57 protein-coding genes, 2 tRNA genes and 1 pseudogene (1 of these 60 only partly in view) are annotated in these 56,354 nt (G+C 72.0%); 38 read left to right on the forward strand and 22 right to left on the reverse strand.

Features of this window, described 5'->3' with window-relative positions:
* A protein-coding gene (locus tag MUE36_10195; GenBank protein ID MCU0311301.1) for a ferric reductase-like transmembrane domain-containing protein crosses the window boundary here: on the forward strand, positions 1-5 show its 3' portion. 1,306 nt of this gene lie to the left of the window's left edge; 5 of the gene's 1,311 nt are visible here — the last part of the coding sequence; the start codon falls outside the window, past its left edge; its stop codon occupies positions 3-5.
* A gap of 121 nt (positions 6-126) precedes the next feature.
* Here the strand turns inward: MUE36_10195 and queF are convergent, their stop codons facing one another.
* The 3 genes from queF to MUE36_10210 all read right to left on the reverse strand — a co-directional run bounded on the left by queF (position 127) and on the right by MUE36_10210 (position 3,784).
* Positions 127-480: a preQ(1) synthase gene (queF, locus tag MUE36_10200; protein MCU0311302.1), complete on the reverse strand. Its 354-nt coding sequence runs from the start codon at positions 478-480 to the stop codon at positions 127-129.
* 10 nt (positions 481-490) lie between these two features.
* Positions 491-2,530: a prolyl oligopeptidase family serine peptidase gene (locus MUE36_10205; GenBank protein ID MCU0311303.1), complete on the reverse strand. Its 2,040-nt coding sequence runs from the start codon at positions 2,528-2,530 to the stop codon at positions 491-493.
* Positions 2,531-2,692: 162 nt separating this feature from the next.
* Complete coding sequence (locus MUE36_10210) at positions 2,693-3,784, reverse strand: PHP domain-containing protein (protein ID MCU0311304.1); 1,092 nt, start codon at positions 3,782-3,784, stop codon at positions 2,693-2,695.
* A gap of 73 nt (positions 3,785-3,857) precedes the next feature.
* Between MUE36_10210 and ychF the strand changes: the two genes are divergently transcribed.
* The 3 genes from ychF to rsmI all read left to right on the forward strand — a co-directional run bounded on the left by ychF (position 3,858) and on the right by rsmI (position 6,183).
* Positions 3,858-4,934, forward strand: a complete 1,077-nt coding sequence (ychF, locus tag MUE36_10215; GenBank protein MCU0311305.1) for a redox-regulated ATPase YchF — start codon at positions 3,858-3,860, stop codon at positions 4,932-4,934.
* A gap of 68 nt (positions 4,935-5,002) precedes the next feature.
* Positions 5,003-5,359 carry a DUF192 domain-containing protein gene (locus tag MUE36_10220; GenBank protein MCU0311306.1) on the forward strand — a complete coding sequence of 119 codons (357 nt, stop codon included), beginning with the start codon at positions 5,003-5,005 and terminating at the stop codon, positions 5,357-5,359.
* On the forward strand, positions 5,356-6,183 hold the full coding sequence (gene rsmI / locus MUE36_10225; GenBank protein MCU0311307.1) for a 16S rRNA (cytidine(1402)-2'-O)-methyltransferase: 828 nt from the start codon (positions 5,356-5,358) through the stop codon (positions 6,181-6,183). The genes MUE36_10220 and rsmI overlap by 4 nt, the downstream gene beginning before the upstream one ends.
* A gap of 13 nt (positions 6,184-6,196) precedes the next feature.
* Here rsmI and MUE36_10230 read toward each other — a convergent pair whose 3' ends face one another.
* Positions 6,197-7,057, reverse strand: coding sequence for a 5'/3'-nucleotidase SurE (locus MUE36_10230; protein ID MCU0311308.1), 861 nt, complete (start codon positions 7,055-7,057; stop codon positions 6,197-6,199).
* Positions 7,058-7,184: 127 nt separating this feature from the next.
* Positions 7,185-7,790: a hypothetical protein gene (locus tag MUE36_10235; GenBank protein MCU0311309.1), complete on the reverse strand. Its 606-nt coding sequence runs from the start codon at positions 7,788-7,790 to the stop codon at positions 7,185-7,187.
* A 61-nt stretch (positions 7,791-7,851) separates the two neighbouring features.
* Between MUE36_10235 and MUE36_10240 the strand changes: the two genes are divergently transcribed.
* Positions 7,852-9,174, forward strand: a complete 1,323-nt coding sequence (locus MUE36_10240; GenBank protein ID MCU0311310.1) for a DNA recombination protein RmuC — start codon at positions 7,852-7,854, stop codon at positions 9,172-9,174.
* 64 nt (positions 9,175-9,238) lie between these two features.
* Positions 9,239-9,829, forward strand: a complete 591-nt coding sequence (locus tag MUE36_10245) for a MarR family transcriptional regulator (protein MCU0311311.1) — start codon at positions 9,239-9,241, stop codon at positions 9,827-9,829.
* 28 nt (positions 9,830-9,857) lie between these two features.
* Here the strand turns inward: MUE36_10245 and MUE36_10250 are convergent, their stop codons facing one another.
* Positions 9,858-11,777, reverse strand: coding sequence for an AarF/UbiB family protein (locus tag MUE36_10250; GenBank protein ID MCU0311312.1), 1,920 nt, complete (start codon positions 11,775-11,777; stop codon positions 9,858-9,860).
* 179 nt (positions 11,778-11,956) lie between these two features.
* Between MUE36_10250 and MUE36_10255 the strand changes: the two genes are divergently transcribed.
* From MUE36_10255 to MUE36_10275, 5 genes and pseudogenes are all read left to right on the forward strand, one after another.
* Positions 11,957-13,486 carry a class I tRNA ligase family protein gene (locus MUE36_10255; protein ID MCU0311313.1) on the forward strand — a complete coding sequence of 510 codons (1,530 nt, stop codon included), beginning with the start codon at positions 11,957-11,959 and terminating at the stop codon, positions 13,484-13,486.
* Positions 13,487-13,491: 5 nt separating this feature from the next.
* Positions 13,492-14,250 (forward strand): TatD family hydrolase, encoded by a 759-nt coding sequence (locus MUE36_10260; GenBank protein MCU0311314.1) that lies wholly within the window; start codon positions 13,492-13,494, stop codon positions 14,248-14,250.
* A gap of 536 nt (positions 14,251-14,786) precedes the next feature.
* Positions 14,787-15,008 (forward strand): annotated as a pseudogene (locus MUE36_10265) (transglycosylase family protein).
* Between the two features lie 76 nt (positions 15,009-15,084).
* Positions 15,085-15,915 (forward strand): 16S rRNA (adenine(1518)-N(6)/adenine(1519)-N(6))-dimethyltransferase RsmA, encoded by an 831-nt coding sequence (gene rsmA, locus MUE36_10270; GenBank protein MCU0311315.1) that lies wholly within the window; start codon positions 15,085-15,087, stop codon positions 15,913-15,915.
* 4 nt (positions 15,916-15,919) lie between these two features.
* Positions 15,920-16,645 carry a 4-(cytidine 5'-diphospho)-2-C-methyl-D-erythritol kinase gene (locus tag MUE36_10275; GenBank protein ID MCU0311316.1) on the forward strand — a complete coding sequence of 242 codons (726 nt, stop codon included), beginning with the start codon at positions 15,920-15,922 and terminating at the stop codon, positions 16,643-16,645.
* A gap of 131 nt (positions 16,646-16,776) precedes the next feature.
* Here the strand turns inward: MUE36_10275 and MUE36_10280 are convergent, their stop codons facing one another.
* Together MUE36_10280 and MUE36_10285 are read right to left on the reverse strand one after the other, a co-directional pair.
* Positions 16,777-16,878, reverse strand: coding sequence for an AURKAIP1/COX24 domain-containing protein (locus MUE36_10280; protein MCU0311317.1), 102 nt, complete (start codon positions 16,876-16,878; stop codon positions 16,777-16,779).
* Positions 16,879-16,969: 91 nt separating this feature from the next.
* Positions 16,970-17,041: transfer RNA gene (locus MUE36_10285), tRNA-Gln, on the reverse strand.
* A 64-nt stretch (positions 17,042-17,105) separates the two neighbouring features.
* On the opposite strand from MUE36_10285, the gene MUE36_10290 reads away from it, so the two are divergent.
* From MUE36_10290 to pth, 4 genes are all read left to right on the forward strand, one after another.
* Positions 17,106-18,212 (forward strand): NTP transferase domain-containing protein, encoded by a 1,107-nt coding sequence (locus MUE36_10290; GenBank protein MCU0311318.1) that lies wholly within the window; start codon positions 17,106-17,108, stop codon positions 18,210-18,212.
* A gap of 27 nt (positions 18,213-18,239) precedes the next feature.
* A complete protein-coding gene (locus MUE36_10295) occupies positions 18,240-19,226 on the forward strand; it encodes a ribose-phosphate diphosphokinase (protein MCU0311319.1) in 987 nt (328 codons plus the stop codon).
* 113 nt (positions 19,227-19,339) lie between these two features.
* Positions 19,340-19,993, forward strand: coding sequence for a 50S ribosomal protein L25 (locus tag MUE36_10300; GenBank protein ID MCU0311320.1), 654 nt, complete (start codon positions 19,340-19,342; stop codon positions 19,991-19,993).
* Positions 19,993-20,616: an aminoacyl-tRNA hydrolase gene (gene pth / locus MUE36_10305; protein ID MCU0311321.1), complete on the forward strand. Its 624-nt coding sequence runs from the start codon at positions 19,993-19,995 to the stop codon at positions 20,614-20,616. The genes MUE36_10300 and pth overlap by 1 nt, the downstream gene beginning before the upstream one ends.
* Before the next feature lie 87 nt (positions 20,617-20,703).
* On the opposite strand, the gene MUE36_10310 is transcribed toward pth, so the two are convergent.
* Entirely contained in the window at positions 20,704-21,135 is a 432-nt protein-coding gene (locus MUE36_10310; protein ID MCU0311322.1) for an OB-fold nucleic acid binding domain-containing protein, read from the reverse strand.
* 3 nt (positions 21,136-21,138) lie between these two features.
* Positions 21,139-23,220: an APC family permease gene (locus tag MUE36_10315; GenBank protein ID MCU0311323.1), complete on the reverse strand. Its 2,082-nt coding sequence runs from the start codon at positions 23,218-23,220 to the stop codon at positions 21,139-21,141.
* A 163-nt stretch (positions 23,221-23,383) separates the two neighbouring features.
* Between MUE36_10315 and mfd the strand changes: the two genes are divergently transcribed.
* From mfd to MUE36_10370, 11 genes are all read left to right on the forward strand, one after another.
* Positions 23,384-26,851 carry a transcription-repair coupling factor gene (gene mfd, locus MUE36_10320; GenBank protein ID MCU0311324.1) on the forward strand — a complete coding sequence of 1,156 codons (3,468 nt, stop codon included), beginning with the start codon at positions 23,384-23,386 and terminating at the stop codon, positions 26,849-26,851.
* A gap of 7 nt (positions 26,852-26,858) precedes the next feature.
* Complete coding sequence (locus tag MUE36_10325) at positions 26,859-28,001, forward strand: peptidyl-prolyl cis-trans isomerase (GenBank protein MCU0311325.1); 1,143 nt, start codon at positions 26,859-26,861, stop codon at positions 27,999-28,001.
* Positions 28,002-28,004: 3 nt separating this feature from the next.
* Positions 28,005-29,363, forward strand: a complete 1,359-nt coding sequence (locus MUE36_10330; GenBank protein MCU0311326.1) for a MazG family protein — start codon at positions 28,005-28,007, stop codon at positions 29,361-29,363.
* 81 nt (positions 29,364-29,444) lie between these two features.
* Complete coding sequence (gene eno / locus MUE36_10335; GenBank protein MCU0311327.1) at positions 29,445-30,734, forward strand: phosphopyruvate hydratase; 1,290 nt, start codon at positions 29,445-29,447, stop codon at positions 30,732-30,734.
* Positions 30,731-31,174, forward strand: a complete 444-nt coding sequence (locus MUE36_10340) for a septum formation initiator family protein (protein ID MCU0311328.1) — start codon at positions 30,731-30,733, stop codon at positions 31,172-31,174. Before eno ends, MUE36_10340 begins: the two co-directional genes overlap by 4 nt.
* A 105-nt stretch (positions 31,175-31,279) precedes the next feature.
* A complete protein-coding gene (locus MUE36_10345) occupies positions 31,280-33,589 on the forward strand; it encodes a xanthine dehydrogenase family protein molybdopterin-binding subunit (protein ID MCU0311329.1) in 2,310 nt (769 codons plus the stop codon).
* Positions 33,590-33,661: 72 nt separating this feature from the next.
* Positions 33,662-34,381, forward strand: a complete 720-nt coding sequence (locus tag MUE36_10350; GenBank protein ID MCU0311330.1) for a YceI family protein — start codon at positions 33,662-33,664, stop codon at positions 34,379-34,381.
* Between the two features lie 28 nt (positions 34,382-34,409).
* The gene (locus tag MUE36_10355; protein MCU0311331.1) at positions 34,410-35,321 is read left to right on the forward strand and encodes a MoxR family ATPase; all 912 of its coding nucleotides are present in this window, start codon (positions 34,410-34,412) and stop codon (positions 35,319-35,321) included.
* Positions 35,318-36,424: a VWA domain-containing protein gene (locus tag MUE36_10360; GenBank protein ID MCU0311332.1), complete on the forward strand. Its 1,107-nt coding sequence runs from the start codon at positions 35,318-35,320 to the stop codon at positions 36,422-36,424. Before MUE36_10355 ends, MUE36_10360 begins: the two co-directional genes overlap by 4 nt.
* 58 nt (positions 36,425-36,482) lie before the next feature.
* Positions 36,483-36,797, forward strand: a complete 315-nt coding sequence (locus tag MUE36_10365; protein ID MCU0311333.1) for an XdhC family protein — start codon at positions 36,483-36,485, stop codon at positions 36,795-36,797.
* 2 nt (positions 36,798-36,799) lie between these two features.
* Entirely contained in the window at positions 36,800-37,582 is a 783-nt protein-coding gene (locus MUE36_10370) for an XdhC/CoxI family protein (protein ID MCU0311334.1), read from the forward strand.
* Positions 37,583-37,642: 60 nt separating this feature from the next.
* Here MUE36_10370 and MUE36_10375 read toward each other — a convergent pair whose 3' ends face one another.
* From MUE36_10375 to MUE36_10385, 3 genes are all read right to left on the reverse strand, one after another.
* A complete protein-coding gene (locus MUE36_10375; GenBank protein ID MCU0311335.1) occupies positions 37,643-38,467 on the reverse strand; it encodes a xanthine dehydrogenase family protein subunit M in 825 nt (274 codons plus the stop codon).
* Complete coding sequence (locus MUE36_10380; GenBank protein MCU0311336.1) at positions 38,464-38,964, reverse strand: (2Fe-2S)-binding protein; 501 nt, start codon at positions 38,962-38,964, stop codon at positions 38,464-38,466. Before MUE36_10380 ends, MUE36_10375 begins: the two co-directional genes overlap by 4 nt.
* A 71-nt stretch (positions 38,965-39,035) precedes the next feature.
* A complete protein-coding gene (locus tag MUE36_10385) occupies positions 39,036-39,485 on the reverse strand; it encodes a hypothetical protein (GenBank protein MCU0311337.1) in 450 nt (149 codons plus the stop codon).
* A gap of 56 nt (positions 39,486-39,541) precedes the next feature.
* On the opposite strand from MUE36_10385, the gene MUE36_10390 reads away from it, so the two are divergent.
* The 6 genes from MUE36_10390 (at position 39,542) to MUE36_10415 (ending at position 44,515) form a co-directional block, all read left to right on the forward strand.
* Positions 39,542-40,123: a nucleotidyltransferase family protein gene (locus MUE36_10390; protein MCU0311338.1), complete on the forward strand. Its 582-nt coding sequence runs from the start codon at positions 39,542-39,544 to the stop codon at positions 40,121-40,123.
* Positions 40,114-40,971, forward strand: coding sequence for an SRPBCC family protein (locus MUE36_10395; protein ID MCU0311339.1), 858 nt, complete (start codon positions 40,114-40,116; stop codon positions 40,969-40,971). Before MUE36_10390 ends, MUE36_10395 begins: the two co-directional genes overlap by 10 nt.
* Positions 40,968-41,456, forward strand: a complete 489-nt coding sequence (locus MUE36_10400; protein ID MCU0311340.1) for a DUF501 domain-containing protein — start codon at positions 40,968-40,970, stop codon at positions 41,454-41,456. The genes MUE36_10395 and MUE36_10400 overlap by 4 nt, the downstream gene beginning before the upstream one ends.
* Positions 41,453-42,364 carry a Ppx/GppA family phosphatase gene (locus tag MUE36_10405; GenBank protein MCU0311341.1) on the forward strand — a complete coding sequence of 304 codons (912 nt, stop codon included), beginning with the start codon at positions 41,453-41,455 and terminating at the stop codon, positions 42,362-42,364. Before MUE36_10400 ends, MUE36_10405 begins: the two co-directional genes overlap by 4 nt.
* Positions 42,365-42,441: 77 nt before the next feature.
* Positions 42,442-43,032, forward strand: a complete 591-nt coding sequence (locus tag MUE36_10410; GenBank protein MCU0311342.1) for a GNAT family N-acetyltransferase — start codon at positions 42,442-42,444, stop codon at positions 43,030-43,032.
* Positions 43,033-43,075: 43 nt separating this feature from the next.
* Positions 43,076-44,515, forward strand: coding sequence for an MFS transporter (locus MUE36_10415; protein MCU0311343.1), 1,440 nt, complete (start codon positions 43,076-43,078; stop codon positions 44,513-44,515).
* Positions 44,516-44,540: 25 nt separating this feature from the next.
* Here MUE36_10415 and MUE36_10420 read toward each other — a convergent pair whose 3' ends face one another.
* On the reverse strand, positions 44,541-45,506 hold the full coding sequence (locus MUE36_10420) for a PD-(D/E)XK nuclease family protein (GenBank protein ID MCU0311344.1): 966 nt from the start codon (positions 45,504-45,506) through the stop codon (positions 44,541-44,543).
* 72 nt (positions 45,507-45,578) lie between these two features.
* Here MUE36_10420 and MUE36_10425 point away from each other — a divergent pair, with 72 nt between their 5' ends.
* The 3 genes from MUE36_10425 (at position 45,579) to MUE36_10435 (ending at position 47,447) form a co-directional block, all read left to right on the forward strand.
* Positions 45,579-46,064 (forward strand): hypothetical protein, encoded by a 486-nt coding sequence (locus MUE36_10425; GenBank protein ID MCU0311345.1) that lies wholly within the window; start codon positions 45,579-45,581, stop codon positions 46,062-46,064.
* 35 nt (positions 46,065-46,099) lie between these two features.
* Positions 46,100-46,185, forward strand: a tRNA-Leu gene (locus MUE36_10430).
* 107 nt (positions 46,186-46,292) lie between these two features.
* On the forward strand, positions 46,293-47,447 hold the full coding sequence (locus tag MUE36_10435) for a site-specific integrase (protein MCU0311346.1): 1,155 nt from the start codon (positions 46,293-46,295) through the stop codon (positions 47,445-47,447).
* Positions 47,448-47,460: 13 nt separating this feature from the next.
* Here MUE36_10435 and MUE36_10440 read toward each other — a convergent pair whose 3' ends face one another.
* A complete protein-coding gene (locus tag MUE36_10440; GenBank protein ID MCU0311347.1) occupies positions 47,461-47,682 on the reverse strand; it encodes a helix-turn-helix domain-containing protein in 222 nt (73 codons plus the stop codon).
* 909 nt (positions 47,683-48,591) lie between these two features.
* On the opposite strand from MUE36_10440, the gene MUE36_10445 reads away from it, so the two are divergent.
* A complete protein-coding gene (locus MUE36_10445) occupies positions 48,592-51,069 on the forward strand; it encodes an AAA family ATPase (protein MCU0311348.1) in 2,478 nt (825 codons plus the stop codon).
* Positions 51,070-51,268: 199 nt separating this feature from the next.
* On the opposite strand, the gene MUE36_10450 is transcribed toward MUE36_10445, so the two are convergent.
* The 3 genes from MUE36_10450 to MUE36_10460 form a co-directional block, all read right to left on the reverse strand.
* On the reverse strand, positions 51,269-51,682 hold the full coding sequence (locus MUE36_10450) for a hypothetical protein (GenBank protein MCU0311349.1): 414 nt from the start codon (positions 51,680-51,682) through the stop codon (positions 51,269-51,271).
* A gap of 335 nt (positions 51,683-52,017) precedes the next feature.
* On the reverse strand, positions 52,018-52,215 hold the full coding sequence (locus MUE36_10455; protein ID MCU0311350.1) for a hypothetical protein: 198 nt from the start codon (positions 52,213-52,215) through the stop codon (positions 52,018-52,020).
* A gap of 168 nt (positions 52,216-52,383) precedes the next feature.
* Positions 52,384-52,755: a cupin domain-containing protein gene (locus MUE36_10460; protein MCU0311351.1), complete on the reverse strand. Its 372-nt coding sequence runs from the start codon at positions 52,753-52,755 to the stop codon at positions 52,384-52,386.
* Between the two features lie 339 nt (positions 52,756-53,094).
* Here MUE36_10460 and MUE36_10465 point away from each other — a divergent pair, with 339 nt between their 5' ends.
* On the forward strand, positions 53,095-53,613 hold the full coding sequence (locus tag MUE36_10465; GenBank protein MCU0311352.1) for a hypothetical protein: 519 nt from the start codon (positions 53,095-53,097) through the stop codon (positions 53,611-53,613).
* 53 nt (positions 53,614-53,666) lie between these two features.
* On the opposite strand, the gene MUE36_10470 is transcribed toward MUE36_10465, so the two are convergent.
* The 3 genes from MUE36_10470 to MUE36_10480 all read right to left on the reverse strand — a co-directional run bounded on the left by MUE36_10470 (position 53,667) and on the right by MUE36_10480 (position 54,857).
* Complete coding sequence (locus MUE36_10470; GenBank protein MCU0311353.1) at positions 53,667-53,846, reverse strand: hypothetical protein; 180 nt, start codon at positions 53,844-53,846, stop codon at positions 53,667-53,669.
* A 109-nt stretch (positions 53,847-53,955) separates the two neighbouring features.
* Positions 53,956-54,324 (reverse strand): hypothetical protein, encoded by a 369-nt coding sequence (locus MUE36_10475; GenBank protein ID MCU0311354.1) that lies wholly within the window; start codon positions 54,322-54,324, stop codon positions 53,956-53,958.
* A gap of 77 nt (positions 54,325-54,401) precedes the next feature.
* Positions 54,402-54,857 carry a hypothetical protein gene (locus tag MUE36_10480; protein ID MCU0311355.1) on the reverse strand — a complete coding sequence of 152 codons (456 nt, stop codon included), beginning with the start codon at positions 54,855-54,857 and terminating at the stop codon, positions 54,402-54,404.
* Between the two features lie 132 nt (positions 54,858-54,989).
* Here MUE36_10480 and MUE36_10485 point away from each other — a divergent pair, with 132 nt between their 5' ends.
* Complete coding sequence (locus MUE36_10485; protein ID MCU0311356.1) at positions 54,990-55,382, forward strand: hypothetical protein; 393 nt, start codon at positions 54,990-54,992, stop codon at positions 55,380-55,382.
* A 50-nt stretch (positions 55,383-55,432) separates the two neighbouring features.
* Here the strand turns inward: MUE36_10485 and MUE36_10490 are convergent, their stop codons facing one another.
* Positions 55,433-56,266, reverse strand: coding sequence for a tyrosine-type recombinase/integrase (locus tag MUE36_10490; GenBank protein MCU0311357.1), 834 nt, complete (start codon positions 56,264-56,266; stop codon positions 55,433-55,435).
* Between the last annotated feature and the right edge of the window lie 88 nt (positions 56,267-56,354).

The raw sequence follows: 56,354 nt of genomic DNA on the forward strand, positions 1-56,354 counted from the left end.
TCTGATGCGCCGAGAGGAGGGACCGTGCGCCACGTCCAGGTGAACCGCCTCGCGGTGATCGTGACCGTGGTGCTCCTGCTGGGCTGTCTGGCCTTCGCCGCCGCGCAGGGGTGAGGCCCCTGCGACTCAGGCGGGGTGCGACGCCGTGACCACGGTGGTGATCCCGCCGCGGGGCTTCCAGGTGGTCACGACGGTCATGCGCCGGGGCAGCGTGGCCCGCACCAGGTCGTCGAGGACGGTGTTCGTGACGGCCTCGTGGAACGCCCCTTCGTCGCGGTAGCTCCACAGGTACATCTTCAGGCTCTTCAGCTCGACGAGCAGGTCGTCGGGCACGTAGGTGACGTGCACGGTGGCGAAGTCGGGCTGACCGGTCACCGGGCAGAGGCAGGTGAACTCGTCGGTCTCGCAGACGATCTCGTAGTCCCTCCCCGGCTCCGGGTTCGGGACGGTGACCAACTCCTTGGACGGTTCGCTCGGCACGGCGACGACGCTACCCGGGTCGTGCCGCCGACCCCGCGGCCTCGCCCTCGGCCACGGCGACGCCCAGCCGGTCGTAGAGGAACCCGAGGACGTCGGTGAGCTCGTCGGCCTGCGCGGCCACCGGCTTGCCCTGCCCGTGCCCGGCGTCGGCCTCCTCGCGCAGCAGGATCGGCCGGTCGGTGCCGCACGAGGTGGCCGCCTGGAGCCGAGCCGCCATCTTGCGGGCGTGGGCGGGGTGCACGCGGCTGTCGCCGGCCGCGCTGGTGATCAGCGTCGCCGGGTAGCAGGTCCCGTCCACCACCCGGTGATACGGCGAGTACGACCACAGCCACGCGAACTCGTCGCCCCGGTCGGGGTCGCCGTACTCGGGCACCCACAGCCGACCGATCAGGAACTCCGGATAGCGCACCATGTCCATCAGGGGCACGGCGGCGTGGACCGCGGCGCACAGGTCGGGACGGCGGGTGAGCATCGCCCCCATGAGCAACCCCCCATTCGAGCCTCCCCGGACGGCCAACCGGTCGCGCCCCGTCAGGCCCTTCTCGACCAGCCAGTCGGCCGCCGCCGCGAAGTCGTCGAAGCTCTGGACCTTGTCGGCCCCCATCCCGGCGCGGTGCCAGGCCTCGCCCTCCTCGGCACCGCCGCGGATCCCGGCGACGGCGTACAGCCCGCCCCGGTCGCAGACGTCGACCACCGCCGCGGAGTAGGCGGGCCCGAGCGTGACCGAGAACCCGCCGTACCCGGTGAGCACGCACGGGGTGTTGGGGCCCGGCTCCGTGGCGGTCGCCCGTACGAGGAACATCGTGACCTCGGTGCCGTCGGTCGACGGGTACCGGCGCGTCTCGGCCACGTAGCGGCCCTGGGGCCCGTCCGGGTCGTGCTCGCCGTGCAGCCGGCTCCAGTCGACGAGGTCGTCGGTCTCCGCCGACCAGCGGTACGTGGTGGGCGGGGTGGTGAAGGAGGTGAGGGCCAGGAACGCCTCGTCCCGGTCGGGGCTGGCGGTGAGGGCCGACGCCGAGCCGACCTCGGGCAGCGCCACCGGCACCGTCCCGGTGCCGTCGTGGGCGTGACGGTGCAGGAGCGAGACCGCCGAGCGCGTGGAGAGGACCAGGAGGGAGGACGGGGTGACGGCGAGCGCCTCGATCACCGCGTCGGACTCGGGGACGACGGTGCACCAGTGGTCGTGCCACGCCGAGGTGAGCGGCGCGGCGACGATGCGCCCCCGGTCCGCATCCAGCGTGGTCACGCCGATCACCTGGTCGTCCACGACCTGCAACGCGCTGCGGGCCTCCACGCCCTCGATCAGGACGGTGCGGGCGGTGCTGCGGCGGTCGACGAGGTGCACGTCGGTGCGCTGCCACCCGACCGACACGTGGAACAGCAGCCATCGCCCGTCACGTGACAGGTCGACGGTGGTCCAGGCGGCCGGATCGGGGAGGTCGTCCCAGACGACCGGGTCGAGGGGGGTGGGCGACCCGAGCCGGTGGTAGCGCACGTGGCGTCCGTACTCCGCCTCGCCGGGTCCGACCGCGTCCGGGTCCGGGTACCGGGTGTAGAAGAAGCCGGCGCCGTCGGGCTCCCAGGCCATCGAGGCGGCCCGGGTGTGGGGGATGCGGTCGGGGAGGTGATGGCCCGACGCCACGTCGAGCACGGCCAGCGTCGAGCGCTCGTCACCGCCCGTCGACAGCCCGTACGCCACCCGCGAACCGTCGGGGGAGGGGTGGTACCAGTCGATGGCTGCGGTCGGATCGTCGCTGAGCCGGGCCGGGTCGATCAGGGTCCGGGCGCGACCGGCGCTCGACGCGGGGCGCACCACGAGCACCGTCTGGTCGTGGTGACCCCAGCGCTCGAGGGTGAAGAGGCGGTTGCCGGCGACGTGGGGCGCGACCGATGATCCGACCCGGAGCAGGCGGGCGAGGTCGTCGTGGAGCGCCTCTCTGCCCGGAAGGGCGTCGAGGACGGCCCGGGTGTGGCCGTTCTGTGCGGCCACCCACGACGTCACCTCGGCGTCGGCGGCCTCGAGCCAGCGGTACGGGTCGGGTACGGCCACCCCGTGGCGGTCGTCGACGGTGTCGACGCGCCGGGAGGGCGGCGGCAGGGGGGCGGTGGTGCTCAGCCCCGCCCTGCGTTGGGCTTGGTGCCGTGGTTGGCCGGCTTCTTGCGGGCGTTGTTCTTGCGCTTCGCGGTCTTCTTCGACATAAGGCCTCCGAGGCTACCCGGAGCGGTGCGCGCCGGCCCATTCGACGAGCTCGTCGGCGGGCCAGGTGTTCACGATCCGGTCGATCGCCACGTCGTGGCGGGCGACCTTCTCGCAGCCCGAGTCCTGCCAGTGGAGCTGGCCGGTGGCGTGGGCGTCGGTGTCGACGGCGAGGAGGCACTCCCACTCGAGGGCGACGTCGAGCAGCTCGTCGGGCGGGTCCTGGCGCTCGGGCCGGCAGTTGATCTCGACAGCGGTGTCGAAGCGGGCACAGGCCGCGAACACGATCTCGGCGTCGAACTCCGACGGCGGCCGCGCCGTGCCGTCCTCGCCCCGGCCCCCGGAGTGGCGCGGCTTGAGGTTGCGGCCGGTGCAGTGGCCGAGGACGTCGACATGGGGGCTGGCCACGGCGGTGACGAGGCGCCGGGTCATGTGGTCGCGTTCCATGCGCAGCTTCGAGTGGGCGCTGGCCACCACGATGTCGAGGCGGGCGAGCAGGTCCTCGTCCTGGTCGAGGCTGCCGTTCTCGAGGATGTCGACCTCGATGCCGGTGAGGACCCGGAACGGCGCCAGCTCGTCGTTCAGCCGGTCGATCTCGTCGAGTTGCTCGAGAAGCCGGGTGCGGTTGAGTCCGTGGGCGACGGTCAGCCGGGGGGAGTGGTCGCTCATCACCAGGTACTCGTGGCCGATGCCCATGGCGGTGCGGGCCATGGCCTCGATGGAGGCGCCCCCGTCGCTCCACGTCGAATGGCTGTGGCAGTCACCGCGCAGCGCGGCCCTGACCACGGCCGCGGGGCCCTCGGGCCCTCGGGGGGCCGCGTGCTCGAGGGCGGCCAGCCGCTCGGGGACCCGCCCCTCGAGCGCCTGGGCGATGACCGCCGCGGTGGAGGGCCCGATGCCGGCGAGGTCCTGGAGGCGCCCCCGGGCCGCCCGCTTCGCGATCTCCTCGGGACCGGCGGCCACCACGACCTCGGCGGCGTGGCGGAAGGCACGGACCTTGCTCGACGGGGCGAGTTCCCGGTCCATGAGGTGGACGATGCGGGCCAGGGCGGCCTCGGGGGGCATCGGGGCGCTCAGGGGAGCCATGCCCAGCAGGTCGATGTCCACGCCCCCTGTGTACCCCCTTTTCGGGCCCGGGCGGACCGACGGGAGGCGCGAGCCCGACCGGTAGGGTGCGCCGGTGGAGAAGTTCGGGTTCGTCGGCCTCCCCAACGCCGGCAAGTCGTCGCTGTACAACGCGCTCTCCGGGGGGAGCGCGTTGGCCGCGCCGTACGCCTTCGCGACCAAGGACCCCAACGTCGGGATGGCCAAGGTGCCGGACTCGCGCCTCGACCGCCTGGCCGAGATGAGCAACTCCAGGAACGTGGTGCCGGCCAGCGTGCAGTTCGTCGACATCGGCGGTCTGGTCGAGGGGGCCAGCACCGGGGAGGGCCTGGGCAACAAGTTCCTCGCCAACATCCGCGAGTCCGACGCCATCGTGTTCGTGCTGCGGGCCTTCGCCGACGACGACGTGCCCGGGCCCTCCGATCCGCTCGAGCACCTGCGCATCGTGGAGACCGAGATCGCGTTGGCCGACCTCGAGACGGTCGAGAACCAGAAGGAGAAGCGCCGCAAGGCGGCCAAGTTCGACAAGGACGTGGCCGACGAGGTCGCCGCCCTCGACCGTGCCTACCAGGTGCTCGCCGAGGGCACCCCGCTGTACCGCAGCGACCTCGACGACGAGGACCGCGAACTGCTGCGCTCCTATTTCCTTCTGACCAACAAGCCGGTGTTGGCCATCGTCAACGTGGGAGAGGACGACCTCGAGGTGATCGACGAGAAGGTGGCGCCGGTGCTCGCGGAGTTCGGCGGCCACGGCGAGGTGATCGGCATGTGCGTCCAGCTCGAGGCCGAGGCCGCCCAGCTCGACGCCGACGAGCGCGCCGAGATGCTCGAAGGCCTCGGCCTCGGTGAAGGGGCGTTGCCCCGGTTCCTCCACACCGCCTATCGCATGCTCGGTCTGCGCACCTTCTTCACCACCGGCGAGAAGGAGAGCCGGGCGTGGACGTTCCGCGCCGGGTCGAAGGCGCCCCAGTGCGCGGGGGTCATCCACACCGACTTCGAGCGGGGCTTCATCCGCGCCGAGGTGATCCACTGGGACGAGCTGCTCGAGCTGGGGAGCTGGTCGAAGGCCCGCGACGTGGGCAAGCTGCGCGTGGAGGGCAAGGAGTACGTGGCCGAGGACGGCGACGTCATGGAGTTCCGATTCAACGTGTAGCCACGGGGCCGGCGGTTCGCCGTCGCACCACGGCTTCGCTCCCGCGTCGTCCGCGTACGATCCCCGCCATGGCGACACGCGGTGGTGAGCCGGTCACGGGCGCGTGGCTCGTGCACGACGACCGCGTGCTGGCCACGCTCGAGATCGCGGAGACCCACCGTGACCGGGCCCGGGGGCTGCTCGGCCGTGACGGGATCGACGGCGCCCTCCTCTTGCGCCCCGCCCGCTCCGTGCACACCTTCCGCATGCGTTTCCCCATCGACGTGGTCCACCTCGACAAGGGTCTGAGGGTCCTGCGGATCACCACGATGCGGCCCAACCGGCTCGGCGCGGTGGTGTGGCGGGCGCGCGCCGTGCTCGAGTGCGAGGCCGGTCTCGTGCAGCACTGGGGCCTGAAGGTCGGCGACACCCTGGAGGTGCGGTGACCGGCACGCTGGTGCTCGTCGCCACCCCCATCGGCAACCTCGCCGACCTGAGCCCGAGGGCCGTCGAGGAGCTCGGGCGCGCCGACGTCGTGGCCTGCGAGGACACCCGGCGCACCGGGCGTCTGCTCGCCCACATCGGGGTGCGGGCTCCGAGACTGCTCGTCGTCAACGACCACACGGAACCCACCGCGGTCCGCGAGGTGCTGGCCGCCCTCGACGCAGGCCGCCGGGTGGCGGTGGTCAGCGACGCCGGGACGCCGGGGATCTCCGATCCCGGCGAGCGGCTCGTCGCCGCGGCGGGCGACGCCGGGCACCGCGTCGAGGTGGTCCCGGGCCCCTCGGCGGCGCTGGCCGCGCTGGTGGTCAGCGGACTGGCGACGGGGCGGTTCGTGTTCGAGGGGTTCCTGCCCCGCAAGGGCTCCGGGCGCACCGAGCGTCTCGCCGTCGTGGCGGCCGAGTCGCGCACCGCGGTGCTCTACGAGGCCCCGCACCGCCTCGCCCGGACGCTCGCCGACCTCGCCGACGCGTGCGGGCCCACCCGTCGGGTGGTGCTGGCCCGCGAGCTGACCAAGCTCCACGAGGAGGTCTGGCGGGGATCGCTGGCGGGAGCGGTGGAGCGCTGCGCGCAGGTCGAACCCCGCGGCGAGTACGTGGTGGTGCTCGCCGGGGCGCCCTCGCCCCCGGCGGCCACCGACGAGGACCTCCGCGCCGCGGTGGCCGCCGCCCGGGCCCGGGGGGCGAGCACCCGCGACGCGGTCAGCGAGGTCGCCGACGCGATGGGCGTGTCGAAGCGACGCGTCTACGCGGTGGCCCTGGCGACCTGACCGGCGGAGCCGCTCAGCCGGCGGGCGGGGTGGCCGGCTGCGGGGAGAGCGCCGAGAGCGTCACGAAGCCGTTGTTGAATCCCTGCACGTCGTCGATCGGAGCGGTGAGGGTGGACAGGCAGTCCTGGGCGGTGATGCTCAGGTCGGGGCTGACGGGGAGCACCGTGACCTCCTTGACCGAGCCCTGTGCACAGGTCGGGATGTTGAGGTTCGCCACCGTGGTGGTCTGGAGCTGGTCGAGGTTGGCGGTCACCCAGGCCAGCACCTCCTCCACCCCGGTGGCGAAGTCGAAGGTGCCGTTCAGGTCGGCGCCTCCGTCGGCGCCCGCCGGGGCCCCCTGGCTCGAGGCGAGCGCAGGGATGCCGCGCTGCACCGCGGCGCGGGCGGCGCCGACGGTGCCCGACAGCTCGGTGGCGGCGCCGATGTTCTGGCCGCTGTTGATGCCCGAGACCACGAGGTCGGGCGTGAAGTCGATGCCCCCCTGGTCGAGCGCCCAGACGATGCTGTCGGCGGGGAACCCCTCCACCGAGATGGCCTCGTAGCCGCTGGCGGTGGTGGTGGGGGTGCCGGTGAGCGGGCCGCCGGTGGTCTTCGACCCGCTGCCGCTCTGGTTGGTGGCGGGGGCGACGACGGTGACCTCGACGCCGGGAAGGGTGCGCAGCCCTTCGACGACCGCGTCGATGCCGGGGGCGCCGACGCCGTCGTCGTTGGTGACGAGGATGCGGACCGGGTCGGCGGGGGCGGTCGTGGCCGTCGGCGCCTCCGTGTCGCTCGACGAGGTCGAGTCGCTGTCGGAGCACGCGGCTGCGAACAGGGCCAGCGCGAGGACGGTGGCCAAGAGCGCGGCTGCGGGTGAACGGCGGATCGGTGACACGTCGACCTCCTGGGGGGTGCGGCTCCCATGCTGCACCGGGTGCGGGGACGTTAGCTCCGCACCGAATGGACGGTGGGTGAACCCCGATCGACCAGGTCGGGAGCGTGTCGGTCGGCGGAGGTCGCGCTCATCCCCATCCCCGGATCACGAGGGGACACGACATCAGGGGCGACCAGCCGTCGGGGGAGGCCTCGACGACGACCATCGCCCTCCCGAAGCCGGGGTCGGCGGCGACGATCCGCTCGAGACGAGCCTCGATCTCGGCCGTCGTGCGGCGGTCGATCCGGCCCACGCGGTCGGCGTACGCCCGCACGACGACGCGGCTGCGGAGGTGGTCGACGGCGGCGATCGGACGTGTCGGTCCTTCGGGCGCCCGATCGCGCTGGGCCCGCCAGCTGGTGCGCCAGCAGTCGTCGGGCGTGCGGAGCTCGCCGGCGTCGGCGTGCACGGCGTCCACGAGGCGCTCGAGGGTGGCGGTCGGGTGGCGGCGCAGCGCCCCCGGTCCGCTCAGCCCCGTGACGCCGGTGACCAGCAGGGCCACGACCACCACGGCGACCGCTCCGGTCGCCCATGCCCACCAGTGGCCCGGGTGCCGTGGAGCGCCCCGGTGGGTCCCGCCGCCGGTGGTGTCGTCGGTGGCGGTGACGGCCCCGGTGGGGGGCGCGGGGCGGACGCGGTCCCGGTCCGCATCCGCGGGGGCCGGGTCGCGGGGAGGCGTCGGGTCGGGCGTCATCGGCGCCGCCATTGTGGCGGGGTCCACGACCGCTGTCACACCCCCTGTGCACAATCGTCGCATGGTGATCCTCGCCGTCGTCTCCCTCCTCGTGGCCCTGGTCAGCGTGGCCGTCGCGGTCGTCGTCCTCACCCGTCGGGCATCCCCGCCCGCCACCGTCGTGCCCGACGCGCTGGTGGCCGCCACCGTCGCGGCACTGCGTGACGAGCAGGCCGCCACCGTGCAGGCGGCGGTGGCCACCGTGGTCGACGTCGCCGGCGAGCAGCTGGGCAGCCGGTCGGCGGCCGCCGACCAGGCGCTGCGCGAGCGCCAGGAGGCCATCGGCGCGGCGCTCGACGACGAACGCCGCGCCGTGGGCGACGAGCTGCGCGAGACCCGCCGCCAGCTCGATGCGATGGCGCGCCTCGTCGGCGAGCTCCGCCTCGAGAGCGCCGAGCAGCAGGGCCGCCTCGAGCAGGGCCTGGCCGACGCCGTGCGGTCCACGACCCACCTCGCCGGCACCACCGACGCCCTCCGCCAGGCGTTGGCCAGCACCAAGGCACGGGGCCAGTGGGGCGAGCGCATGGCGGAGGACGTGCTGCGCGCCGCGGGCTTCGTGGAGGGCGTCAACTACCGCCGCCAGACCGCGGTCGCCGGCGGCACCATCCCCGACCTCACCTTCCCGCTCCCCGGGGGCCGCGACCTGCACATGGACGTGAAGTTCCCGTTCGACAACTACCTGCGGGCGCTGGAGGCGTCCACGGATGCCGACCGCGAGGCGTTCGAGGCCCGCTTCATGGTCGATGTGAAGGCCCGCATCAAGGAGATCACCACCCGCTCCTACATCGACGCCGAGCGCACCGTCGACCACGTCCTGTTGTTCATCCCGAACGAGGCCGTCTTCGGGTTCGTGCTCGAGCGCGACCCGAACCTGATCGACCACGCCATCGGCCAGAAGGTGGTCATCTGCTCCCCGTCCACGCTCTTCGCGGTGCTCGCCGTGGTCCGTCAGGCCGTCGAGCAGTTCCGGCTCGAGCGCACCAGCGACGAGATCCTCGCGTGCCTGGCGTCGTTCGAGAAGGAGTGGACCAGGTACGCCGAGGCCTTCGCCAAGCTCGGCAGCCAGCTGGCCACCGTGTCGAAGACCTACGACCATCTCGCCGGCACCCGCACCAACCAGCTCGAGCGCACGCTGCAGCACGTCGACCGCCTGCGCACCGAGCGGGGGCTCGATGCCGTCGTGGCGCTCGCGCCCGCCGGTGACGCGCCCCCGGCACCCGGTGCGCCGGCCGACGCTCCGGAGCCGGACCGGGCCTCGGTGCGCAGGGCGCTGGCGGCGTCCCCGCCGTCGACGGGTGACGTCGACGGGGCGCTCGCCCGTGTCGCTGACCTCCGCCTGAAGTAGGTCGCGGCGACCGGGGTGCGTCCTGGGACGTAAGGTCCCGCCGTCGACGAGCGAGGTGGGGGCCATGGGTGCCGTGGGTGACGGTCCGGCGGATGGTGGAGCGGCCGGCGCTCCCCTGGGTCCGGCGCCCACAGGAGCGGGGCTCCTCGAGCAGGGCCTCGCCGGTCACGTCGCCCCGGAGCAGATCGGATCGGCGGCACTGGCGCTGCGGGCCATGCGCTTCGGCCGTCTCGTCGAGCGCGGGCTCCAGGACCTCCTGCGCCCCTCCGGGCTCGAGCGCTCGGAGTTCTCGGTCCTGTCGAGCCTGTTGTTGACGGCGCCCGGACGAGGTCAGAGCCCCAGCGAGCTCTCCCGGAGCGTGGTGCAGACCACGAGCGGGATGACCAAGACGGTCAACCGCCTGGAGCGTCGGGGTCTGGTGGCGCGGCGCGCCTCGTCGGGCGACGCCCGCCGGGTCGACATCGTGCTCACCGACTCGGGGCGGCGACTCGCCCGGGAACTGCTCGCCGGCCTGGTCGCCGGGTTCGCCGAACCGTTGGCATCGACCGACGAGGAGGCCGCCCGGGACCTCGCGGCGGCGCTGGTCGGCGTGCTGCGCGTCCTCGAGCGGGTGGAGGGGGTCGCCCCCACCGGTTCGCGCCCTGCTGACGACTGACGTCCGCGGCCGCCGGACGGCCGGCGACTCAGCGCCGTCGGGGGGAGAGTGCCCGGGCGAGGGCGCGCATGGCCAGCACCGACCCGGTGAGCAGCGAGAACAGCCCCAGCCCGGTGAGGAGGCCCTGGAGCTCGGTGTCGTCCTCGATGGCGGCGCCGAGCATCAGCAGCGAACCGCTCAGCAGGGTCCCGACCGCCACCACGACGATGGTGGCTCGGTCGAACCAGGCGCCCACCACCGCGGTGTCGTCGCCGCCGTAGCGCGAGGTCTGCACCTTCAGCTGGCCGGCCAGGAGCGCGCCGGCGGTCTGGTCGACCTGCGTCGGCAGGTCACGGAGCAGCACCACCGCCCGGAGCAGCTCCCGCTTGAGCATGGCCTCGTCGTCGAGCGCCTCCGGCCCGCCGTACCAGCCGGCCACGATCGACGTGGCGGCCGACCCGAAGTCGAAGTTCGGGTCGATGAGGTGCAGCGTCCCCTCGAGCGAGAACAGCGACCGGGACAGCACCACGAACGCCTGCGGGACGTGGATCCCGTGCTTGTCCATGACCGCGAAGACCTGGCGCAACATGGCGGCGTCGATCCCTCCGCCGGTCAGCTCCTCGCCGAGGATGCGGCTCACGTCGGCCTCGAGGGCGCTGCGGTCGACGCTCGTGGGCGTCGGTGCCACCCGGACGAGCCCCTTCACGACGATCGTCGGATCACGCAGCGTGGAGCCGAGGGCCAGGAGCTGGAGGCCCGTGAGGACGCGGGGGTCGAGGTGGCCGACCGAGCCGAAGTCGATCAGGCCCAGGCGGCCCGCCGGTGTCACGAGCACGTTCCCCGGATGGGGGTCGGCGTGGTAGAGCCCGTCCTGCAGGATCTGGCCGAGGAACGACGCCAGCAGCGTGTTGGCCAGCTCCGGAGCCGGTCGGGCGCAGCGCTCGACGGCCCCGGGCGTGCCGACCGACACCCCGTCGGCCACGTCCATCACCAGCACCCCGGCCGAGCACAGCTCTCGGTGGATCACCGGGATGTCGATCCCGTCGCCGCCGCGGTTGGCGGCGATCGCCTCGGCGTTGGCCGCCTCCCGCCGGTAGTCGACCTCCGCCTCGACGTTGCGGACCAGCTCACCGGCGAGGATGGTGAACCGGCCCGCGCCGCCCCTGCCGGTGTCGAGCAACGAGGCGAGGGTCATGAGCGCCTGGCCGTCACGGCGCACGAGCTCCTCGATCCCCGGTCGACGGCACTTCACGATCACCGGTCGGCCGTCGAGGAGTCGCGCCCGGTAGGTCTGCCCGATCGAGGCCGCCGCCAGCGGCTCCCAGTCGAACTCGGCGAACACCTCCTCGACCGGTCGACCGAGGCCGGCCTCGAGCTCGGGGCGCACCACGTCGGCGGTCGCAGGGCGCACGTCGGACTGGAGGTCGGCGAGCGGGCCGGTGACGGTCGGCGGGAGGGCGTCGGTGCGGGTGCTGGCGATCTGTCCGAACTTGACCAGGATCCCCCCGCACTCCTGGAGCGTGTCGCGCAGGCCCTCGCCGAACGCGGGGTCGTCGATCCCCGAGGCGCCTGCGTAGCGGAACCGCAGGATGCCGTTGCTACGGGCGATGCGAGCCACCTGGCGGCCCCGCCGCAGTGGATCGAGCTGGCGGCGGGCGGTGTCGACGGGATGGAGCGCCGCCGACACGGAGATGCGTCGGCGGGGGCTGTCGGTGGGGCCGACCACGAGCTCGATGACGACCGCGACGGCGAGCGTGGCGAGCAGGCCGGTGACGACGGCGATGGCCACGCGCCACCCGTCGCTCGTCGTGTCGACGGCGTTGGCGAGGAGCACGCCGCCGATCCACCCGGTGGTGGCGGCGAACAGTGAGGCGACGACGCCGATGCGGACCCCGAGGACGCGGCTGGCGAGCACGGCCAGGGCCAGCACCACCGGGACCGACACGACGAGCAGGACGAGCAGGTTCACGGCGTGGTCGCCGGCTCGGCCGGGTCGGCGGATCGGGTGGGTGGGTGGGGGTGCGCCACGGGCTCCTCGGGTTCTCGGATCCGTTGGACGGTCCGGGGACCGGCGCGGATGGGTCGTCACTCTAGGGGTCGGGTCGAGTCGGGTTCGGTGCCGTGCCGGCGCCCCGTAGCCTGACCGGCGTGCCCGACCGCTTCTACGTGACCACGCCGATCTACTACGTCAACGACGTCCCCCACATCGGCCACGCCTACACGACGGTCACCGCCGACGCGCTCGCCCGTTGGCACCGCCTCCTCGGTGAGGAGGTCCGCTTCCTCACCGGCACCGACGAGCACGGCCTCAAGGTCCAGCGGGCCGCCGAGGCCAACGGCATCAGCCCGCAGGAGCAGGCGGACAGGACGAGCGCACGGTTCCGCGAAGCGTGGGAGCTCCTCGGGATCTCCAACGACGACTTCATCCGGACCACCGAGCCCCGCCACACCGCGTCGGTGCAGGCGTTCATGCAGGCGATCCACGACAACGGGTGGATCCGCAAGGACACCTACGCGGGCCGATACTGCGTGGCCTGCGAGGCCTACTACACCGAGGCCGATCTGCTCGACGGCAACTGCCCCATCCACGGTCGACCGGTCGAGTGGCTCGAGGAGGACAACTGGTTCTTCCGGCTGTCGGAGTTCGCGCAGCCGCTGCTCGACTGGTACGAGGCCAACCCGGGCGCGGTGCAGCCGGAGGGCAAGCGCAACGAGGCGCTGGGCCTCATCCGCCAGGGCCTCGAGGACGTGTCGATCTCCCGCACCTCGATCGACTGGGGGGTCCCGGTCCCCTGGGACGAGGGCCATGTCTTCTACGTCTGGTACGACGCCCTCATCAACTACGCCACTGCGGTGGGCTACGGGGCCGACCCGGCGGGCTTCGCCGAGTGGTGGCCCGAGGTGCACCACCTGATCGGCAAGGACATCCTGCGCTTCCACTGCGTGTACTGGCCGGCGATGTGCCTGGCGGCGGGCATCGAGCCACCGAAGCGGATCGCCGTGCACGGGTTCCTGCTCGTGGGGGGCGAGAAGATGTCGAAGACCCGACTCAACCAGATCTTCCCCGCCGATCTCGTCGGGGACTTCGGCGTCGACGGCTTCCGGTACCACTTCCTGCGCGACACGCCCTTCGGCCCCGACGGCGACTTCTCGTACGAGCAGATGGTCACCCGGTACAACACCGACCTGGCCAACAACCTCGGGAACCTCCTCGCCCGGGTGGCGACCGTCGTCGCGAAGAAGTGCGCAGGGGTGGGTCCGGCGCCGTCACCCGGGTCGCCGTTGGCGGCGGTGGCGGCCGACGCCTACGCGGCCACGGTGCGGGGATGGGCGGGCATCACGCCGAGTCTCGCCCTCGAGGCCACATGGCGCCTCGTGGCGGCGGCCAACGCCCATCTCGAGGCGCACGAGCCGTGGAAGATGGACCCCGGCCCCGAGGTCGACGCCGTCATGGGCGACGTGCTCGAGGTGCTGCGCATCGTGGCCGTCCTCGCCAGCCCCGCCATCCCGGATGCGTGCGCGGAGATCTGGACCCGGATCGGCCTCGACGGTCGCCCGGACGACGAGCGTCTGCCGGCCGCCGCGGCGTGGGGCGGCTACCCGGGCGGGTCGACGGTCGTCAAGGGCGAGGGTCTGTTCCCCCGACTCGTCCCACCGGCCTCCGACACGGTGGGGTAGTCGTCGTGGACGCGCCGCTGCGCTGGACCGACGACCACTGCCATCTCGACCACGACGGGGATGCCTCCGCAGCCGTGGCCGATGCCCGCGCCGCCGGCGTGCTGCGGCTCGTCGACGTGGGCACCGACCTCGCCAGCTCCCGGCGCGCGCTCGAGACGGCCAGGACCGTCGAGGGGGTGTGGGCGACGGCCGGTCTCCACCCCCACGACGCCACCGCCGGCCTCGACGGCATCGAGGACCTCCTCGACGAGCCGGAGGTCGTGGCCGTCGGCGAGTGCGGGCTCGACTACCACTACGACCACTCGCCCCGAGCCGTCCAACGCGAGGTCTTCGCCGCCCAGGTGGCCTGGGCGCACCGTCACGACCTGGCGCTGGTGGTCCACACCCGCGAGGCCTGGGACGACACCCTCTCGATCCTGGTCGCGGAGGGTGTGCCCGAGCGCACCGTCATCCACTGCTTCAGCGGCGGCCCGGAGGAGGCGAGGCGGTTCCTCGACGTCGGCGCCCACCTCTCGTTCAGCGGCATCGTCACCTTCCCCAGCGCCGCGGAGGTGCGCGAGGCGGCGGTGTCGTGCCCTGCCGACCGGCTGCTCGTGGAGACCGATGCGCCCTACCTGGCCCCGGTACCTCACCGCGGTCGCCGCAACGCCCCCGCCCTGGTCCCGGTGGTGGGGGCGGCGGTGGCCGCCGCCCGCGGTGACGACCCCGCCGCCGTGGCCGCGACGACCTGGGCGAACGCCGAGCGGGTGTACCGCCTGGTCTGAGCGGGTGCCCGACGTCACATGACGAAAGTTGCGGTTGTGTTGCGATCTGTTTAGGGTCGACACCTGGCTCCGGGCGGAGTTGACGACGGACGCGCTGCGTCCGGCGCGGCCACGCCGTGGACCCCGTCCTGTCGTCGCACCAAGGGATCACCGCCCTGAACGGTTCCACCGCTCCGTCGCAGCGTCGCCTGATCGTCGCCCTCGTGGTGACGGTCGTCTGCCTGCCGCTCCTCGGACTCCAGCTCCTCGACCGAGGGGCAGGGTCGTCCGACGCGGCGATGGTGAGCACCGACGGTGGCGACCCGAGCCTCATCGCCGCCCGGGCGCCCTCCACGACCGTCCCCACCACGGTGGAGCCGACCGTCGCTCCGGTCGAGGAGCCCACCACGACCGAGGCCCCGACCACCACGGCGGCGCCGACCACGACCGCCGCCCCCCGCACGACGACCACGACCGCCGCGCCGCCGCCTCCGCCACCGCCCCCTCCTCCTCCGCCCCCGCCGCCCCCCCCGGCGCCGACGGTGAGCGCCGGCAGCGACTGGGACCGCCTCGCGCAGTGCGAGAGCGGCGGCAACTGGGCCATGAACAGTGGCAACGGCTACTCCGGCGGCCTCCAGTTCCACCCCGACACCTGGAACCGCCACGGCGGCGGGGCCTTCGCTCCGTACGCCTACCAGGCCTCCCGGGAGCAGCAGATCGTCGTCGGCGAGCGGGTCCGGGCCACGCAGGGCTGGGGGGCCTGGCCGGCGTGCTCTCGCAAGCTCGGCCTGCGCTGAGCGGGCCGCGCACTCTCGCCAGGCCGACACCTGCTCCGCGGGGCCGGGTCGTGGTGACGTGACCCTCACGCGCTCGCAGGTGGTCGAGCTCCTCGACCGCCACGGTCTGGCGCCGAGCCGGGCGCTCGGGCAGAACTTCGTGGTCGATCCCAACACGGTGCGCCGCATCGTCCGCGTCGCCGAGGTGCACCCCGGCGACCCGGTCGTCGAGATCGGGCCCGGCGTGGGCTCGCTCACGACCGCGCTGGCCGAAGCGGGGGCGGAGGTCGTGGCGGTCGAGCTCGACCGCCACCTCATCGCGCCGCTCACGGAGGTCGTCGGCCCGCTCGGGGTGCGGGTGGTCCGCGGCGACGCGCTGGAGGTGGACTGGGGCGAGGTGCTGGCGGGGCACCCGCGTTGGGCGCTGGTCGCCAACCTGCCCTACAACGTGGCCACCACCGTCGTGCTGCACCTCCTCGACGAGGTGCCTGCCGTCGACCCGATGGTCGTCATGGTCCAGCGCGAGGTCGGTGAGCGGTTGGCGGCCCCACCGGGGACCCGCACCTACGGCATCCCGTCGGTGAAGCTGTCCCTGTGGGCGACGGCCGAGGTCGTGGCCCGGGTGCCGGCGACCGTGTTCCTCCCGCCGCCGAAGGTCGAGTCGGTCCTCGTGCGCATCCGTCGTCGCCCCGTCCCCGCGGTCGACAGCGACCGGGAGGTGCTGTTCTCCCTGGTCCGCCAGGCGTTCGGCCAGCGGCGCAAGATGCTCCGGCGCTCGCTCGCCGACCGGGTCTCGCCCGCGCAGTTCGCCCGGGCCGGCATCGCCCCCGAGTCGCGTCCGGAGGAGCTCGGCATCGAGGCGTGGGGGGCGCTCACCGACGCCGTCGTGGCCGGACCTGTGCCAGGGTGACGCGATGAGCGCCCCGACCACCGTCACCGCGCCGGCGAAGCTCACCCTCACCCTGCGGATGACCGGCCTGCGCGACGACGGCTACCACCTCATCGACGCCGAGATGGTGACCCTCGACCTCGCCGACACGTTGCGGATCGACCCGTCCGGCGACGGCCTGGAGCTGCTCGACGCCCACACCGGCCTGGCCCACGACGTCGGCGCGGGCGACGACAACCTGGTGCGGAGGGCGCTGGTCCTCGCCGGTCGCCGGGCCCACGTCGTGGTCACCAAGCGCATCCCCGCCGGGGCCGGCCTCGGCGGCGGCTCGGCGGACGCCGCCGCGGTGCTGCGCTGGGCGGGGCACACCGACCTCGTGGCGGCGGCGGCGCTCGGCGCGGACATCGCCTTCTGCCTCGTCGGGGGCCGGGCCCGGGTCACCGGCATCGGCGAGATCGTCGAGCCGCTCCCGTTCGAGGCGCGCACGCTGACGTTGCTCACCCCGCCGTTCGGGTGCTCCACCCCCGCCGTGTACCGGGCCTGGGACGACCTCGGCGGCCCCGTCGGCGACCACGGCAACGACCTCGAACCCGCCGCGTTGGTCGTCGAGCCCCGTCTCGCTGAGTGGCGCGACCGCCTCGGCGACGCCACCGGCCTCCGGCCGCGGCTCGCCGGCTCGGGTTCCACGTGGTTCGTGGACGGGGCGTTCCCCGGCGACGGCCGCATCGTCGCCCGGACCGTTCCCGCCTGAGGCGGTGCCGCACTCGGGCGGGACGCTCGGGACGGTGATGTCCCCGCCCGCACGCGAACCCACCCGGCGTCAGCGGCCGGGTGGGGGAGGGGTGGACGTGGCTGGTGGGCGAGCGCCCCGCGGACGGGGGACTACTTGCCGGCGGCGCGACGCTGGAAACGGGTGCGCTTGAGCATCTTGCGATGCTTCTTCTTGCGCATCCGCTTGCGCCGCTTCTTGATCAGGGAACCCATGAGGGCGATGACCCTATCGGGCGAGGCCCCCGTCGTGCGAAAGCGTCGCCGGCCGGCGGGGTGCTGCCGGCGCCGGCGGTCGGGAGGCGGGCTCGGGGGCAGGGACTCGAACCCCGAAGACCAGGACCAAAACCTGGCGTGTTGCCAATTACACCACCCCCGAAGGATTGCGCCGACGGTACCACCGCGGGTCTCCGGGGCCCCCGGCGCCGCAGTAGAAAGGGGCGATGGAGCGAACCCTGTCCGCCGTCGTCCTCGCCGCCGGAGAGGGGACGCGGATGCGTTCGTCCCGGCCGAAGCCGCTCCACCTGCTCTGCGGCCGGGCCATGGTGCTCTACGTCCTCGACGCCCTCGAGCTGTGCGACGTGCGTCGCGCCGTCGTGGTCGTCGGCCACGGGGCGGAGCGGGTCACGAAGAAGCTGGTCGACGAGGCGCCCCACCTCCCGCTCGAGTTCGTCGAGCAGCACGTCCAGCGCGGCACCGGCGACGCCGTCAGCGTTGGGCTCACGGCGTTCCCCGCCGAGGACCTCGACGACGCCGACGCCGACCTGCTGGTGCTGCCGGGTGACACGCCGCTGCTGCGGCCGGACTCCCTCGCCGCCCTCGTCGCCGCTCACCGGGCCGCCGATGCGGCCTGCACGGTGCTGACCGCCCACGTCGCCGACCCGACCGGCTACGGGCGGGTGGTCCGCGGACGCGACGAGCGCGTCGACCGCATCGTCGAGCAGGCCGACGCCACCGAGGCCGAACTGGCCATCGACGAGGTCAACACGTCGATCTACTGCTTCCGGGCCAGCGTCCTGGCCCCGGCGCTGCGCCGTCTCAGCCCCGAGAACGCACAGGGCGAGTACTACCTGACCGACGTGGTGGAGGTGCTCGCCGCGGCCGGGTACACGGTCGCCGCCCTCGCCGTCGCCGACCCCGCCGACACCCAGGGCGTGAACGACCGACTGCAGCTCGCCGTGGCCGAGGCCGAGCTGCGGCGTCGGACGAACGAGGCCTGGATGCGACGCGGCGTCACGATGGTCGACCCCTCCCGGACGTCGGTGGACGCCACCGTCGAGCTCGCCCCGGACGTGACCCTGTTCCCCGGCACGATGCTCCAGGGTCGGTGCCGCATCGGCTCGGGCGCCGAGATCGGCCCCAACACGAGGCTGGTCGATTGCGTGGTGGGCGCCGGGTCGGTCGTCGAGCACACCGTGGGCCGCGACGCCGACGTGGGCAGCGCCGCCGTGGTCGGACCGTTCGCGTCGCTCGAGCCGGGGAGCCGGGTCCCCGACGGTGCGCGGACCGGCGCGTTCTACACTGCGGGTCCGGCCGACCGGGCCGAGTAGTCCCGCCCGTCTCCGACACGCCAGGGGATGTCCATGGAGCTGGTCACCAAGAAGCGTCTCCACCTCGTCTCGGGGCGGGCCAACCTCGCCCTCGCCGAGGAGATCGCCGAACGGCTCGGGATCACCCTCGGCCACGCCAACCTCGGCCAGTTCGCCAACGGGGAGCTGCACTGCCGCTTCGGGGAGTCGGTGCGGGGCTCGGACGTCTTCATCATGCAGAGCCACACGGGCGCCGAGGGGATGTCGGTCAACGACGCGCTGATGGAGCAGCTGATCATGGTCGACGCCGCCAAGCGGGCGTCGGCGAAGCGCATCACCGCAGTGGCGCCCTTCTACGGCTACGCCCGCCAGGACCGCAAGTCCGAGGGTCGTGAGCCGATCACCGCCAAGCTGGTGGCCAACATGTTCAAGGTCGCCGGTGCCAAGCGCCTGATCAGCGTCGATCTGCACTCCGGGCAGATCCAGGGCTTCTTCGACGGCCCGGTCGACCACCTGACGGCGATGCCGGTGCTGGTCGAGCACATGAAGCAGCTCGGTGACGACCTGGTGGTGGTGTCCCCCGACGCCGGGCGGGTGAAGGTGGCCGAGCGCTACGCCAACGCCCTGCACGCCGACCTGGCCATCGTCCACAAGCGCCGCGTGAAGGGGCAGAAGAACGCCGTCGAGGCCCGCGACGTCGTCGGCGAGGTCGAGGGGCGCACGTGCGTGCTCATCGACGACATGATCGACACGGGCGGCACGATCGTGGCCGCCGCGGAGCAGCTCAAGGAGCACGGCGCCGACGAGGTGCACGCCGCCTGCACCCACGCCGTGCTCTCCGGTCCCGCGATCGACCGCATCAAGAACTCGGTGCTGTCCCGTGTCATCGTCACCAACACGGTGCCGTTGCCCCCCGAGAAGCAGCTCGACCAGATCGAGGTCCTGTCGGTGGCGGGGGTGCTCGCCGATGCCATCGACGCCGTGTTCGAGGACACGTCGGTCAGCGAGATCTTCGGCGGCCACAACCAGGCGTAGCGCCCCGGGGCCGGGGTGGGGGATTTCCCGATCCGGGGGCCGACCGGTAGGCTGTCCCGTCGGCTTCAGCCCATTCTCCCGGCCGCGCCCGTCTTCCCAGGAGCTCCCCCGTCATGGAAACCGCCCTCACCGCCACCACCGGTCGCATCACCGGCTCGCGATCCTCCGGCCGGCTGCGCGAGACCGGCATGGTGCCCGGCGTCGTCTACGGCCTGGGCCGTGACGCCGTCCCGGTGGCCGTCGAGTGGTCGGACCTGCGCCGGGTGCTGAGCACCGAGGCCGGGCTCAACGCGCTGATCGACCTCGAGGTCGACGGCGAGACCGAGCTCACGCTGGTGAAGGACATGCAGCGTCACCCGGTGCGCCGCAACGTCATCCACGTCGACTTCCTCCGCCTCGACCGGAACTCACCGGTGTCGGTCGACGTGCCGGTCGTCGTCAACGGCTTCGCCAAGGACGTCGAGGACCGCAGGGGCATCGTCGACCAGCAGATGAAGACGCTGACGGTGAACGCCAAGCCCGCCGACATCCCCACCCAGTTCGAGACCAACGTCGACGAGCTCACGATCGGCGGGGTCATCACCGTCGGCGACATCGAGCTCCCCGAGGGCGTCACCACCGACGTGCCCCTCGACGCTCCGGTGGTGGTCGGGGTCGGTACCCGCTTCACCGTCCTGTCCGACCACGGTCTCGACCTCGACACCCCCGAGGGCGAAGAGGCCGGCGGCGAGGGCGACGAGGCGGCCGAGGGCGGCGCCGAGGACTGATGGCGTTCGGGTCCCGGCGCGGCCAGGCGCCTCGCCGGGGGACCCCCGCCGACCTGCTCGTGGTCGGGCTCGGCAATCCGGGTCGCGAGTACGCCGGGTCCCGACACAACGTGGGGTTCGAGGTGGTCGACCTGTTGGCCCGGCGCCACGGCGCCACCCTCAAACCGGGCCGGGAGCGCTCCCTGGTCGGCGAGGTCCGCATCGACGGGGCCCGTGTCGCCCTGGCCGAGCCGTCCACCTACATGAACCTGTCCGGCGAGGCCGTGGCCCCGCTGGTGCGCCGCTACGGCATCGACGATCCGGCGCACCTCGTCGTGGTGCACGACGAGCTCGACCTCCCGCTCGGCCGGGTGAAGGTCAAGTCGGGCGGCGGGCTGGCCGGCCACAACGGCCTGCGCTCCATCAAGGCCCACCTGCACACCGCGGACTTCGTGCGGATCCGGATCGGCGTCGGTAAGCCGCCGACGAAGGAGCAGGGCGCCGACCACGTCCTGCGCCGCCTCGGCAAGGCCGAACGGGCCGAGCTCGACGTGGCCGTCGAGGAGGCCGCCGACGCCGTCGAGGCGATCCTGGCCGACGGGGTGGACGCGGCGATGAGCTCGGTGAACGCCCGCACCACGTGATCGACGGTGGTGCCCTCCCCCCCGGTGTCGAGGCACGTCTCGCCATGCCGCCGGCCGGTGGGGGATGCGGTGCGGCCCGTCGGCTCGTCAGTCGGAGTGGGTGGGCGCGGCCGAGCGTCCGGGGTTGTCCTCGGTCCAGGCGGGGAGGTCGACCTCGACCGGGAGGAGTTGGTACTCGGGGTTCATGATGGCGAGCTGACCTCGGATGGCGGTCACCCTCCCTTCGGCCACGATCCGGGCCCCCAGACGGACACCGGCGATCTGTCGTCGCCCGAGGAACACCACGGTCAGGCCTCCGGTTCGGTCGGCGATGGTCAGCTCCAGGCTGGCCACCTCGGCCCAGGGCTGGACCCGCATCGCCCGCACCCGGCCGGCCACCTTGACGTGCTGCCGCCACCGGACGCCGCCGATGGGCTCGACCCCTCTGAGAGCGACCTGACCGAGCTCCTCGTAGGCGGCCTTCGTGGCCGCGAGGCGACGGGCCTCGGCTTCGCGCTCGCGGCGGCGGAACAGCGCCACCGGTCATCGACCTCCTGCGCCCGGGGCGCCCTCGGCGGGCTCACGTTCGTCGTCGTGGCCGTGACGGTGGTGCTCGCCGATGCCGACCGTGCCCGACAGCGTGCCGTGGGGGACCCTCTGGACGTGTTGGCCCTTGGCCGTGTGGGTGAGGTGGTAGGGGACGAACGTGACGTTGGCGTGCGGAACGTCGCCGAGCGCCTTGGCGATGCTGTCGGCGGTCCGGTCGTGGAGCAGTCGATGCCAGGCCGAGCGGTACTCGCGTCGGGGGATGAGGACCGTGACCTCGGTCTGTCCGTCGCCGGCCAGCTCGGACACCAGCTCGAGCACCGTGCGGGTGATGCGCCGGTCGGGGCACTCGCGCACCTCGAGGGGGAGCCGCTCGAGGGGGAGGCGGGTCCAGTCGGCGGCCAGCTCGGCGGCGTGCTGCTCGTCGACGGCGATGTGGACGGCCCGCAGGTCGTCGGGGGTCAGGGCCCGGGCGTACTGGATGGCCCGGGCGGCGGTCTTGTCGAGTCGGTCCACGAGCACCACGACGGAGTGCTGGCGGAGGATGGGTGCCTCGACCGCCTCCCGGGCGTCGTCGTAGAGCTCGCTACGCTCCGCCTCGTACTGGCGGTTGAGGCGGACGACCACGAACACGAAGACGGGGATGAGCAGGAGGATCACCCACGCGCCCCCCGTGAACTTGGCGGCCGCGATGACGATGGTGACGACGCCCGTGACGAACGCGCCGGTCCCGTTGATCGCCAGCCCCTTCCGCCAGTGCGGTTCCCGCAGGCGCAGGTGTCGTCTGGCCATGCCGGTCTGGGACAGCGTGAAGCTGAGGAACACCCCGATGGCGTAGAGCGGGATGAGCCTGGTGACGTCGGCCTGGGCGATGATCACCAGCACTCCGGCGGTGACGGCCAGCGCGATGATGCCGTTCGAGAACACGAGGCGGTGGCCCCGCTTGATGAGCTGGCGGGGCATGAACGAGTCTTCGGCCTGGAAGCTCGCCAGGCGGGGGAAGTCGGCGAAGCCCGTGTTGGCGGCGAGCACCAGGATGAGCATCGTGGCGATCTGGGTGAAGACGAACATCACCGTGCCCGCCCCGCTGTCGCCGTAGATGGCCTGGCCCAACTGGGCGAGCACCGTCTTTCCCTGCACCGGGACGGTCTCCATCTGGGAGGCCAACCAGGAGATGCCGAGGAACATCGCGCCGAGCATCGAGCCCATGACGACGAGGGTGATGTTGGCGTTGCGCCAGCTCGGCTCGCGGAAGGCGGGCACCCCGTTGGAGATGGCCTCGACACCGGTGACCGCCGCCCCGCCGGAGGCGAAGGCGCGCAGGAGCAGGATCCAGCCGACCACCTGGACACCCTGGGCCTCGGCGAGTTGCTCGCCTTCGAGCTCGACGGGTTCGAGACCACCGCCGACGGTCGCCTTGTAGATCCCGTAGCCGATGAGCAGGGCCATCGCGACGACGAAGCTGTAGGTGGGCACGGCGAACAGCCGGCCCGACTCGCGCACTCCGCGGAGGTTGCCGAGCGCGATGATGGCGATGAACGCGAGGGCGATGGGGACCCGGTACGGGTACAGCTCGCCGAACACCGAGTAGAGCGCCGACACCCCGGCCGACACCGAGACCGCGACCACGAGGATGTAGTCCGTGAGGAGCGCGACGCCGGCGACCTGCGCAGGGATCACCCCGAGGTTGTCCTTGGTGACGATGTAGGCCCCCCCCGCCGACGGGTAGGCCTTGATCGTCTGTCGATAGCTCAGGATGAGGATGGCGAGCACCGCGATCATGGCGATGGTGATCGGCATGACGTAGTCGAAGGCGACGAGGCCGATGCCACCCACCACGAGCAGCGTGTGGAGGATCTCCTCGGTGGCGTACGCCGCGGATGAGAGGTTGTCGCTGGCGAAGACGGCCAGCGCCGTGGGCTTCCCGAGCCGCTCGTGCTGGAGCTGGTCGGTGGTCAGCGGGCGTCCGAGGACCCGGTTCTTGAGGCGATAGCGCCGGCTCTCGGGGAGCTGGACGCCTGTCGAAGGGGGGAGGGGGAGCGGTCCGGAGTCGGTCCGGGCGTGCGTGGGTGCGGCCATACGTGCGTCAGTTGACACCCATGGACGGGGCGGACGCAATCACCGTCGCGCCCGTATCCTGACGTGCTTTCGGCAAGTCCTGAAAGGGTTTTCCGGTATGGGCTCGTGCGGCGTGGCGGCGCCGGCGGGCGGTGCGGGACGCGCCGGTAGCCTCGACGGTCCCGTGCCCCTCTCCGACCTCCCCGCGCTCCTGGCCGACGAGCCCGGCCTCACCGCCGTCCTCGGTCGCCGTGACGCCGTGGTGGCGGTCCCCGAGCCGGCACGGGCCATCACCGTGGCGGGCCTGGTGCGACGGTCGGGTCGCCGGCCCCTCGTCGTGGCGGTGCCGACCACGGGGGAGGCCGAGCGCCTGGTCCACGATCTCGCCGCGTTCCTCGGGCCCGATGACGTCGACCTCTTCCCGGCGTGGGAGACCCTCCCCTTCGAGCGGGTGAGCCCGGGGGTCGAGACGATGGGTCGTCGCCTGCGCACGCTCTGGCGCCTGCGCGACCCCCAGCGTGCCCCTCGGGTGGTGGTGGCCCCGATCCGCGCGCTCGTGCAGCGCCTCGGCCCTCACGTCGCCGACGCCGAACCGCTCGTGATCGGGAGGGGCGAGGTGCTCGATCCCTCCGAGCTCGTCGAGCACCTGGTCGCGCTCGGCTACCGCCGCGAGTTCCAGGTCGAGCACCGCGGGGAGCTGGCCGTGCGGGGATCGATCGTCGACGTCTATCCCAGCACCGCCGACGCGCCGGTGCGGATCGACATGTGGGGCGACGAGGTCGACCGACTCACCGAGTTCTCCCCGGCCGACCAGCGCGCCACCGTCGATCTTGCCGAGGTCGAGCTGTTCGGCTGCCGTGAGCTCGTGCCGACCGACGAGGTGCGGGCGCGTGCCGAGGCCCTGGTGGCGAGCCAGCCCTGGGGGCGCGAGCAGTGGGAGCGCCTTGTCGAGGGGCAGATCTTCGACGGGATGGAGTCCTGGCTCCCGTGGCTCGTCGACGACGGCGACGACGGCCCGACGGTCCTGTTCGACCTCGTCGACGCCGACGCCCAGGTGCTCCTGGTCGAGCCCCGGCGGATGCGCGACCGCGCATCCGACATCCTCGCCGAGGAGGAGGACCTCGCCCGCACGCTGGCCCGTACGTGGGGGGCCGACGACGGCGGTGAGGGGTTCCCCGAGCTCCACGTCGGGTTCGACCGCCTGCTCGTGCGCACCACCGCACCCGTCTGGACGCTCACCAACGCCCCCGAGGGCCCGGACGTGACCACGGTGTCGGCGTCGGGATGGAACCCGGTCGTCGGTGACGGCGACGGGCTCACCCGCCAGCTCCGCGACATGCTGGCCGACGGGTATCGGGTGGTCGTCGCCGCCGACGGCGCCGGCTCGGCCGACCGTCTCGTGGCCCTGCTCGGCGACCAGGGCGTCGCCGTCGAGCTCGCCGTGGGGGCCGTCGACCTCACGGCTCCGGGAGGCCACGTGGTCGTCGCCCCGCTGGAGCGGGGGTTCTCGCTGCCCGCGATCAAGCTGGCCGTGCTGGCCGAGGGCGACGTCACCGGTCGCCGTCGGGCCCACCGTCGAGCCAGGCCCCGCAAGGTCGCGGCCCAGGGGTACTTCGACGACCTGAAGGTGGGCGACCACGTCGTGCACCACCAGCACGGTGTGGCCCGGTACGGCGGCATGGTCACCAGGGCCATCGGCGGCGCCGAGCGCGACTACCTGCTCCTCGAGTACCGCGGCGACGACAAGCTCTACGTCCCGTCCGACCAGATCGACGCCGTTCGTCACTACACGGGCGGCGACTCGCCGACGCTGAGCCGCCTGGGGGGCGGCGAGTGGCAGAAGAGCAAGGCGCGGGTCCGGGCCGCGGTCACCGAGATCGCCCAGGAGCTCGTCGTCCTCTACCAGAAGCGGGTCAACGCCGAGGGCCGGGCCTTCGGCGTGGACACGCCGTGGCAGCACGAGCTCGAGGCGTCCTTCCCCTTCGAGGAGACCCCCGACCAGCTCAAGGCCATCAGCGAGGTCAAGGCCGACATGGAGGCCCCGCCGCCCATGGACCGCCTGGTGTGCGGCGACGTCGGCTTCGGCAAGACCGAGGTGGCGGTTCGGGCGGTGTTCAAGGCGGTGCAGGACGGCACCCAGTCCGCCGTGCTGGTCCCGACCACGCTGCTCGCCCAACAGCACTTCACCACCTTCAGCGAACGATTCGCCGGCTATCCGATTCGCGTGGAGGTGCTCAGCCGGTTCCTCACCAACGCCCAGGCGCGCAAGGTCGTGGACGGCCTCGCCTCGGGTGAGGTCGACGTGGTCATCGGCACGCACCGCCTCCTCGGCCCGGATCTCACGTTCAAGGACCTCGGGCTGCTCGTCGTCGACGAGGAGCAGCGCTTCGGCGTCTCCCACAAGGAGGCCATCAAGAGCCTCAAGGTCGGCGTCGACGTGCTCACCCTCACGGCCACCCCGATCCCGCGCACGCTCGAGATGAGCCTCACGGGCATCCGTGACCTCACACTGCTCAACACCCCGCCGAGCGAGCGCCAACCGATCCTCACGTACGTCGGCGAGTACGACGAGAGGGCGGTCGCCGAGTCGATCCGCCGCGAGCTGCTGCGCGAGGGCCAGGTCTTCTTCGTCCACAACCGGGTGCAGGACATCGAACGGGTCGCCGGCGAGCTCCGCGACCTCGTCCCCGAGGCCCGCATCGCCGTCGCCCACGGCCAGATGGACGAGGGGTCCCTCGAGCGGGTCGTGCTCGACTTCTGGGAGGGCGAGTTCGACGTCCTGGTGTGCACGACGATCATCGAGAGCGGCATCGACATGCCGACCGTCAACACCCTCGTCGTCGACCGGGCCGACCTCCTCGGACTCGGCCAGCTCCACCAGCTGAGGGGACGCGTGGGCCGGTCGGGACAACGGGCCTACGCCTACCTCTTCACCCCACCCGACCGCGTGCTCACCGAGGAGGCCTACGAGCGGTTGAAGACCATCGGCGAGGCCACCGACCTGGGTTCGGGGTTCAAGATCGCCATGCGTGACCTCGAGATCCGCGGGGCCGGCAACCTGCTCGGCACCGGTCAGAGCGGGCACATCGCCGCGGTCGGGTACGACCTGTACTGCCAGATGGTCACCGAGGCGGTGGCCGAGCTCAAGGGCGAAGAGCCCAGCGAGCCCGCCGAGATCAAGATCGACCTCCCCTTCGACGCCAACCTGCCGGTCACCTACGTCGAACGCGAGGAGCTCCGGCTCGAGGCCTACCGCCGCCTCGCCGCCGTCACCGACCAGGTCGAGGTGGACGACATCGCCACCGAGTGGATCGACCGCTACGGGCCGGTCCCCCCGGCCGCACAGGCCCTTCTCGCCGTCGCCCGGCTGCGGGCCGAGTGCGCGCGCACCGGGGTCCGCGACGTGACGGTCACCAAGGGCACCGGGTTCGGCGGGCCACGGTACGTCGCCCGGCTGTCGCCGTTGGTCCTGCCCGCGTCGAAGGTGGTGCGCCTGGAGCGGCTCCACAAGGGGAGCCTCGTGAAGCCGGCCCTCGAACAGGTGCTCCTGGCCGTGGGGTCAGCCGAGACGGCGGCGGCGGAGGTGACCGCCGCCCTCCGGGACCTGGTGCCCGGGCGGACTGTCGACGCGGAGGGGGCTTCGGTAGGGTGACCGACTCGTGACGACGCGACGCCGCCTCCCCCTGCTCCTGTCCGCCCTGGTCGCCGTGGCCGCGCTGGTCGGGGCGTCCTGCTCGACGGTCGCTCCCACGGCCCTCACCGTCGACGGCTTCTCGCTGTCCGAACGTGACTTCATGGACCAGCTGGAGTCCATCGCCGCCAATCAGGCCTATCTCGACGCCCGGGCCGCGCAGGGAAGCCCCGTGGTGCCCGAGGGCACCAACGGGGCCACCTTCTCCACCGCGTTCACCTCCCAGTACCTCAACGAGCGGGTGAGCTTCGTGCTCGCCGAGCAGGAGAACGAGGCCCGGGGCCTCGAGGTGACCGAGGCCGATCGGCGCAACGCCGAGCTGCTGCTCAGCCTGAACCTCTCGCCGAACCCCGGCGCCGGTGACGCCAGCACAGCCGATCCCGAGGGCCTCGCCGTGCTCGACGGGTTCGCCACGAGCTACCGGGACGCGCTGGTCGAGGGGGTGGCCAACGTGTTGGTCCTGCGCCGCGACATCCTCGACCGGGCATCGACCGAGGACGGCCTTCGGGCCCTCTACGAGGCGCAGGCCGACGAGCTCGGGGAGCAGGCGTGCGTCAGCCACATCCTGATCCGCGCCGGCACCGGCCAGGCGCCGCCGACGCCCGAGGAGCTCGCCGCGGCCCGCGAGCGCGTCGACGCCGTCGCCGACCAGCTCCAGGGCACCGCCAACTTCGCGGCATTGGCGGCCACCTCCTCCGAGGACCCTGGAAGCGCCGGCAACGGCGGGGACCTCGGCTGCGCTCCCCAGGGCAGCTACATCGAGGCCTTCGACGCCGCGGTCTGGTCCCAACCCGTGGGCGAGGTCGGCGAGCCGGTCGAGACCGACTTCGGGTACCACCTCATCCTGGTCACCAAGCGGGGCCAGCTCACCTTCGAGGACCTGCGCGACCAGCTGTCCGCGGCGGTCGAGGAGAACAGCGACGCCCTCCTCAACGACTGGCTCCGGACGGCGGCCTCAGAGGCCGACGTCACCGTCGGCCCCCGCTTCGGCCGTTGGGCCGCCGAGGAGGGGCGGGTCGTCCCACCCCAGGGTGCCCAGTCGCCGGTCGGCGCCGAGCTCGACCCGGCGCTGGCCGAGCTCCTCGGTGGCGGGGCCCCCGTCGGAGGCTGACCGGTGACGACGGCCAGGGTCGTCGTCGTGGGCCTCGGACCGGGCGGCCCCGACCTCGTCACGGCGGGCACCCTCGACGCCATCGGTCGTGAGCCCGTTCGGTTCCTGCGGACCCGCCGCCATCCCTCGGCCGAGGTCGTGCCCGGGGCCGCCACGTTCGACGCCGTCTACGACGAGGCCGCGGTGCTCGACGCGGTGTACCTGGAGATCGTCGAGCGGCTCGTCGACGCGGCGACGGTCCACGGTTCGGTCCTCTACGCCGTGCCCGGCTCACCGGTCGTCGCGGAGCGCAGCGTCGAGCTCCTCGTCGCCGACCCGAGGGTCGAGGTCGAGATCCTCCCCGCCCTCTCGTTCCTCGACCTCGCGTGGGCCCGCCTCGGCCTGGATCCGGTGGCCGCGGGCGTTCGGGTCGTCGACGGGCACCGCTTCGCCGTCGAGGCGGCGGGGGAGCGGGGCCCCCTCCTGGTCGCGCAGTGCGACTCGCCGACCGTGCTCTCCGAGGTGAAGCTGGCCCTCGACGCCGGTCTCGACCCGTCACTCGGCCCCGACGCCGAGGTCGTCGTCCTCCGGCGCCTCGGGCTGCCCGATGAGACGGTGCAGTCCGTCCGGTGGACCGAGATCGACCGGGTCGACGCCGACCACCTCACGTCGGTGCTCGTCCCGGAGCTCGCGGCTCCGATCGCCCGCGAGGTCACGAGGTTCGTCGAGCTCGTGGCGGCCCTGCGGGCGGGGTGCCCCTGGGACCGCGAGCAGACCCACGAGTCACTGCGCCGCCACCTGCTCGAAGAGGCCTACGAGGTGCTCGACGCCATCGACCACCTCGACGTGGAGACCGGCACCGGCTTCGAGCACCTGGAAGAGGAGCTCGGTGACCTCCTCTTCCAGGTGCTCTTCCACAGCCAGCTCGCCGCCGAGGAGGGCCGCTTCACGCTCGCCGACGTCGCCGGCACGGTGCACGACAAGCTGCGGTCGCGCCACCCCCACGTGTTCGGCGACGTCGAGGTGAGCGGGCCCGACGAGGTCGTGCGGAACTGGGAGGAGCTGAAGAAGGCCGAGAAGGGACGCGACAGCGTGTTCGACGGGATCCCCGAGTCGCTCCCCGCGCTGGCGCTCGCCACGAAGGTGGCCAAGAAGTCGGCGACGCTGCGCGACGCCGGTGTCGACGTCCCCGTGTCGCCCGACCTCGACGACGCCCTGGACGGCGTCGACCACGGGGCCGACGAGGACGCCTTCGGCGCTCTGTTGTGGGCTGTGGTGGAGCGGGCCCGGGCGGTCGGCGTCGACCCCGAGAACGCGTTGCGGACCACGACGGCCCGCCGTCGCAGTGCGGCCGCGACCGCAGAGGCGGCGACCGCGGACTGACCGACCCCGCGGGGTACGCCAACCCCGCGCGCCGACATGACATCGTGGTCGGGACCCATCGACCGAGGAGCGCGCGCCCCAATGAGCATCATCGAGCACATCGCCGGTCGGGAGGTCCTCGACAGCCGTGGCAACCCGACCGTCGAGGTGGAGGTCATCCTCGAGTCCGGGGCGGCCGGACGGGCCATCGTCCCCTCGGGCGCATCCACGGGGGCCTTCGAGGCGGTCGAGCTCCGCGACGGCGAGAGCCGCTACGGCGGCAAGGGCGTCCTCGAGGCCGTCGCCCACGTCGACGACGAGATCTACGACGCGCTCATCGGCTTCGACGCGCTCGACCAGCGTGACGTCGACCGCGTCCTGCTCGAGGTCGACGGCACCGACAACAAGGCCAGCCTCGGGGCGAACGCCATCCTCGGGACCTCGCTGGCCGTGGCCCGGGCCGCCGCCGTCGAGCTGGCCATGCCGCTCTACCGCTACGTCGGCGGGGTGAACGCCCACGTGCTGCCGGTCCCGATGATGAACGTCCTGAACGGTGGGGAGCACGCCGACAACAACGTGGACCTCCAGGAGTTCATGATCATGCCGGTCGGCGCGGCGTCCTTCTCCGAGGCCCTGCGGTGGGGAGCGGAGACCTACCACGTCCTGAAGAAGGTCCTCCACGACCGGGGCCTGTCTACCGCCGTCGGCGATGAGGGCGGCTTCGCCCCCGACCTCGGATCCAACGAGGAAGCCGTCGCCCTGCTCGTCGAGGCCATCGAGAAGGCCGGGTTCACCCCCGGCGCCGATCTCGCCATCGCCCTCGACCCGGCGTCGTCGGAGTTCTTCCGCGACGGCGCGTACGTGCTCGCCGGTGAGGGTCGCAGCCTCACCCCCGCCGAGATGGCCGAGTACTACGCCGACCTCGTCGGGCGGTACCCGATCGTCTCGATCGAGGACGGCATGGCCGAGGAGGACTGGGACGGCTGGCGACTGCTCACCGACGCGATCGGCGATCGCTGCCAGCTCGTCGGCGACGACCTGTTCGTCACCAACGTCGAGCGCCTCGCGCGCGGCATCGAGGCCGGTGTCGCCAACTCGATCCTCGTGAAGGTCAACCAGATCGGCTCGCTCACCGAGACCCTCGAGACGGTCGCCCTCGCCACCCGGTCGGGCTACACCTCGGTGATGTCGCACCGGTCCGGGGAGACCGAGGACACCACCATCGCCGACCTGGCCGTGGCCACCAACTGCGGGCAGATCAAGACCGGCGCGCCCGCACGCAGCGATCGCGTCGCCAAGTACAACCAGCTCCTGCGCATCGAGGACGACCTCGGTGAGGCCGCCGCCTACCGGGGGGCCGACGCACTGGCCAGGGCGACCACCACCGGATGATCCGCCCGTTCCGTCGCCGCGCCGCCGCCGGGGCCGAGCCCGTCCGGGCCACCCGGACCGGTGCGGCGCGTCCCGCCGACCAGGAGGCGCGGTCGCGAGGGAGCCGGGCGGTCGGCGCGGCCGGGCGCCTCGTCGTGCCGCTCGTGCTCGTCGGGCTCACCGTCGGCGTGATGGTGCTGGGGGTGTTCCCCACCCGCACCTGGCTCGACCAGCGTGCCACCCTGCGCGCCTCGGAGGAGCGCCTGGCCGAGCTGGAGGAGGTCAACGCCGAACGCCGCGCCCAGGTCGAGGCGCTCATGACCGACGCCGAGATCGAACGGCTGGCACGGGAGGAGTACGGCTACGCCAAGGTCGGCGAGGAGGTGTACCACGTCCTCCCGCCGCCCCGCGATCCGGTGCGCCTCCCCGAGGCGTGGCCCTTCAACCGGATGGTCCCGTAGCGCCCGCGACGTCGCGGCCCCCGGGCGGAGCAGCGTGGCGGGGCGCCCGACCGATCGGTGCCGCGCACTAGCGTTCCCCGGTACGACCACGAGGGGGGCACACGGATGAGCGTCATGGGCACGCGGGTCACGCGGCGGGAGGACCCGGTCTTCCTGACCAGTGGCGGGGTGTACACCGCCGACCTGGAGGACCCTCTCCTCACCGGTGCGGTGCACGCCCACTTCGTGCGCTCCACCATCGCCCACGCCCGCCTCACCGAGCTCGACGTCAGCGAGGCCCGGGAGGCACCCGGCGTCGTCGCGGTCCTCACCGCCGCCGATATTGCCGCCGCCGGCGACCTGGGCTCGTTCGGGGTCCCCATTCCCGGGATGATCCCCGACGCGCTCGCCCGTCCGTGGCTGGCCGACGGGGTGGTGCGTTTCGTGGGGGAGGCGGTGGCGGTCGTCCTCGCCGAGTCGCGCGAGGCGGCCGAGGACGCCTCGGAGCTCGTCGTCGTCGACTACGACCCGCTCGACGCCGTCGTCGACCCCGTCGCCAGCGAGCGCGACGAGGTGCTGCTGTTCCCCGACCACGGCACCAACACCGCCCTGGCCGTCCCGTTCGGGCACAGCGACGACCTCTTCGACGGCTGCGAGGTGGTGGTCAGCCGCGACATCGTCAACCAGCGCGTCGCCGTGTGCCCGCTCGAGCCGAGGGCGATGGCCGTCACCTGGCACGACGGTCGGCTCGTGATGTTCGTGTCCACCCAGGCGCCGCACGGCGTCAAGGGCAAGCTGGCCGGCCTCTACGGCCTCGAGCCCGAGCAGATCCGGGTGGTGGCACCGGCGGTCGGCGGTGGGTTCGGCGCCAAGATCAACCTCCAGGCCGACGAGGCGCTGCTGCCGTGGGTGGCCCGCCGACTGGGGCGGCCGGTCCGATGGGCCGAGACCCGGGGCGAGAACATGGTGGCGATGCCGCACGGTCGGGGTCAGGTGCACCGCATCGAGATCGGCGGGCGTCGCGACGGCACCGTCGAGGCCTACCGGCTCACGGTGCTGCAGGACGCAGGGGCCTATCCGGGGATGGGCACGTTCCTGCCGTTCATGACCCGCACGATGGCGCCGGGCACGTACGACATCCCGAAGGTCGAGTGCAACACCAAGAGCGTCGTCACCAACACCACGCCCATCGAGGCCTACCGAGGAGCGGGCCGCCCCGAGGCCACCGCAGCCGTCGAGCGGGCCTTCGACCTGTTCGCCGGTGAGATCGGGATGGACCCCGTGGAGGTCCGGAGGCGCAACCTGATCGCCGCCGACGCATTCCCGTTCACCACCCAGACGGGGGCGGTCTACGACAGCGGCGACTACGCCGGCGCCCTCGACGAGGCCCTTGCCGCCGCGGGCTACGACGATCTGCGCGCCGAGCAGGCCGCCCGACGCGAGCGAGGCGACACCGTCGAGCTCGGCATCGGGGTCTCGCTGTACGTCGAGATCACCGCCGGCCCCTCGGCCGGGCAGACCGAGTTCGCGAAGGTGACCCTCGGGCGCGAGGGACGCGTCACCGTGTTCACCGGGGCCTCGGCCCACGGCCAGGGCCACTCCACGTCGTGGGCGATGCTCGCCCACGAGCTCACCGGCATCCCCATGGAGCAGATCGACGTCGTGTCCGGTGACACCGACCGGGTCGCCGAGGGCACCGGCACGTTCGGGTCGCGTTCGCTCCAGGTCGGGGGGTCGGCGGTCTGGGGCGCCACCGAGGCGGTCGTCGAGAAGGCCCGCCAGGTGGCCGCCGAGCTCCTCGAGGCGGCGCCGGCCGACATCGTCCTCGACGCCGACCGGGGCGTGTTCCACGTCGCGGGCACACCGACCGTCACCCGGTCGTGGGCCGACGTGGGTGCCGCCGGCGACATCAGCGGCCCGATCGGCGAGGGGCCCACCGGCCAGCCGATCGAGGCCACCCTCGTCTACGCCTCCGAGGCCCCCACCTTCCCGTTCGGTGCCCACATCGCCGTCGTCGAGGTCGACACCGAGACGGGCCGCACCGAGCTGCGCCGCATCGTCACGTGCGACGACGCCGGCCGGCTGCTCAACCCGCTCATCGTCGAGGGCCAGCGCCACGGCGGCATCGCCCAGGGCGTCGCCCAGGCGCTCTACGAGGCTGTGGAGTTCGACGACGACGGCAACCCCCAGACCGCCAACCTGGCCGACTACGCCCTCGTGTCCGCCGCCGAGCTCCCGAGCTTCGAGCTGGTGGCGCTCGAGACCGACACGCCCGTGAACCCGCTGGGCGCGAAGGGCATCGGTGAGTCCGGGACGATCGGCTCCACGCCGGCCGTGCAGAGCGCGGTCATGGACGCGTTGTCGCCCTACGGCGTCGACCACCTCGACATGCCGCTCACGTCCGAGCGGGTGTGGAGGGCCGTCCACGGCCGCTGAGCCCCTCCCTGGCGCGACATCACTTGCCGGGGGCGCCGATAGCGTGCGCCGGAACCCTGGTGAGGAGATGGCATGGCGACCCGTTGGCAGAGCTCGGCGAAGTGGACGCTGGTGGCGGTGGTCGGCGTGGTCGTCCTCGGCGGCATCGCCTTCTGGTGGTTCGTGCTGCGCGGCGACGCGCCCGAGCGGGCCAGCCTCCCGGTACGCACCACCGACACGACCGTCGCCCCGGCCGCGGGCTCGACCACGGGCCCCGACGGCGACTACTCCCTGTCACCGGGGCAGGACGTCTTCGTCGGCTACCGGGTCGAGGAGCTCTTCGGCGGCGAGACCGTCAAGAAGACCGCGGTGGGCCGCACCAGCGCTCTCACCGGGACGCTCACCGTCGCCGGCGGCCAGGTGACGGTGGTCGACATCGAGGCCGACATGACGCAGCTGGCCAGCGACAGCTCCACCCGCGACAACGCACTCCGGACCCGGGGCCTGCAGACCGAGCAGTTCCCGACGGCCACGTTCGTGCTCACCAGCCCCATCGAGCTGCCGGCGGACCTCGCCGCCGGCGAGCAGGTCGAGCTCACCGCCACCGGCGACCTCACCCTCCACGGTGTCACCCGGTCCGTCGACGTCCCCCTCCAGGCGCTCTGGGACGGCGCTTCCACCATCTCGATCGCCACGCCCGCCGGCATCCCGATCCTCATGGCCGACTACGCCATCGAGCCGCCCAGCAACTCCCTCGTGACCGTCGACGAGAACGGCGAGATCGAGCTGCAGCTCGTCTTCGTCCGGAGCTGACCGCGGTCGCCATCGGTAGCCTGCCGCCGTGACCGCCACCGAACCCGAGAGCGTCGACGCGGTGGCCGAAGGCCTCCGGGCCCACGGCTACCTCCCCGACGACGGCCTCGCCACCGCGGTCTACCTGGCGTTGCGCCTGCACCGGCCCCTGCTGCTCGAGGGCGAGGCGGGGGTCGGCAAGACCGAGGTCGCGAAGGTGCTCAGCGCGTGGACGGGCGGACCACTGCTCCGCCTGCAGTGTTACGAGGGCATCGACGCCGCCCAGGCGCTCTACGAGTGGGACTACCCCCGCCAGCTCCTGCACCTGCGCGCCGCCGAGACGGCCGGCGCGGCATCTGACGCCGCTCGCCTCGAGGCCGAGCTGTACGACGAGCGCTTCCTCGTTCGTCGACCGCTGCTCGAGGCCATCACGGCTCCGCCGGGCGACCCCGTGCCGGTCCTGCTCGTCGACGAGGTCGACCGCGCCGACGACGAGTTCGAGGCCTTCCTCCTCGAGGTGCTCGCCGACTTCTCCGTCACCGTGCCCGAGCTCGGCACGTTCACCGCCCACGAGCCCCCGGTCGTCGTCATCACCTCGAACCGGACCCGGGACGTCCACGACGCCCTCAAGCGGCGCTGCCTCTACCACTGGGTCGAGCACCCCGACTTCGAGCGCGAGGTGGCCATCGTCCGGTCCCGCGCCCCCGAGGTGCCCGACGCGCTGGCTCGTCAGGTCGCCGCCGCCGTCGAGGCCCTCCGTGACCTCGACCTCTACAAGTCCCCTGGCGTCGCCGAGACCATCGACTGGGCGCGGGCCGTGGCGCTGCTCGGGCGCGACGAGCTCGACGTGGCCACGGCGTCGTCGACCCTGGGCGCGGTCGTGAAGTACCGCGAGGACGCCGAGCGCACCCGCCGTCACGGCGTCGACGTGCTCGTCGCGGGCGCCCACGACCGGGGATGAAGCCCGGGCCGGCGACGGGCGAGGAGACGGCTCTCGCCTTCGTCGGCGCCCTGCGCGCCGCAGGGGTGCCGGCGCCTCTCGGTGCCTCGATCGCCTACCTCCGGGCCCTGGCGGTGCTCTCGGGGTCGCGCCACGACCTCTACTGGGCGGGCCGGTGCACCCTGGTCACGTCACCCGAGCAGGTCGAGGTGTACGACTCGGTGTTCGCGTCGTGGTGGGCGGGGGTGCCCGTGACCGTCGACCTCGCGCTCGCCGACGAGCTGCGCCTCGTCCTCGCCACCGACGACGCGCCGGACGGAGCGACCGGCGAGGCGTCGGACGGCCCCGTGGTGTCGGTGCGCTACAGCCCGCACGACGTCCTGCGGGCCAAGGACTTCGCGGCGTACAGCGACGCCGAGATGGCCGAGGCCCGCCGCCTGATGGCCGACCTCGACCTCGTCGGTGCGCCCAGGCGGTCCCGGCGGCGCCGGACCAGCCGCCGCCGACGCGGCCGCCCCGACCTGCGACGGACCCTCCGGTCGGCCATGCGCACCGGGGGCGAGCCCGTGCACCGACCCACCCTCGAACGGCGCAGTCGTCCGCGCCGGCTCGTGCTGCTGCTCGACGTCAGCGGGTCGATGGAGACCTACAGCCGCGCCCTCCTCCGCTTCGTGCACGCCGCCGCCTCCGGTCCGACGGCGGTCGAGGTGTTCGCGTTCGGGACCCGTCTGACCCGCCTCACCCGCGAACTGTCCACCCGCGATCCCGACACCGCGTTGGCCCGGGTGGTCGAGGCCGTCCCCGACTGGAGCGGCGGCACCCGGCTCGGCGAGAGTCTCCGGCGCTTCAACGACGCATGGGGGGTGCGGGGCATGGCACGGGGCGCGGTGGTCGTCATCCTCTCCGACGGGTGGGACCGGGGGGAGCCCGACCTGCTCGCCGAGCAGATGGCACGTCTGCAGCGGGTCGCCCGTCGCCTGGTGTGGGTGAACCCGCTCAAGGCCGGACCCGACTACGCCCCCCTCGCGCAGGGGATGGCGACGGCGCTACCGTTCGTCGACGAGTTCGTCGAGGGGCACTCGCTCGATGCCCTGGAGGAGCTGGCCCGGGTCGTGGCGCGGTGACGGCGCCCCAGCGGGCGGACGGCGCGGTGGGCGCTCTCGACAGGAAGGACGACGGCCGGTGAAAGAACTGATCCCCGACCTCGACCGCTGGCGAGCCGACGGGCGACGGGTCGTCGTGGCCCGGGTCGTCGACATCGAGGGCTCCGGGCCCCGCCAACCGGGTGCGGCGATGGCGGTCGCCGACGACGGCGAGGTAGTCGGGTCCGTGTCGGGGGGCTGCGTCGAGGGGGCCGTCGTCGCCGAGGCGCTCGACGTGCACGAGACGGGTCGCGCCCGCATGGTGACCTTCGGCTACAGCGACGACGAAGCCTTCGCCGTCGGACTGACCTGCGGCGGCACGGTGCACCTCTTCCTCGAACCGCTGGACTGGTAGCCGTGCCCCTCTACGAGGCATGGCGGGACGCGGTGGCGCACCACCGTCCGGTGGCCCTCGCCACGGTGGTCGAGGGCCCCGGCCTCGGCAACAAGGTGCTGGTGGGGGAGGGCACCGAGCCGCTGGGCTCGCTGGGGGACCCCGACCTCGACCGGGTGGTGGTCCGTGACGCCCTGGGTGAGCTCGAGTCGGGCACCACCGTCGTGCGCCACTACGGCTTCCATGGGGAGGCGCGGGAGACGGCGGTCGGCGTCTTCATCGAGAGCTTCGCCCCGCCCCCCGAGATGTTGATCTTCGGGGCCGTCGACTTCACCGGCGCGCTGGTGAAGGTGGCCAAGGTCCTCGGCTACCGGGTCACGGTCTGCGACGCCCGGGAGGTGTTCGCCACCGTTCGCCGCTTCCCGGACGCCGACGAGGTCGTGGTGGACTGGCCCCATCGCCTCCTCGACCGGGTGGGGGAGCGACTCGGGCCGAGAGACGCCGTGTGCGTGCTCACCCACGACCACAAGTTCGACGTGCCCGCCATCGTGGCGGCGCTGCGCACCGACGTCGGCTACCTGGGCGCCATGGGGAGCCGTCGGACGTGCGACGAGCGCCTCCGGCGGCTGGCCGCGGAGGGCGCCGACATGGACGCAGTGGCCGAGCGACTGCACGCCCCGATCGGTCTCGACCTCGGCGGCCGCACCCCCGAGGAGACGGCGGTGGCCATCGCCGCCGAGATGATCGCCGTGCGCACCGGCCGCGTCGCCGTGTCCCTGCGCACCACGAGTGGCCCCATCCACTGAGGTGGTGTCGGCGGGCACCTGCCGTCGGGGGAAGGCGGAGTCAGCCGGTCGAGCCTGCGCTCAGCGCCCCGCGTCGACGAGGGCGCGGCGGACCAGCACGCGGGCGAGGTGCTCGCGGTACTCGACGCTGGCGTTGATGTCGGACTGCGGCTCGGTGCCCTCGGTGGCCCGCTCGGCGGCGGTGGCGGCATCGGCACCCTCGGCCAGGGCCTCGGCTACGCCGGTGGCCAGCAGCGGCGTGGAGCCCATGTTCACCAGCCCGACCCCGGTCACCGAGTCGGACACGACGGCGGCGACGCCGACGATGGCCCAGTCCTGGGCCCGCCGGTTGAACTTCTGGAACGACCATCCGGCGTCGGGCGTCTTCGGCACGCGGATCTCGGTGAGCAGCTCGTCGGGCTCGAGCGCCGACTCCAGGAAGCCTTCGAAGAAGTCCGTGGCGGCGATCGTGCGCTCCCCGCCCGGGCCCTTCGCCACCAGGGTGCCGCCCAGGGCGAGCAGCACCGCCGGGAGGTCGGAGGCAGGATCGGCGTGGGCCAGCGAGCCCCCGATCGTGCCTCGGTGGCGCACCTGGGGGTCGCCCACCTCACCGGCGGCGTGCGCGAGCAGCGGCACCTCGGCAGCGAGCAGCTCGCTGGTCTCGAGGTCGCGATGGCGGGACAGGGCGCCGACGGCGACGTGGTCGCCGGCGTCGCGGACGTAGCGCAGGTCGTCGAGGCGGCCGACGTCGACCAGCACCGACGGGGCGGCGAGGCGCAGCTTCATGAGCGGGAGCAGCGAGTGGCCGCCGGCGAGGAGCTTGGCCTCGTCGCCGTGCTCGACGAGCGCAGCGAGGGCCTCCTCGACGGAGTCGGCCCGGCGGTAGTCGAACGCCGCGGGGATCACGGGGCCTCTCCGCCCACCGAGACCGGGGTTTCGCCGACTTCGCCGCGGGCGCAGGCCAGCACCGCCTTGACGATGTTGTGGTAGCCGGTGCAGCGACAGAGGTTCCCTTCGAGCCCGAGGCGCACCTCCCGCTCGGTCGGGTCGGGGTTCTCGTCGAGCAGCGAGACCGCCGCCATCACCATGCCCGGCGTGCAGTAGCCGCACTGCAGGCCGTGCTCCTGCTGGAAGGCCTTCTGCATGGGGTGCATCTCGTCGGCGCTCGGCGCCAGCCCCTCGATGGTGGTGACCTCACAACCGTCGGCCTGGACGGCGAGCATCGTGCACGACTTCACCGACTCGCCGTCGACATGGAGGGTGCACGCCCCGCACGACGACGTGTCGCAGCCGACGTTGGTGCCGGTGAGGCCCAGCTGCTCGCGCACGAAGTACACGAGAAGGGTGCGCGGCTCCACGTCGGCCGTGCGCTGCTCGCCGTTGACCGTGACCGTGACCTGCATCGTCCCCCTCGTTCCCGACGTCTCCGTCGCACAGTATCCGTTGGTCGTCGCCGGGGGCGCGGCCAGGGTGGTCAGGCCGGCTGTGTGGGTGGGGGGGCCACCGAGAACGACGTCTGCCACTCCGGCTCCGTGTGGCCGTCGACGACGAGGCGCCACGTGTAACGCCGACCCGGGGGGAGCGGGAGCCCCGAGAAGTTGATGGCGACGGGCACCGTCAACGGCGCACCCTCCGGCCACCCGGCGGGCCGTCCCGCCTGGAACTCGCCGCTGACCAGCAGGGGTGTCTCACCCAGGAGCACGGGGAGGCCGTCCTCGTCGAGCAGCTCGCACGTCCACTCGAAGCGCTCACCACTGCGGTCCCAGGGCACGTGCATCACCATGGCCAGCGACACCGGTTGGGGCTGGGCGGGCAGGATCGCCACGCCGCCGCCCAGGACGAAGAGCTTGCCGTCGGCCACCTGGGCCGAGTCGGCCAGCAACAAGAACGCGGTGATCGAGAGGGGTTCGATCGGCTCGGCCACGGACGGACCATAGCGGTGGATGACGATGCGCCACGGCGGGGTGGTTGACTGAGCCCGTGCCCCCCGCCGACGCACCCCTGCTCGCCGCCGCGGTGCTGGCCGCCGGGGGCTCGAGCCGCTTCTCGGACGGTCCCAAGCAGCTGGCCCGCCTCCGGGACCGGCCGCTGGTCTCCCTCGCCGTCGAGGCGCCGCTGGCCGTGCCCGAGCTGGCGGTGGTCTTCGTCGTGAGCGGCGCCCTCGACCTTCACGGTGCGCTGCCCGACGGTGCCGTGGTGCTCGACAACCCCCGCTGGGCCGAAGGGCAGGCCACCTCGCTGGCCGTCGCCGTGCACGCTGCCCGGGTGGGGGGCTTCGACGCCCTCCTCGTGGGGCTCGCCGACCAGCCCTTCGTCGGCGCCGACGCCTGGCGAACCATGGCCCGCGCCGACCCCGACCCGCCGATCCTCGTGGCCACCTACGGCGGGGAGCGGGCCAACCCGGTGCGACTCGCCCGCGAGGTGTGGCCGCTGCTCCCCGCCACCGGCGACGAGGGCGCACGGGTGGTGATGCGCGAGAGGCCCGAGCTCGTGGGCGAACTAGCGTGCCCCGGCGACGGGCTCGACATCGACACCGTGGAGGATCTCGACCGATGGAGCTGACCAACACCTTCGACGTGAGCGTGCCCATCGAGCAGGCCTGGGCGGTGCTCACCGACGTGGAGCGCATCGCTCCGTGTCTGCCGGGGGCGCAGCTCCAGGAGATCGAGGGTGACGAGTACCGCGGCATCGTGAAGGTGAAGGTCGGCCCGATCAGCGCCCAGTACAAGGGCCGGGCCAGCTTCGTCGAGCTCGACGAGCAGGCCCACCGGGCCGTGCTCGAGGGCACCGGCCGTGACACCCGCGGCCAGGGCAACGCCAGCGCCGTGATCACCGCCCAGCTCACTCCGGCCGGGTCGGGGACGCACTGCGTCGTCACCACCGACCTCACCGTCACCGGCAAGGTTGCCCAGTTCGGGCGGGGGGTCCTCGGCGACGTGAGTGCCAAGCTCCTCACCCAGTTCGTCGACAACCTCGAGTCGACCGTCCTGCTCGACCTCGGCCCGAACGGCGACGGTGGCGGGTCCGCCGAGGTCGTCGGGGTGGAGGTGGTCGACGTCGTCGAGGGCGGTGACCTGGTCGACGCGGTCACCGAGGTGGAGGCCGAGAAGGTCGCTGCGGCGGTCGAGGTGGCCGCCGAGATCCTCGAGGAGGCCGTCGAGGAGGCCACCGAGCTGGTGGAGGAGGCCGTCGACGAGGCCGTCGACAACGTCGAGGCGGCCATGGCGCTGAACGGCCGCAACGGCCAGGGGGCGTCGGTGGCCGAGGTGCGCAGGATCGACGCCCCCGAACCCGAGCCCATCGACCTGCTCGAGCACGCCGGCTCGCCGATGCTGAAGCGCGTGCTGCCGCTTCTCGGTGTGGCGCTCGCCGCCGTCGTGGTCTGGCGACTGCTGCGTCGCCGGCGGTGACGGCGACGCCCGACGACGTGGCCCGGGGGGCGGAGCTCCTCGGGCGCCCGCCCCGGGGCGGGTTCGAGGTGGTCGTCCGCAGCGCCACCGGGGACCCGGTGGTGCTGTGCAACGAACCGCTCTTCGACGACGGCACGCCGATGCCCACCCGCTACTGGCTGGCCGACCCGGCGCTGCGGTCGGCCATCGGCACGCTCGAGTCCGCCGGAGGGGTGCGTCGGGCCGAGGCCGAGGTCGACGCCGACGAGGTGGCCGCCGCCCACGCCGCCCACGCCCACGACCGCGACACGGCGCTCCCACCCGGTCATGACGGCCCGCGACCGTACGGCGGCGTCGGCGGAACCCGCCGAGGCGTGAAGTGCCTGCACGCCCACTACGCCCACTGGCTGGCCGGCGGCCACGATCCCGTGGGGGAGTGGGTGCACCAGCGCCTGGCGGACGACGGCCTGCTCCCGGCGGGGTCGCCTCGACGGGTGGACGCGTGACCGCGCCGGTCGCCGCCATCGACTGCGGCACGAACTCGGTGCGCCTCCTCGTCAGCGAGGGCGGGCGGACGACCGTCGAGCGGCTGATGCGCATCACCCGTCTCGGCCAGGGGGTGGGGGCGACGGGCCGTCTCGACCCGGCGGCCATCGACCGGACGCTCGACGTGTTGCGCGAGTACCGCGAGGTGCTGGACCGCCACGGCGTCTCGCGCACGCGGATGGCGGCCACCTCGGCGGCCCGCGACGCGGCCAACCGGGACGACTTCTTCGGACCGGCCGCCGCCGTCGTGGGTGCCGAGCCCGAGCTCCTCACCGGCGACGAGGAGGGGCGCCTCTCCTTCCTCGGGGCCACCGCCGAGCTCGATCAGGCGGACGGGCCCTTCCTCGTGTTCGACATCGGCGGCGGTTCCACCGAGTTCACGTACGGGACGGAGGTGGCCGAAGCGAGCATCTCCACCGACATGGGGTGCGTCCGGATGACCGAGGCGTGGTTGCACCACGATCCCCCCACCGCCGAGGAGCTCAGCCAGTGCCTGTCGATCGTGGCGCTGCACCTCGACGACGTCCAGCGTGAGATCCCCGCGGCGGGCGAAGCCCGGACGTTCGTCGGGCTGGCCGGGACGGTGAGCACCGCGGCGGCGGTGGAGATCGGGCTCGCCGAGTACGACCGCGACCGGATCCACCACTTCCGCCTCAGCCGCGAGGCCACCGAGGACGTGTTCCGCACCCTCGCCACCGAGGCCCTCGCCGATCGGGTCCACAACCCGGGCCTCGAACGCGAACGGGCCGACGTGATCGTCGGGGGCATGTGCGTGCTCGTCGCCACCATGCGCCGGTTCGGCATCGACGAGGTGGTGGTCTCCGAGGCCGACATCCTCGACGGTCTGGCCATGTCGATCGCGCCGTGAGCGGCACCGCGGCCGGTGGGGGCCGCACCTCCGAGCGCCCGGCCGGGCGGCACCCCTCGTGGGTAGGATCGCCCGTCGTGACGACCCTGTTCGGCCGGCGAGTCCTGCTCCGACCGCTGGTCGTGGCGGACTTCCCGTCATGGCGGGAGGTCCGACGTCGCAACGACGAGTGGCTCACGCGCTGGGAGCCGACCCGGGTGCCCGGGCAACCCGACGTGATCGAGGACCGTGAGGCGTTCGCGGTGCGCTGCAGCGCCCGTCAGCGCGAGCGCCAGCTCGGCGCCGGGTACGGGTTCGGGATCTTCGTCGACGGGGTGTTCTCCGGTGAGATCAACCTCTCGTCGGTGCAGCGGGGGCCGTTCCAGAGCGCCTACGTCGGCTATTGGATCGACGAGCGCCAGGCGGGCCACGGCTACACCCCCGAGGCCCTGGTGGCGATGGCCCGCTTCGCCTTCGAAGAGCTCGGCCTGCACCGCATCCAGATCGCCATCATCCCCCGCAACACGGCCAGCCGGCGCGTCGTCGAGAAGCTCGGGATCCGCGAGGAGGGGATCGCCGAGCGCTACCTCGAGATCAACGGGACCTGGGAGGACCACGTCCGCTACGGCCTCACCGTCGAGGAGTGGGAGGAGCGGGGCGCCCAGCTCTGCGCCGACTGGCTGGGGTGAGCGCCCGAGGGGGCCTGCCCGGGGCGCCGGTAGGGTCGACGCCGTGACCTCACCGCCCGTCGACCGCCCGTCCGCCGTGACGGACACGACGGACGCGACGGACACGAAGGATCCGATCGGTCCGCCCGACACCGCCACCGACGCCGCCGGGGTCGAGGTGCCCGCGGAGGGAGAGCGGATCAGCGCCTTCGCGGCCTTCCGGATCCGCAACTTCGCGTTGCTGTGGGTGTCCTCGCTGATGTCGAGCACCGGCACCTGGTTGCAGAACGTCGCCGTGCCATTCGTGGTGTTCGGGCTCACCGGCAGCGGGGCCTGGCTCGGGTTCACCGCCTTCATGAGCCTCATCCCGCTCCTGGTCCTCGGGCCGCTGGCGGGCTCCGTCGCCGACCGGTTCGACCGGCGACGGGTGCTGCTGCTCGGCTCCGCCGTGCAGGGCCTCTTCACCCTGGCGCTGTGGCTCACCTGGGTCGCCGGGGTGCGAAGCGTCGCCGTGCTCATCGTCCTGGTGACGGCGAGCTCCTGTGTGTCGGGGTTGACCGTGGCGTCGTGGCAGGCCTTCGTGACCGAGGTCGTGCCCCGCCGGCTCCTGCTCAACGCCGTCACCCTCAACTCCGCGCAGTTCAACGCCGCCCGCGCCTTCGGACCTGCGCTCGGAGGGCTCGTGCTCGCCACCCTCGGGGTGTCGTGGGCCTTCTTCTTCAACGCTCTGTCGTTCTTCCTCCTCAGCGTGGGCCTCCTGCTCGTCCGGGTCGTCCGCCGCGACCGCCCGGCCCGCAACGGCCGGTCGAGGGTGCTGGCCGAGACGTGGATGGCGATGCGCTACGTGCGCACCCGGCCCGGCATCCTCACCGCACTCGTGGTGGTGTTCGCCCTGGGCTTCTTCGGCGGCCCGCTGTTCAACCTCCTCGTGGTGTTCGCCCAGGACGTGTACGACGTCGGTGACGGCGCGTACGGCCTCCTGGCGGCGTGCATCGGGGCCGGGGCGATCCTGGCCGCTCCTCTCGTGGCCGGCTGGGGGTCGCGCCAGTCCCGCAGCCGCATGACCAGCCTGGCGATGGTGGGCTACGGCCTGGCGCTCGTCGTGTTCGCCACGGCACCGAACCTCACCGTGGGCGCGGTCGCCCTCTTCGTGGCCGGCGCCGGCTACCTCGGCATCTCCTCGACGCTGAACACCACCGTCCAGCTCCAGGTCACCGAGGCCATGCGGGGCCGGGTGATCGCGCTGTACATCATGTCGCTCACCGCGGCGATGCCCCTCGGTTCGCTGGTCCAGGGTGCCCTCATCGACGTCATCGGTCCTCAGACGACGGTGGCCGGGGCGGGCGTGGTGTTCCTCGTCGTGTTCGTGGTGCTGCGCTACGGGCTGGGGCTGTTCGCGGCGATGGACGACCTGTCCCTTCCCCAGGATCCGGCCCGGGTCGCCGAGGAGCGCCTGGCCGCCGCCGAGGTGGACGCCACCGAGGCCATGTTCGACGGTCGCTGAGCCGTTCGCCCCGCCTTCGGCGACGTCAGTCCTGCTCGTCGTCCCACCGGTCGTCGTCGAGGTCGTCACCGAGGTGGGCCCGTCCGGTGGCACACGTCGGCAGGGCCGGACACCAGCGACACGGTGGGCCGGGGCGTAAGACCGGCTCGCGTCCGCCGGCCAGCTCCCGGATCGTGCGGACACCGTCGACGGTCCGGGCGACGGCGGCACGCAGCACCTCCTCGGTGACGGCCTCGGGCTGGGCCCGGGCGGCGTCGAGGTAGTACGAGGCCACCAGGCGCGGCGGTGTGCCGAGGCGGAGGGTGTCGACCAGGGCGTAGAACCGCAGGTCGTCGGTGTGCGTCGGCGAGAAACCGCCGGTCTTGAGGTCGATGACGACCTTCCCGGCGCGGGTGCCGTCGGCCTTCCCGAGCGTGAGGTCGGTGCGCCCGCTCAGGACCACCCTGCCGCCCAGCAGATCGGCCCGCAGCCGCCCCTCGGTGACCGGTACCCAGCGTGCCGGCAGCGGCGGGAAGCACTCGAGGAACGACGTGACCCGCTCGCCGGCCACCGAGCGCAGCTCGGCCCGGTCGCCCTCGGAGCAGGTGCGCAGCCAGTCGGAGATCGGCTTGTCGTCGGCGGCGAGGCGCTCGACGGCCTCGTCGACGAGGTCGAGCGGGACCAGCTCGCCTCGCCAGTGCACGGACAGCTCGACGGCCTTGTGGACGATCGTGCCCCGGGCGAGGGCGGGACTCCAGGCGAACGGCGCGCCCGCCTCGGCCAGGTGGCGGCCTTCGCAGCCGTGGACGCTGGAGAGCGTGTGCTTGGACACCCAGAGCGGGTCGCCGGGGTCGAGCCCCGCGGCGACGTCGGCCAACCCCTGCTCGAGCTCGGCGCGCAGCTCGTGGCGCAGCTCGGCGTCGAAGACCGGTCGCTCGCCGGCGGGTGCGCCGAGGAGCTCGACGAGGTCGTGCTGCGCCGGTGACAACGGGGGAGGCGCGAAGTCGTTCACGGGTCGATGGTACGGACCGGCGACGACAGTGGACGGGGCCGGTTGTCGCGCGGGGTGGGGAGGATGGGCCCCATGCCCGCCTCGTCCGTCCGCTTCGCCGCCGCCGCCCGCACCCTCGGTCGGGCGGCCCGTCGACGCGGACTGCAGGTCCCGGGCTTCCGCAGCCCGCCGAGGCTGCGCGACGCCGACCGGTCGCTGCGACGCTCCGCCTCGGGCTCGGCCACGGTGTCCGTCCGCCTCAAGGGCCGTCCGTGGGCGGCGGTCCTGGCCGACATGATCGAGGGCGTCGTGGCGGCCAACGGGTTGGTGGGCCCGACGGCCGACGCCGCTCGCACCGCGCTCTGGGCGGCGGTCGAACGCGAAGGGGTCGGGCCGGCGATGGTCGAAGCAGAGCCGCGGTGGCCCCGGGCGGTCCGGTCCGAGGGGGCCGAGCGCTCGTCGCCCGCTCGTCCTCTCCGCGAGCGCCACTTCCCGGCCCGGCTCCCCGGTGAGGCGTCGGCGGGTCCGCGCCCGTCAGCCGGTCGGCTCCGGTCGGTCCCGGCGGCCGACGTCGCCTGACCGTCGCTCCGTCGGGCTGGCTACCGTGAGGCGGCGCCCGGGTGGCGGAACTGGCAGACGCAGGGGGCTTAAACCCCCCAGCCCCTCCGGGGGCGTGTGGGTTCGAACCCCACCCCGGGCACTCCTTGACCAGGGAAAACAGGCCCAACGCCGGGTTTGGGAACTTGGTCAGATCGCCAGAATCGCCCCGATGCTCACAGAATGCTCACATCGGGTACGGTGCTCGGGATGCGGGGACGAGTTCACAAGCGCGGGAAGGGGTGGGCCTACGTCGTCGACGTCGGCCACGATCCGGTCACCGGTCGGCGGCGCCAGAGGACCAAGAGCGGGTTCGCCACGAAGAAGCTGGCGGAGGAGGGACTGCGTGAGGTCCTGACCTCGGTGGCGGAGGGTGCCTACGTCGCCCGGTCGGACCTGACGGTGGGGGAGTTCCTTCGGGACTGGCACGTGACCATGCAGACCCAGCTGCGCGAGTCGACCTGGTACAGCTACCGGATCGTGGTGGATCGACTCATTCGACAGATCGGTGGCGTGCAGCTGCAAGCACTCACACCGCTCCAGCTCGAGACGTCGTACGCCAAGCTCAGCCAGGGTGGTGGTCGGAACGGGAGGTCGTTGTCGCCGAAGACCGTGCGCAACTGCCACATCGTGATGCACCGTGCTCTCGGCGACGCCGAACGCCTCGGACTCGTCAGCCGCAACGTGGCCTCGATAGCCCGACCGCCGGCGATCGATCGCACCGAGATCGTGACCTGGACGGCCGAGGAGCTCCAGGCCTTCCTCGACCATGTCCGCAGCGACCGGCTGTTCGCCGCCTACGTCCTGCTCGGCACCACAGGGATGCGCCGAGGCGAGGTGCTCGGTCTGCGCTGGTCCGATCTCGATCTCGAGAGGGCCCGGCTCTCGATCTCTCAGACCCTGCAGGAAGTCGAGCACCGCATCTTGTTCACCACCACGAAGACCAACCGGAGTCGCAGGACCGTGGCCCTCGATCCCACCACCGTCGAGGTGCTCAAAGCCCACCGCTCGCGCCAGCTCGAGGAGCGACTGGCTCTCGGTTCGGAATGGCGGAAGTCGTTCGACCTGGTCTTCTGTCTCGAGGACGGCTCGCCACTCCAGCCCCAGGGGTTCACCAGAGCGTTCAAGCGGCATGTCGCAGTAGCCGGCCTGCCCGAGGTGCGAGGCCCGCACAACCTCCGTCATACCTGGGCGACCCTGGCGCTCAAGGCGGGGATCCATCCCAAGATCGTCAGCGACCGACTCGGGCACTCGACCATCGCCATCACGATCGATACCTACAGCCACGTCGCCCCGGGACTCGACGAAGACGCTGCCCGCACGGTCGCTGCTTCGATCTTCGGGACGAGGCAGACGGGGCCCTGATCGCGCCCTGGGCTCAGGCGGCGGTCTCTGCGCCGCCGAGCTTCTGGTCGATCCACGCGATCAGCGCCCGCTTGGGAACGCGGAGCGATCGACCGATGCGGATGGACGGAAGCCCGGCACCGCCGTTGGTGCGCTGGAAGATCGCCGCCTCCTCGTAGGCGCGGCTGCGACTGATGCGCAGGACCTTTGCGGCCTCTTCGACGCTGAGCATGTCGGGCAGGGTGTCCAGGTTCATTTCAGTCTCCGTCAGGTTGGTGCCTGGCTGACTCAGGTCAGGCCATCGCATGTCGCCACCCACTAGGCCACCGGTGCGCCCAGTCCTCGCGAACTCGGTCTCGCGGGCTGGGACGCTGGGCCTCCGCGTCGCAGCCCGAACCGTTGCCCACTTCACCTACCGCGAAGGCCCGCTCGCGTCGCGGTTCCAGTGCCAAGCCTCGGTCGGCCCAGCGGTCGCCTGCCACTACCGGCCATCGATCCCACGTTCTCGGACCGCCCTCTCAACTCTCTCCGTTCCACTCCTCGACTGCCTCGACCTCTCCTCCGACCCAGCCCGCGAACGACTCCCGAGCCAGCACCGCTCCAGTCACCTCGTTCCCGGAAAAGCCCACAGAACCAGCCAGACACGATTGCAACCCCTTCGGGTTGCGCTGTGTCGCTCGAACAGTGTCCGCTGAAGCCGGTACGGCTCGAGAGTGCCCTTGCGGGCGACAGCCGGGCGCTGATCGGCCCTAGGCCCTGTTGCGATCGTGCCCGACGAGGCAGCGGCGGTCTCGGCCGTTGGCTGCGTGCCAGGTCTGGCCTATCGACGGGGCTGTCGCCAGGGCCGGACGGCACCCGAGCCCGTAGGGATCTCGCCCGTGGGGCGGTCGTTCCACTGGTCCCAGGAACGGTCCCGGAGTTGGTCCCGGGATTGGTCCCAGTCCCAGGTCAGAGCATCGAAACCCCGGCGCAGACCACGCTCGAGCAGGGCCGATCCCGACAGCGGAGATGTCGGTTCGGGAACTACTCCGGGAACTATCCCGGGACAGATCCCGGGAACTTGGTTTGTCATGGTCCCCCTTTCCGGAAGCAGCGGGGGAGGGTGGCGGTGGCGTGGATGCGGATGATGGGGGTCGAGTCGGTGGCGTATCACCGTTCGACGGTGATGGACCGCTCCGATGACCATCCCGGCGCGGCGGTGGCGTACTACAGCTCGCGGGGCGAGTCGCCGTTGCGGTGGGGTGTGGGAGGAGCGGCCCGCCTCGGTCTGGCGGGGACGGTCACCCCTGAGGCGTATGAGGATGTGTTCGGCCCGGCCGGCGTCCGGGACCCGCTGACGGGTCGTCGTTTGGTGTCGACGAAGCGGCCCGGTCTCGAGCTGGTGGTGTCGGCGCACAAGTCGGTGGCCGAGCTGGGGGTGATCGGCCGGGTCGAGGACATGCACCGGATCCTCGACGCCGAGACCGCCGGCACTCTCGAGTATCTGGAGGAGTTGACCCGTGACCGGGGCGGCCGCCGGGGGCGTGCTGCGACACGGTCACCGACCTCAGGAATGACCTATGCAGTCACCCGGCATGCGACGTCTCGGGCGGGGGACCCGAACCCGCACGACCACGTGCTGATCGCGAACATCGTGGAGATGCTGGATGAGCGGGGCGGGTTCAAGGGCGCCGATACGGCGTTGTGGCGTGAGCATCTCCACGCCGCCACCGCCTACGGGCGGCTGCGCTCGGCTCGGGTGGCGGTCGAGCTCGGGTACGGGATCGTGCCCGATCGGGGGAAGTCGGGGCGGCTCGGGCACTGGGCCATCGCCGGCATCCCTGATGAGGCGATGGCGATCCACTCCAAGCGTGCTGCGCAGATCGACCAGGTGCTCGGGACCGGCGCCGCCACCGCCTACCGGGAACGGGCCATCGCGGCCCGCCGGACCCGGACCGCGAAGCGTCACGAACCGGTCGAGGACCTCGTCGAGCGTTGGAACCAGGAGCTGGCCGTCCATGGTCTCGATCGTGATGTCATCGCCGCCACGGTGGGCCTCGCTCACCGCACCCGCATCACCGGTGATCTCGACGACACGGCTCTGGATCGTTTGGCGGGGAGGCTCCTCGAGGCCGACGGCCGCCTCGCGGCGGACAAGGTGTTCTCCCGACGAGATGTGATCGTCGCCGCCGCACCGCACCTGTTCGGCCTCGACCCCGCCGTGCTGGGCCGGCTGGTCGACAAGGTGCTCGCCCACCCCTCCGCGGTCGCTCTCGAACCGAAGCCGTCCGCCTCGGAGCGGATGTACGCGCCTCGCTGCGTGATCGACACCGAACGAGCGATCGCCGAACGGGCCCGGGACCGGCACCAGCTCGGCACCGCCCCAGCGCTGCTCACCGCGCTCGTGGACACCACCATCCGCCGCACCGAAGCGGACCTGGCGGTGAAGCTCACCGCCTCGCAGCGCCGCGCCGTCACCGGCGTGTGCACGTCGGGACGCAGCCTCGACGTGATCATCGGGGTCGCCGGCGCCGGCAAGACCACCGCCCTGCGCGCCGTGCGCGACGCGTTCGAGCTCGAACGCCGCCACGTGATCGCCACCGCCACCTCCGGCCAAGCCGCCCGCACCGTCGGCCACGACGCCGGCATCGACTCCTACACCGTCGCCTCGCTCCTCGCCCGCCTCGAACACGGCAACCTCACCCTCGACCCCAACAGCGTCGTCGTGCTCGACGAAGCCGGCATGACCGACGACGCCCACCTCCTCGCCCTCATCACCCACACCAGCGCGGCGGGGGCGAAGCTGATCCTCGTCGGCGACGACCGCCAACTCTCCGCCGTCGGCCCCGGCGGCGGCCTCCGAGCGCTCGCCGAACGATTCGGTGGCAGCGTCTGGGAACTCACCGAGAACATCCGCCAACCCGACATCACCGAACGCCAAGCCCTCGCCGAGCTACGCGCCGGCGACATCGACACCGCGGTCGACTGGTTCGCCCGCAACCAGCGCATCGTCACCGCCGCGGACCGTCACGAGCTCTACGGCGCCGTCGTCGACGGCTGGCTCGCCGACACCGACCGAGGTGCCGACACGGTGATGTTGGCCTGGAAGCGCACCACCGTTGACAGTCTCAACCAGCTCGCCCGCACCGCAGCGCAGGAACGGGGCTGGCTCACCGGACCCGAGATCACCGCCCCCGGCGGCACCCCCTACCGCGCCGGTGACCGCGTCGTGACCCTCGCTCCGATCAGCCGCAACGTCGTCACCTCCGAAACCGGAACCGTCCGCCGCGTCGACCCCGACACCGGCGGCCTCGACATCGACTTCGACAACGGCCGCAGCTACCAGCTGTCACGGCAGCACATCGGATCCGACAAGCTCGCCCACGGCTACGCCATCACCGTCCACCGAGCCCAAGGCGCCACCGTCGACACCGCCCACACCATCGACGACGGCGGCGGCCGCGAACTCGCCTACGTCGCTCTCAGCCGTGCCCGACAACACGCCACGGTCTACGTCGAAGCCGACAACCTCGACCAAGCCATCGACGACCTCACCGGGAACTGGGCCATCGAACGACGCCAACAATGGGTCACCGACACCCAGACACCAGCCCTCGACCGAGCCGCCCGAGACAGCATCGAACCACCAGGCCTCGGGCTGTAGCCGTGCCGATATGGGGCGTCCCCTACCGGCACTTCGATGGCACCCGATGCTCGGCCCGGATCTCGTTCTGGTGGTGGTTTCGTGTCGGATTCCGACATCGATCCACCACCAGTACGGGCAGGGGGGGGGGTGCCCCAGACCGCCGGCACCCTGGCGTGCCCGACGGCGAACCGCTGGCCGGTCGCTGGGTTGATGTGGCCTACGCCCGGGTGACCGCGGCCTGGACCTGCACAAGCCCGGCATGCAGACGAACCAGGCCGTCTGGGTAGCCGAAGTCGCAATCGGTGTCGTCGAACCCGGGACTGACACCGCTCGCAGTCCTCGAGCCGCCTGATGACCCGGTGGCCGTCACCGTGATGACGGCGGCGTCACTGACTGCACACCAGTTGTCCCCACCGGCGCTACCGGTGTTCGAGCCAGTGAAGCCGTCAGCGAGATCGAGGAAGCCGCTCTCGTCGATGCACCGCTGAACCCGTTCAAGATCCGGCGCGGAGAGCTGAGCGCGGCGCGGCTGGTTGTCGTCGCCGACCGCGGTGGTCTGGCCATCCGGCTGGATCGACACAACAGCGATCGTTTCGCCGCTCGTTGCGCCGAAGGCACTGACGCTTGCCATGGGAGCCCCTGCGGCCTGGGCTGAAGTGGCCACCGCCTGAGGTGTCATGCCGGAGAGGTCGCACGCGCTGGTTGCCGCTGGCCCAGAACTTGGACTCGACGCGCTGCAAGCTGAGGCCGCGAGCCCCACGCAGATCGCCGCCAGTCGAAGGAGTCGCACCGGACCAGTATCGGCCGGGACCCACTGGCGATGAAGCCCGTTGGCGGTATCCCAGAACGCCGGGTCGGTGGGACGTGCGGTGCCGCGGGAGCCAGACGCAGCCTCCAAGGCCCTGCATCTGCAGCCAGTGACGCCGCCCCGTGACGATCGAAGGGACCGCGAGCGAGTAGCGCCGATTACGCAACCAGCGAAATCACGATCGACACGACGGCAATCGCGCCGAGCGTCGCCAGCACCGCCAGCAATATCCGGCCGTCGCGACTCGACCGGTTGCCCCGCTTCACATCCCGAAGGATGTAGGCGGCGAGCGCCACGATCAGAATCAGACCCATGTACGCCACAGGAACGAAGGTAGTCGCGGCCACCTGGTCCACGATCCCCCGCGTCCCCTACCGCCGGGAGTCTGAGCCGGATTCGGTAGCGAACCACACACTCGGTGCACTCGGAGTGGCCCGCTCGGAGCCGACTGTGCTTGGGCTCCGCCGGTGGTTACGTCGACGACGGGCCATCGACGGTCGAGCTCCACGTGTGAGCAATGGCGTCTACGTCGTTGCGGGATCTGCCACCGGGATGATCGCTGGATTGCCTTTTGTGATGACCCACCAGGATGCGCCCTCTGGGCCCGTCTTCTCGGGCCCGTAGACATGCCCGGCTCTGACCCATCGGACATCGCCAGCGCGGTACGTACCTTCCCCCTCGACGTGGTTCTCACCAGCGACAAAGACATAGAAGATGTCGTCGTGATGGCTGTGAGCGACACGAACGTCATTCGGAGGAAACCGCACCAGGAACATGAATGGCGCGCCTTCCTGACCGGAAGCCTCAGGAAATGCCTTGGCCTCGCCCGATGGTGCTGCGGGGTTCGTCACCCATTGAGCTTCGTCAGGGCGGCATCTGACCACGTTGTTGCTCATCTTGTTTCGCTTTCGGTCGAAGTCCCGAAATGAAAATGGTAGTGCTGCCGTCCAAAGCCGGGGGCAGTTGTTGCTGCGCCTGGGTACCAGTTCCGCGCCGATCCGCAGCTTGAAGGATGCTCGTCCGGCGGGCCGTACACACACTTCGAGGCTGCGCGGGACTCTCGCTCAGGGGAGCCAGGCACCCGACGGCCTCGACCCGCGTCGCAAACACGATTGAGGACGAAAGCTGGCTCCCTCACGTCGAACCGTAAGCATCCCCTACCGCCGGGTCTGGGGGACGGGCTTCCGGTGTCGGGGCGGGGGAACCAGTCAGCGTCGCGTAGCGTCGTACAGCGCATGAGACGACTCCTCCTTGTGGCTCTTCTCCTATTGCTCGCCGCTGCCTGCGGCGAAGCCACGGCTACCGACGAGGTCGGCACAACGGCGACCACCTCCATCAGCCTCGGCCGCGTGCGTGTCGAGGTACTACCGGTCAGCGAGCCAGTGTCGTTCGACGACGGTCTCGGAACCTTGGTGCCACCCCCGCCAGGACTCACTCAACCGGTGACGGCTGCCGACGTGGCCCCGCAGTTCGTCCAGTTCATCGACCCCACGTACGAGGGAGTCATCGAGGCCCGGTTCGGGCTCTACAGCGATTCGTCCAAAGGCACCATCACGGGTGACTCCTTGACTCCGATGTTCGATGAACGGCCGGTCTGGGTCCTCGTCGCCCGCAACACGGTTGTCGTCCCTGCTGGCCCGCTTGGCATGGAGGACAACGCTCCATCGCCAGATCACGACACGGTGGGGGTCTTTGACGCCACAACTGGGGAACTGCTCGTGACCATCGAGCAGGCTGCAGCGCACCCCGCCTGAGGGGCGCAACGCATCGCCCCTACCGCCGGGACCGAGACGCTGGGCGAGCAGGGCTATGAGCGGGACTCGGCCTCGACCGTGAGCGTGAAGACCGTGTCCGGCAGGCCGAAGTCCAACAGGACTCGGTTGGCAGCGAGCCGCTCGAACCTCACCTGTGGTGAGCTCTCAGCGAGGGCGCTCGTCATCAAAGGTTCGAGCAGTTCCTCAACGATGTCCGCTGGTCCGATCTCCATCGTCGGATGCTGACACACCTCCCGGAGCACTGACCGGCGCGTCGAACCGACCGTCCAGAACGCCGGGATGGGGTGACAGTTCTGCCGCTGGTCCCACGGCAGCCTCTGGTCAGCTGAGCCGGACCCTGTAGCCGACGAAGACCAGATCCTCAGGCTCGCTCTCCCACCCGTCTGCACGGTCCACGGAGGTGATGACAGCGGTCCCCGCCACCGGGTAGCGGACGCCCTCCTTCGGTGCGAACTCGCACAAGACCGACTCGATGGACTCCACCTTCCCGGAGATCTCGATCCAGTCCTCGTCCGGCACATGGTGCTCTTCGGCAGCAGTCACTTCGGCCGCACTCGTCGGCCCGATGACCCATCCGAGATAGTCGAGGTCGATGTTGCGGGTAGCGGTCCACGCCACGAGCTCACCGACGGCGATGGGATCGCCACAGCACTGGATCTCCCAGCTCGTCACCCACACCACCTCCGCCATTCGGACAGCATGCCCGATGGCGAGGCAGAGGGTCACCTGCGTTCTGCGTGCCCCATTTCGCCGGGAGGGTGACACGGCTAACGGACGTCGCGGTGGCGAATGCGGCGGAGCCAACTCGTGATGGGCCGCCTGCTCGCCTCTTCGTGAATGTCCATGGGTTCCCAGGTCCACACACCCGGATCGACGAGAAGCTCCGTCCAGCCCACATGGCTCACACGATCACAGCGCTGAAGGAGTCCGGTGTCGAGCTCTTCGCCTAAGCCGATTCGTCGATCGAGGTACCAGTCCTCAGGAGTCGCCACGTCTTGACCTACGAACGCAATCCCAGGAACGGGGAGCCGGTCGTTACGGAATCGCACCCCCAGGATCTCGGAACCGCCCTGCTCTCTGAACCGAAGCACGAGCGACTCGCCCTCCACACGAATGCCTTCGCCGACCCAGGTCCGAAGGCCAGACGGCGGGGGCTCAAAGCTGTTCCAGAACGCGATGCCGTCCCAGTACTTCCGCAGGGCGTCGATCTCCTCTGGGGTCATGCCGGCCGCTTCGCCATGGCCCCAGCGTACGAGGAGCGGTGAGATGGGCCCCTCGAACGACCGTCCCCGAACACCAGCTGGGTGGGCCAGCCATCACTGGCAGACGGCCCGGCTTCGGACGATGCTGGCGCCGTGATCCGACGAATCCTCACCGCTGAGGAGTACCTGATCGACCTCGATGGACCCGTGCGCATCGGAGACACGATCGAGTGGTACACGGACGAGCTTGAAGGCTTCACGCCCTTTGAGGGTGTCATCCCTGGTGATGAGCTGGACTCGATGCTGCTCCTGGCGGGAGTGGAGATCGACGATGAGGATCAGGAGTGGATCGTCAAGGGAACCGTCACAGCCATCTCAGAGGTCCGGGTCGCTTACCGGCTCATGCCCGGCCAGCGAAACGTCTGGGAGTTCGTTGCCGGTTCAGGCCAGCTGGTCGAGCGCACCGAGTTCCTTCCCCACCACGGCGAGCCATTCAACCCCGACCACGATTTCTGCGGGTATCTCGTCACGGTTGACGACGCCTGACAACCGTTTCGTCCCGACGCCCCACCGCCCAATAACGCCGGGTTGGCGCGCTATCCGCCGGTGACGAATGCGGCAACGATGTAGGCGGCGTGGCGGTCGAGGTTCTGGCGGCGGTGGTCGTAGATCGTGGTGGTGCGTGGGTCGGCGTGGCGGGCGGCGATTTGCATGTCGCGCAGCGGGACCCCGGCGTCGAGGCCGGCCATGATGAACGCTGCCCGGAGCATGTGGGGGTGGACGTGTCCGAGCCCGCCCTTCCGGCCGACGGAGATGACCCAGCGGTGGGCGGTTCGCCGGTCGAGGCGTTGTCCGTCGGCTCGGCGGAGGATGGGTCCCTCCGTTCGTTCGCCGATGGCGAGGTCGATGGTTCGGCCAGTGCGCGGGACGAGCGGGATGAGTGCGGGTTTGGCGCCCTTGCCGAGGATCTTCAGGGTCCGGTGCCCGCGTTCGAACCCGAGGTCTTCGATGTTGGTCGCGCAGGCTTCGCTGACCCGCAGGCCGTTGAGGCCGAGCAGCACGGCGAGCGCTGCATGGTCATGGCCGATGCGCTCTGCGGTAAACAAGAATGTGCCGAGCGCGGCTCGGTCCATCCCCGGCGACTCGGTGGGGTGCACGGTCGGGCGGCGCACGTACTGCGCGGGGTTCGACGCGATGCGCCCGTCGATGTGCGCGAACCGGTAGAAGCCGCAGACGGTCGAGAGTCGGCGATCAACCGTGGACGGGGCGAGGTCTCGTTCTTCGAGGTGGACCCGGAACAGCTCGATGTGGGGTCGGGTGGCAGCCAGCACGTCGAGCCCGGCGTCGTGGGCCCACTGGAAGAACGAGCGCAGGTCGTGACGGTAGGCGTCGCGAGTGCGGCCGCTGTAGCGGGCCAAGAACGCGGCCACAGCGACATCGGCTTCGTCGGGGGCGTCCCAGCCGATTGCGGCTAGCAAGGTCGAGGAATGGCTGGTGGGTTGCATGAGAGGCCTCCTG

This window comes from Acidimicrobiales bacterium, from assembly GCA_025455885.1.
In the GTDB taxonomy this organism is placed as follows: Bacteria; Actinomycetota; Acidimicrobiia; order Acidimicrobiales; family Acidimicrobilacustridaceae; genus Rhabdothermincola_A.

Excerpts from the sequence above, each read along its gene's own strand:
- MUE36_10220 (MCU0311306.1), top strand. The coding sequence starts at position 5,003 with ATGGCGACACGCGGTGGTGAGCCGGTCACGGGCGCGTGGCTCGTGCAC.
- MUE36_10380 (MCU0311336.1), bottom strand. The coding sequence starts at position 38,964 with ATGCAGGTCACGGTCACGGTCAACGGCGAGCAGCGCACGGCCGACGTG.
- MUE36_10395 (MCU0311339.1), top strand. The coding sequence starts at position 40,114 with ATGGAGCTGACCAACACCTTCGACGTGAGCGTGCCCATCGAGCAGGCC.
- MUE36_10475 (MCU0311354.1), bottom strand. The coding sequence starts at position 54,324 with ATGGCGGAGGTGGTGTGGGTGACGAGCTGGGAGATCCAGTGCTGTGGC.
- MUE36_10450 (MCU0311349.1), bottom strand. The coding sequence starts at position 51,682 with ATGGCAAGCGTCAGTGCCTTCGGCGCAACGAGCGGCGAAACGATCGCT.
- MUE36_10290 (MCU0311318.1), top strand. The coding sequence starts at position 17,106 with ATGGAGCGAACCCTGTCCGCCGTCGTCCTCGCCGCCGGAGAGGGGACG.
- pth (MCU0311321.1), top strand. The coding sequence starts at position 19,993 with ATGGCGTTCGGGTCCCGGCGCGGCCAGGCGCCTCGCCGGGGGACCCCC.
- MUE36_10275 (MCU0311316.1), top strand. The coding sequence starts at position 15,920 with ATGAGCGCCCCGACCACCGTCACCGCGCCGGCGAAGCTCACCCTCACC.
- MUE36_10425 (MCU0311345.1), top strand. The coding sequence starts at position 45,579 with ATGCCCGCCTCGTCCGTCCGCTTCGCCGCCGCCGCCCGCACCCTCGGT.
- MUE36_10460 (MCU0311351.1), bottom strand. The coding sequence starts at position 52,755 with ATGAGCAACAACGTGGTCAGATGCCGCCCTGACGAAGCTCAATGGGTG.
- MUE36_10340 (MCU0311328.1), top strand. The coding sequence starts at position 30,731 with ATGATCCGCCCGTTCCGTCGCCGCGCCGCCGCCGGGGCCGAGCCCGTC.
- MUE36_10315 (MCU0311323.1), bottom strand. The coding sequence starts at position 23,220 with ATGGCCGCACCCACGCACGCCCGGACCGACTCCGGACCGCTCCCCCTC.
- MUE36_10240 (MCU0311310.1), top strand. The coding sequence starts at position 7,852 with ATGGTGATCCTCGCCGTCGTCTCCCTCCTCGTGGCCCTGGTCAGCGTG.
- MUE36_10360 (MCU0311332.1), top strand. The coding sequence starts at position 35,318 with ATGAAGCCCGGGCCGGCGACGGGCGAGGAGACGGCTCTCGCCTTCGTC.
- MUE36_10245 (MCU0311311.1), top strand. The coding sequence starts at position 9,239 with ATGGGTGCCGTGGGTGACGGTCCGGCGGATGGTGGAGCGGCCGGCGCT.
- MUE36_10440 (MCU0311347.1), bottom strand. The coding sequence starts at position 47,682 with ATGAACCTGGACACCCTGCCCGACATGCTCAGCGTCGAAGAGGCCGCA.
- MUE36_10480 (MCU0311355.1), bottom strand. The coding sequence starts at position 54,857 with ATGACCCCAGAGGAGATCGACGCCCTGCGGAAGTACTGGGACGGCATC.
- MUE36_10445 (MCU0311348.1), top strand. The coding sequence starts at position 48,592 with ATGGACCGCTCCGATGACCATCCCGGCGCGGCGGTGGCGTACTACAGC.
- MUE36_10280 (MCU0311317.1), bottom strand. The coding sequence starts at position 16,878 with ATGGGTTCCCTGATCAAGAAGCGGCGCAAGCGGATGCGCAAGAAGAAG.
- MUE36_10470 (MCU0311353.1), bottom strand. The coding sequence starts at position 53,846 with ATGGAGATCGGACCAGCGGACATCGTTGAGGAACTGCTCGAACCTTTG.
- MUE36_10345 (MCU0311329.1), top strand. The coding sequence starts at position 31,280 with ATGAGCGTCATGGGCACGCGGGTCACGCGGCGGGAGGACCCGGTCTTC.
- MUE36_10295 (MCU0311319.1), top strand. The coding sequence starts at position 18,240 with ATGTCCATGGAGCTGGTCACCAAGAAGCGTCTCCACCTCGTCTCGGGG.
- eno (MCU0311327.1), top strand. The coding sequence starts at position 29,445 with ATGAGCATCATCGAGCACATCGCCGGTCGGGAGGTCCTCGACAGCCGT.
- MUE36_10235 (MCU0311309.1), bottom strand. The coding sequence starts at position 7,790 with ATGACGCCCGACCCGACGCCTCCCCGCGACCCGGCCCCCGCGGATGCG.
- MUE36_10435 (MCU0311346.1), top strand. The coding sequence starts at position 46,293 with ATGCGGGGACGAGTTCACAAGCGCGGGAAGGGGTGGGCCTACGTCGTC.
- MUE36_10465 (MCU0311352.1), top strand. The coding sequence starts at position 53,095 with ATGAGACGACTCCTCCTTGTGGCTCTTCTCCTATTGCTCGCCGCTGCC.
- MUE36_10300 (MCU0311320.1), top strand. The coding sequence starts at position 19,340 with ATGGAAACCGCCCTCACCGCCACCACCGGTCGCATCACCGGCTCGCGA.
- MUE36_10350 (MCU0311330.1), top strand. The coding sequence starts at position 33,662 with ATGGCGACCCGTTGGCAGAGCTCGGCGAAGTGGACGCTGGTGGCGGTG.